This window comes from Agromyces sp. NPDC058126 (genome assembly GCF_042884595.1).
In the GTDB taxonomy this organism is placed as follows: Bacteria; Actinomycetota; Actinomycetes; order Actinomycetales; family Microbacteriaceae; genus Agromyces.
Window position 1 is genome coordinate 1 of the sequence record NZ_JBHVTS010000008.1, and the last position, 56,555, is coordinate 56,555.

Below are 56,555 nucleotides of genomic sequence, written 5' to 3' on the forward strand. Positions count from 1 at the left end.
GGACGCCGGCGGAAGTCGAGCGTATTGCTGGGCTCATCGAAGAGACGGGCGCGCGCACCTGGGCCGAAAGCGAAGCCATGGCGAGGATGGCGGACGCAATGGCAGAGCTGAGGTGCAGCACGGATTCGACATACGAGCTTCAGACGCTCGAACTGCTCGCACGCTGCATCGACTTCAGCTCATCGGATGATGTCAACCCCAACACGCACGCACGGTCCCGACGATGAAGATAACCGCGGCAGTCCTACGGCACCCTTCTGACACGTTCAAATTGGAACCGGTCGCCCTCAGAGCGCCACTGGATCATGAGATCCTCGTAAGGATTGTCAGCACGGGCTTATGCCACACCGATCTCCTTCCTCGGGCTTCTCTCGTGCTGTCAGCCCCAATGGTGCTTGGTCATGAAGGTGCAGGCGTTGTGGAAGCGGTCGGTTCCTCTGTTGAATCGCTGGCGCCGGGAGACCATGTGGTTCTCACGTTCGATTGGTGTGGAGCGTGTGGCAGCTGTGTTCAGGGGCTCCCCGGAAGCTGTTCGAGCTTCGTGGCCCGCAACCTCACGGGATTCGACACATCCGGAGGGACCACGATGGCGGACGAGGCGGGCGACCCCATAGCCGCCCATTGGTTCGGACAATCATCGTTCGCGAGTCACGTCCTAGTAGCTGAACAGAGCGCCATCCGTGTGGACCCGCGCCTTCCGCTGTCGCTCCTTGCGCCGCTCGGATGCAGCGTCCAAACCGGCGCCGGTACGGTGCTCCGCGTGCTGCGGGTAAGGGCGGAATCCTCGATCATCGTGTCAGGCGTGGGCGCGGTAGGTTTAGTCTCCGTCATGGCGGCGCGCGCCGCCGGCGCCCGGACAATAGTCGCTGTCGATATTGACGATTCCAGGCTGGATAAGGCGAAGGCTTTCGGGGCGACGCACACGGTCAACCCAAAGACCCACGACATCAGTGAAGTCACGCATGAAGCGTGCCCGTCCGGAGCGGACTATGGGATTGATACGACAGGAAAGCCCGATGTAATCGGTTCTGTCCTCCGAGCGCTCGACTCACGGGGCTCCTGCGCCCTCATCGGCTTGATGCAAGGCGGACTCTCGCTCGACGCAACGTCGCTGGCCACTGGGCGAACGCTCATCGGGGTGGTCGAGGGCGGATCGAATCCTCACACGCTGATTCCCGAGCTGATCCGCCTCTGGAAAGCCGGATCATTACCCTTCGACGAGTTGATCCAACACTTCACGTTCGACGAGATCAACGAGGCCGAAGCGCAGCTCCGGGCCGGCACTGTCATCAAACCCGTGCTCCTGCAGCCGAAATGAACTTACGTTTGTACACCTCGACGCTGCGGGGGAGCGAGTTTCAGATGCGGAAATAGCCTCTGATCTAGAGCCCTTCCGACATAATAATTATTATCGGTTATTATGTACGTTCAGTACATTTTAGCTCAAATGAATATAGAATCGCAGCATGACTGAGGTGACGATTACGGATGCACGCGGCCGGCTGTCGATGCTCGTCGACGAGGCCCATCGGGAACCGGTGATCCTGACCCGTCGCGACCGTCCCGTCGCTGCGATCGTGGACGCCGAGCAGCTGCAGCAGCTCATCGACGACGCCGAGGAACTCGCCGACATTCGCGCGGTCGATGAAGCGTGGGCTGAGATGGAGCGCCTCGACGAAACGCCGGTGCCCTGGGAGGACGTCAAGCGCGACCTCGGTCTCGCATGACGTACGCGATCCAGATCCTGCCGAGCGCGGTAAGGGCGATCCGGAAGCTGCCCCCGGAGGCGAAACGCCGCATCCAGGCGGTGATCGAGCTCCTCGCCGAGGAGCCGCGGCCGCCAGCGGCGAAGAAGCTCACCGCCCGCCCGGAATGGCGTGTCCGTACCGGTGACTACCGCGTGCTGTACCGGATCAACGACGGCGAACTCGTCGTGGTCGTCGTCGACGCCGGTCGCCGACGCAACATCTACGAGACCCGCTGAACTCAACCCGCAGCCGAAACCGCTCGCTGGTGCCCTGAAGGGACACCCCGCCGACGGCGTCGGCGGTCACTGGTGCCCAGGCTGTCTTGAACGGCATCTGTGAACTCACTGAGTGAGCTTCGAGTTGCCTTCGAGGCTGGCAGGCCGGGCAACTGACTGGCCTCGCCTCGGGTGCCCCGAAGCAGATGACGCGACCAGGCGGAAGTCGTCTGTCTATCGGGGTGTAGAATATTGGTGCAGCCCGCATTCTGGCCATCACAGGGGCTGCACGGCCCGGCGGAAGGCAGACCCCTCTGCCCGTCGGGCCACCCTCTACTCTCTTCGCGTGTGCCTGCGTGAAGAGTGAGCATCTGACATGCGTTGGGGAACGAGCGCTCCACACCCGCCCGGCCCCTGTTGCGCGGTGCCACCTTGCCCGTCACTACGTGGATGCTTTGCCAACACCACATCGAGGTAAGGAAACCAATGGGGGAAAGCATGACAGCCGAGATCACGGATCCCGGGGAACCACTCACGATCACCGAGTTGACACAGCGAGTCCTCTCGCTTGAAGCACGACTCGACCGGATCCAGGATGAGGCGTGCCCACCAGCGAAGGCTGACCTCGACACCACCACGTCGGACGAACGACGACTCTTTGACATCGCCGCGGAACAGCGCACTCACGATGAGGCCATGCTCAGGAGCAGCACGAACCTCACGAAGCTTCGGGGGAAGCTGCACCAGCACGAGACCCAGCTCGCTCAGGTCACCTCATGGGAGAGCCGAAGGGTGCGACTCGTCATCGAACGGAACCAGCTCAGGTTCTTCGCCCGTGCCGAACGGAAGCGACTCGATTCCCTCATTCAGCTCCACGACGACAAGCGTCCCCGAGTCGCCGTCCTCGACATTGATGGCACGCAGCGCACCATCCGCGAGGAGGAAGCCCAGCTGACCGTAGACACAGCGGCCGCCGATGCCAGCAAGGAGGCACGCTCCCGACTCGCGCACACTGCCCGGAAGCGGATTACCGAGATGCTCCTTGCAGCTCAAACACCTCCGACTTGGTTCTCGGCAGGGCTTGGTGTTCAGCCCGCGGGCGATAGCGCAAGGTGGTTCGACGCCGCGATCGTGGTCCTGCTCTACCGGTGGAAGCACACCGTCACCGACCCGGTCCTGCCGCTCGGCGACCGGGTGGAGTTCGACCACCCCGCCTATCAGGACCGTCGCGCTGCTGAGTCCGCCCTCCGTTCCGCGACCGGCACACGATAGCCCGACGAATCACCCACTCGGGCGGGCCTAATGATCTCTCGATCGGGCCTATTTCCGACACAATTGAGATTATCGGCTTACTGAGTAAGTCTTTCGAGGCTTCAGAATAGACCAGTTCTTGTGTGGGAGATCCGGTGCGGTCGCTCGCGCCGCTAGCTCTCGAGCTTTCGAAGAATCTCGGTGATTGTCGTCAGGGCTTCTGGGGCTAAATCACCGAGGGTTTTCGCGGCATAGCGCCTGACCTTCGCGGCTCTCAGGGCGACGATGGATTTCATTCGGGATTCGATGTCCGCGGGAAGTGGGCCGCCGTACAGGTATCCGGCGGGCACTTCGAATAGCTCGGCTAGGGCGCCGATGAGTGCTCGATCTTTCACGCGCCATACTTCGCCGCGAAGCATGTATGCCCAACGTGATCGTGAGAGCGAGATGCTCCTTGATGCGAGGAAGTCGCTCACCTCTTGATAGGTGTACGGCTCGCCCCGCAGTACTTCAGTGTCATCGAGAAGGAGTTGCAGCCGCTTGGCCAGCTCGCCCGATGACAGGAGCTTCTCTGCGGCCGGTGAAATGGAGACTTGGTTCTTCATCGTCGTCTCATCCTGCCGGATGAGACGCTGCGGCCGAACGCATGGCTGGTGCCTGGATGGGGTGATGAGTTAGCATGGTCCCGCAAGTTGCATTAGCGGCTTGAAGTTAGCCTGGCAGTCTTCCGGACGGTATGACGAGCCAGGCTCGCGCATTTAAGGCGTGAGCGTGCGGGTCTCGATGATGAGCGGCTCGATGCGCCGACGCCAGTCGCCGCCCTTGTAGGCGCACCAGGCGATCATGTCGCTGACCCAGAGGAGCGCGTGTTCGTGGCCGGCGGCGTGCTGATATCGCAGCTCGTGGGCGTCGTGGCGTCGGAGAGTTTCGGCGATGATCCGTCGGTCGGCGACTTCGACTGACTCATCGCGTTCCAGAATGAGGTGGCGGGCGTCGTGAGTGACGAGATCGTTGATGAGTGCCTCGAGGCAGAGCGGCCGGGCGATACGGTCAGTGGTCCCTTTCACTTGGTAGACGACGCCGCGGATGCCGAGCTTCTCCACCGCTGAGATCAGAGAGCGCCTGCTGGAGTCCGATTCGTTCGTGAAGTGGATCCGTCGCTGCCCGGGGCGGGCGAGCTTGCGGAGCTCCTTCTCCAGCTGGGCTGCATTGTTCGGCATGACGATTGCCGCGGCGATGTAGTAGCCCTTGGTCTTGCACTCGTCGACGTAGACCCGGCAGCCGGCTGGGTACGTCGTGGTGGGCTTGTTGGTCCGCTGCATGGTGATCCTCTCGATTATGACGGCAGTGACGCCGGCACATGAAAGAGAGACGGAGCATGCACACCCCGGCGCGCGCTTCTGCTCCTCCTTCCGGCGGCAGGTCCGCGTCACCGCGAAAGCCCGAGCCGAGTCCGCCGGGCCGATTCGGCTCAGCGGTTGGCGATGCTCGTTGACGGCGCCTGAGACTGGCTACTGAAATGCGGGCGACCGTACACTCAAATCTGCTGTTCACGTATGAGGTGCTCCGTGGGCGCGTCACTCTCAGTACGCGGGTCGCTGACTCCTTGTCCCAGCCCACCACCGGTGGCGATGTGGGACTCCTGTCAGCGCAGTTCCAAGATGAACGAGAGGAGCGCATACGTGCGTTCAAAACTGATGTGCACCGCGGCCGTGACCGCAGTCACCCTGACCGGAGGTGCACTCGCCCCAGCCGACGCCGAGGAGCAGAGTTCCGACCCGATCACCGCTATCCAGGCGGCAGCCCCAGAGGTACTCAAGGGCGTAGCCGATGCTCCGGCCGAAGAATCGGGCGACATCGCGATCGAGCTCAACGCGGGTTCGGGTCTGGCGAATGTGAAAGTGCCGGTGGACCCGGCCGACGGAATCACGTTCGAGAGCAGTGAAGCCAACGCGAGTATCAGTATCGGTCTGCCGAACGCCGACGACGCCTCGAGCGCGATCGTCGAGGCCGATGGCGTTGTGTCGTATGACAACGGCGACGGGTCGACGACCGTTCCCGTCGTAAAGAGCGACGGCTCGCTCCAAGTCACGACCGTGATCGACGGGCCCGACGCACCTACCCGGTACGAATACCCCATCGAACTCCCTGAAGGTGGCGCTCTTGTCGATGCAGGGGACGGATTCTTCGCGGCCGTTGATGCGGATGGCCTCCCGATCGCGATGATCTCGCCCGCTTGGGCGAAGGACGCGAACGGTGAGGACATCGCTACCCATTACGAGGTCAATGGCACGTCGCTCGTCCAGGTCGTCGAGCACAGTGCTGGAACTGTCTACCCGGTTGTCGCTGATCCCACCTATCGCGGCAGGCTGATCACGGCCGTCGGGTTGAAGACAGACCCGAAAGGCACGATCGTCGCTGTGACGGCAAAGAAGGACTACTCCGTCCGCGAGCTCGGCGACAACTTTTACGCGGAATATAAGCTCTGGGTGAACCCGAAGTTTCACGGCCAGAAGTACCGCGACCAGCTTGTCTGTCACGTGTTCAACGCTCGCAACAAGTCGCCCTGGAACATCGATTCGTGGCGACCGAACGTCGGCTATCACCTCACTGTCGTGAATCTCTGCAACCCGAACTAAGGAGCACGTAATGAAGCGTTGGACTTGGTTCGCCGTCCTGATTCTCGGCATCCTCGTGGGGGCTGCCGCTGTGTGGCTCGGAACTGCGGAGGGCATCGCTGCAGACGAAGAGCGGCGAGGCGGCAACGCAATCCCATACATGCTCATGTTCGGAGTAGGTCTCGCCGCCACGCTCGCCGGGATCATCGGACTCCTGACGAGCTCGCGGCGCATTCAACAGGGATAGCTCCATCCATGAGCGGGCCGTTCGGTGCTCCGCCGAATGGGCCCGCTCATGAAGAGGGCTGGAAGGCCGCAGGGTCAAGCCTTGCCCAAGCCCGACTCGCGTATGCACTCGACCGGAGAATGGATGAACGATAGCTTCACCGCGCTCGAATACTGAGTCGATGACACGCCCATCGGCATCGAGATCCTCAACGCGTCCAAGATCCTTACGCCTTATGCGCTGAACTTTTCCAACGCATAGAGTTCGACTGCCGGAATACTGAAGCGCTGAAACTGTGTTCACGGTGCGGCGGGTCCCGAACGAGCGGCCCGAACGAGAGTGGGCGTCCGCGGGACCGGTCCGGCTCCGCATGGTCATCGGGCCGGGCGACACGGCTGCGCCGGTCGTGACGATCATGCTCGAGCACGAAGACTGAGTCGGGTGGCGGGGCGGGTAGGTCATAGCGGGCCACCCGCCCCGTGGTGTTCTCACACACCCGACGGCGACATTACCCAAACGCACCTCTTGATCAGCTGAGGGGTTGCCGGGGCGTCGGCTGCGCCGCGCCGCGAGGGCGGCTCCGCGCGCCCTCCCCCACCCCGGCGCGCGAACGCGACGCATGCAGGCGCGTAGTTCATCGACGTCGACGAACTACGCGCCCAGGGGATGCGGTGCCGCCTTCGGCGGCACTGTCCTGGCATGAATGGAGCCGGCCAGGGGCCGGCGCTGTGCTGACCCCGCACCAGCCTTCGGCTGGTGCGGGGCGATTTTCCCGTCTGGTGGGGGTTGTTGACCGGGCGAGCATAGCGGCGCTCGTCGGCTCCGCACCCGCCGTCGCTATTTGCAGACTCCACCCCTCCGCAGGCTCCGGGGTTCCGCTTAGCAACCGCTCCTCTGGGCGCTCCGCCTCCTCCCACCGCTCTTGCTCTTCCTTGTCAACAACCCCCCCACCAGAAGGGAAAAACAACGATGAGAGCAATCCACGTAGACGCGAACGGCACGGTGTCGTCCTGCGTGCTCGACGGGGCAACCCTGACCACGCTGATGGACGGCATCAACGAACGGCTCGGGTCCGACTGGTACGACGTGATCGGGTACACCGACGGGATCGACCTCCTCGTCGACGACGAAGGCGCGACCGGTCAGGGCGGCCGGACGAAGCAGCCGTTCAACCCGGTGCTGTCCACGATGGTGCAGCAGACCGGACACCCCGCGATCCTGCACGGCCCGGGCCTGTTCCTCGGCCACGACGCCGACGGGAACCCGGCAGGGCTCACCGAGCAGCAGGTCGCGCACGTCATGACCGGCTGGGCGGCAGCGAGTCGGTACGACCTCGTGACCGCCGCCGACCTCCTCACCCACTAACACCAAAGACCCGGGAGTCGTGAGCACTCGTAATGCCCACGGTTCCCGGGTCGGTGTGACCACCCTATCGAACAAACGAACGAACGAAAGAAGCCCTCAATGAGCAAGACGAAGACCCACGCCATGCATGACGCCGACACAGACAACTCTCAGGTAACGCCGTCGATCGAGTGGATCGATACCGCGGCCGCCGAGTTGGACGCGAACATCCGCACCACCCCGGACACCACCACGGAAGCATGGGCCGCGTGGGTGGTCCAGTTGCGGGAGGAGGGCGTCGAGACCCCACTCCTTGCCCGCCGCGGGGATGACGGCACCGTGTACGTGTGGGACGGGCAGCGCCGCCTCCTCGGCGCGAGGGAGGCGGGCATCGGGCGGGTCCTCGCGATTTTCGGCACCACCCCCGGGGAGGACACCGAACGCATCATCGGCCAGCTGAAGACCTTCAACCGTGCCGACCTCCCCGAACTCGACCGCGTCCTCGCCTACGAACAGTTGGCGTTCGCAGGGATCGACGTGGAAACCATCGCCCGCCGCACCGGCGACACCCCCGAGCGCGTCACGCAGGCCGTGACCCTCGCGAAATCCGACGCCGCGAAGGACGCCGTCGCCGCGCAGGTGTCGTTCGAGCGCGCCCTTGTCGTGGCCGAGTTCGACGGTGACGAGAACGCGGTCGCCCGCATCCTCGCCTGCACCGATGACGACGAACTCGCATGGGTCGCGCAGCACATCCGCGACGACCGAGCCACCCGCGCCCACCGTGACCGCGTGCTCGCCGGATACGCCGAGCAGGGTGTGGCCGTGTTCACCGACCGGCACGCGCGCGAAGGCGAGTTCACCCGCCTGCACATGCTGACTGACGCCGCCGAGGACGCGACCGAGCGACCCGCGCTCAGCGCCGATGCCCACCAGTCCTGCGAAGGACACGCGCTGGTCGTGCTCGTCTGGGGTGCCGACGAGGACGAGATCGACCGCGAACACGTGTGCACTCGGCCCGAGGCACATCAGCCCCGGTTCCCCCAGTACGGCACCGTGAGCGTCGCAGGCCAGTCCAAGACCGCCGAACAGGTCGAGGCGGAGCAGGAAGCCAAGCGCGACGCGCGTCGCCGCGTGATCGCGAACAACAAGGCATGGAAGGCCGCGACCCCCGTCCGTGAGGAATGGGTGCAGGCGCTCCTCGCCCGCAAGGCCCTTCCGAAGGGTGCGGCCGCATTCATCGCGACGACACTCACGGAGCACCAGCACGACGTGAACGCCTACACCGACAAGGCGGGGCACCTCCTCGGCCTCGACGGCTACGACATGGGCACTCGCCTCGCCACTCTCGTGAAGAACACCCCGATGAAGGCCGGGCACGTGAACCTCGCTGTCGCCCTCGCGGTCGGCGAGAACCGCACCGCCGACAAGCACCAGCCCGGCTGGCGTTACCCGTCCGCGCTGTCCGCGCACTACCTCCGCCAACTGGAGACATGGGGATACCGGCTGACCGACACTGAACGCCTCGCCGCGGGATACGTAAACCCGGACGACGACGGCGACGACCTGCCCGACGCGGCGTAGCCTCGACCCCAGCCGAACACCACCACGTCACCTCCGGTCATGTGCGTTGACCGGAGGTGACGGGTTTGGCACCCCAGTCCGCCCGGCCCCACCCCAAGTCAGGCCGGGCGGACACCTCCACTCCTTGGATGGCTGGGGCCGTCCCCACCGGGACGACCCGCGAGGCGGCTCCGCCCCTCGCAACACCCCGGACCGCGCTCCGCACGGCCGCACCCGGTACCGCTCAACCCACCTCGGTCTGGCGGGCCGGTTGCACCCATGTGCACAGCGCAGCTACTTCCTCCGGGCTGCCCTGCACACATGGGCACAACCCGGCACCTCCCCGAGACGGTCACCGCCCGACCATGAGCCGACCACAACCGTGCACAGCCCCACTCCCTCGCAGAGCTCGGTCGGGACCTGCACACCGCTGTGGACGGCTCATCCCACCCTCCGGGTGCGCCCGTCGGGCGGGCGCCGGCACGCCGGCGTAACGACGGCCTCCGGCCGCCCCTCTTCCGCCACGCCCTCCGGGCATGGCAGGGGTGGTGCCCTCGATCCGCCAGGGCGGAGTACGCCCGGTGGGTGACCGAGTCAAGGGGCGTCGCACACCCGACTTCTCGGGGTGGTTCAGGAAGGAACTCCGTTCCAGTGCGCCCAGGCGTGAGCGGGTGGGGCGTGGCTCAACCCCTTGACTCGGTCACCCACCGGGCGGGGCATTCCATTTATCGAATCGACGGCACCACCCTCACCCAACACCACGGGAATCTCACCACTCGGAGGACAAGACATGAGCACCACGGCCACCCCGATCGTGACCGTCTACGGCAAGCCCGGCTGCGGCCCCTGCCGATTCACGATGGACGCCCTCGACGGTGCCGGTATCGAGTTCACCTACCGTGACGTCACAACCGACGACGACGCCCTCCAGACCATCGCCAACCTCGGCTACCAGCAGGCCCCCGTCGTCACCGTCCAGGACGACGAGCACGACGACTGGTTCTTCGAGCACTGGTCCGGCGCCCGCCCCGACAAGATCACCGAGCTCGCCACACGGATCGCCGGTGGTGCACGATGACCGGGTTCCAGATCGCCGACGCGACCATCGACCAGGTGCAGGCATACGCCGCCGGCTACCAAGACGCCCTCGCCGATGCGACTGACCGGTGCCGCCGCAACGCGACCGCGATCGCCGACCTCGAGCAGCAGCTCGCCGAAGCCCGCACCGACGCCGCCTACTGGGAACGGGTCGCGAACCCCATCCGAGTCGACGTCGGGCCGAGTCACGAACAGCTCGAACAGCAGCGCCGCGAACAGCAGCTCGCCGCCGCAACCACCACCACGAACAGCTGGGCCGGCATCGCGGTCGCCACCCCCGGAGCTGTGTCAGAGTATGAATAACGCCGGCTGGGCTTCGTCGACGTCGGAGAGCGCTGACCGGATCGCTCCCGCATTCCACCCCTGCTCGAGCAGGACTGTCCGCAGCCGCCGCGACCGGGCAGCCAGTGCCGCACGTGACAGGCCACGCATCCCGAGCCTCGTGTGGCCGTTCTCATGACGGCCCTTGTCGGAACGATCGCGCATGTTCAGAGTGCGAGTGCCGGCGGTGAGATGCGTCATCATCGGGTCGGTAGCCGCATGCACACACAGCGGCACGTCGCACTCATGCAGTAGCTCATCACTAGTGCCGAGCTTTTCACCGGTGAGGAGCTCGAACGCGAACCTGTGGGGCCGCAACACCAACTGTGCCCCGTCTACCGTTCGGGTCCAGAACCGGCCGTATCCGTCGTCACCGATCGCACCCACCCACAGCCAGCAATCCGTGGCCGCCGGCCCCTTCACGACCTTCGACCAAAACCGCTCCTCAACCCCGACCATCTAACGGTCACTCACCGTCTGAGTCGGTCTGCTTCATGGCGCGACGTCCAGCTCGACGATCGAGGTGGTTCCGGAGCCGGAGCCGGTATAGCGCGAAGGTGTGCTGCCACTCGTTCTTCTCCGCCCGAAGCTCATCGAACACTGTTGGCACTTCCAGGCCGGCGGAACGCTGATTCGATCGACGCTCCGCCTTCATGAACGTCGCGACCCCGACATAGATGAGAAGACCGAAACCCAGCAGCTCGATCACGAGGCCCGCGACGGAATTCGGAGTATCAGTCGCGGTGACCGCTTGCCAGGTGCCGAACCACACCAGGATCACGCCGTACACAGTGATACCGATCAGCTGGCTGGCATGTGCTCCCGTGCTCAACGTGAGCTTCGAGTACTCGTGCGCCGCGAACCTGGCGGCCTTCTCCGCCCGCGCAGACAAGTCAGTCGCACCACTCACACTCGCGAGTTTCTCCGCGAGCTCAAGACCGAGCATGGCCTCCTCAGCACGGCGCCGTGCACGCCCGTTCCGAGTCGCATGCCATGCCGTCAGAATCGAGACGACCACGGCGCCCGCCGCCGCGAGCGCAGTAACCCAGTCCGGCGCCACCAGTTACCCGGCCATGCTTGGGTAACACACGGCGACCGCAAAGGTGGTCTGCTTCGTGATCGTCAGATTGCGACGGGCCGACCCGTTCTCATCGAGCGGCATGATCCGTGCCTGAAATGCGCGGTCACCGCCAAACCCTGCCGGGTTCGCACGCCGCCAACTCATCGCGACATTCTGCGCGATCCGCTTCGGCAACGGCTTGTACTGACGCAGCTGCAACCACTCCCCATGCCGGGATGCATCCGCCGCGATTGCGGCGCGCAACTGGTCGACCGCGGACGCCTCCGAGTAGGACTCGTGCGGCTCGTCGACCCGGCCGAGCACGTCGTCGAGTCGTGTGGGGTCCCACCCGCCCACCTCGTACTGGGTGATGCCAGCCTTCGCGGGGGTCGTCTTCGCCATTGCAACTCGCCTTCCAGTCTCCTCCCCCATCGAGGGGGTCGAGACTGATTCTCTTCGAGAATCCTGAGAGGAACCTTCGGTGATGCACGTATGCTATCTGCGATAGAAGCCGGTGTCTTGGAGGTGTGGCATGCGTGGCGGCGTCACACTCTTCCGTGCCGGCGGCGGCAACGCCGCCCGCGCATACCTCGAACGGGATCACGCCCGCGCCGACGACTACTACCTCGCCGAGGGTGCCGGCCTTGCCGACCGGACCGTGTTCGACGGGGCCAGCGACGTTGTCGCCCGTGACGTCCTCACGGGTGACGAGTACGAGGCATGGGTCGACTGGGACGACCCCCTCACCGGTGAGAACCGGGGTACCCCGCGTACCCGGAAAGAGGTCGATCCGTTCACCGGGGAGACCCTCGAGACGGCGTCGTCGCCGCGGTTTGCGGAAATGACGATCAACGTCGACAAGACCCTCTCGATCGCGGCCGCCGTGAACCCTGACGTGTCCGCCGCGCTTGACGCCGCGATGCGTGACGCGGCCGACGCGATGGGCGCCTACATGGCGTTCCACTCCCGCACCCGAATCGGCCCGCTCGGTGCGCAGCGTCTCGTCCCGGTTGAGCAGCTCGAGCAGGCCGCGGTCGTGCACCAGACCTCCCGCGCGGGTGACCCGCACCGCCACATCCACCTGCAGTGGAACACCCGCGTGTACGCCGAAGGCAAGTGGCGGGGCCTCGATACGGCGACCACGTTCCGGCAGCAGGGCGCACTCCGCGGCATCGGCGAAGCGGTCATCGGCTCCCACCCGCAATTGCGCGAAGCCCTCGCCCAGGCCGGGTTCACGTTCGACGCGAAGCACGGGCTGGTCGAGGAACTGACCCCGTTCGCGGGCGGCATGTCCAAGCGTGCCGTGCAGATCACGAAGAACCGTGAGCTCCTCGAACGCGACTGGCGCAAGAGCCATCCGGGGCAGGTCCCGGGGCCCGAGCTCGTCCGCGCCTGGGACCGCCAAGCATGGTCGCTCGACCGACCCGACAAGAAACCCACCGAGCTGTCCACCACCGAACGGTGGATGGCCGAACTCGCTGAGTCCGGCTACACCGCACCCGTCGTTCCCTCCTCGGTCACGGTGACCCGGATCGCGGATCTCGACCGGGCTGAGATCGCTCGTCAGACAGTCGCACTGGTGTCGGCGAACCGGTCGGCCTGGTCGGTGGCAGACCTGCAGGACAAGGCGGCCCACCTCCTTGCGCAGACCGGCCTCCTCGCCGAACGTGCAGCGCTCGGCGAACTCCTCGAGGACATCACCGCCCGCGCCGCGAACCGCTGTCTGTCGCTCGCCGATCCTGCCGACGGTGTGATGCCGGACTCGCTCCGCCACCTCACCAGCCCCGACGTGCTGCAGCTGCACGACGACCTCTCCCGGATGCTCCACGTCCGCGGCCAGACCCTCGGACTGGACCGAGTGCTCGACCCACTCACGGTCGGCGGACTCCCGCTCGGCGAGCAGCAGCAAGCCGCCGTCGAGGCCATGGCCGGCACCCACCAGCTCACCGTTGTCGAGGGCGCTGCCGGCGCCGGAAAAACGACCGCGCTTCTTGCCGCGAAGGAGCAACTCGAATCGCAGAGCCGGCACCAGCTGATCGTCGCCCCGACCCTCAAGGCCGCGCAGGAAGCGGGCCGCGCAACCGGATCGCAAGCATCGAGCCTGCACCGGCTGCTCCGCCAACATGGCTACCGGTGGAACGCCGCAGGCACCTGGTCACGGCTGCATCCCGGCGAGCTCAACGAACACGGACGGATCTACTCCGGCCCCTCAGCCGAGTTCACCCTCTCCCCCAGCACGCAGATCGTCGTCGACGAGGCCGGCATGGTCGACCAAGAAGCCGGCCGCGCCCTCCTCCAGATCGCGGATGAGGCCGGCGCCAGTATCGTCCTGATAGGCGACCGGGCCCAGCTGTCCGCCGTCGGTCGCGCTGGATTCCTCGACCTCGCCGCCCGCCACGCCCACACCGTCATCGACCTCGACCAGGTGCACCGCTTCGTCACTCCCGACGGGAACCCCGACCTCAGCTACGCCGCGCTCACCCTCAAAATGCGCACCCGGCAGACCCCAGACCAGGTGTTCGACGAACTCGTGAAACGCGACCTCATCCGCACCCACACCACCACCGAGGAAGCCGAGCAATCGATCGCGCACGCCGCGGCCGCCGACCTCGCCGCGAACGAATCGACATCGCTGACCGTTCCGACCAACCGCGACGCAACCCGGGTCAACGCTGCCGTCCGAGAAGAGCTCGTCACCGACGGCACCGTCGACGACAAGGAAACCACCCTCGGTGCAGACGGTCTGCGGATCGGCCGCGGTGACCTACTCATGACCCGCAAGAACGACACCACCCTCGGCGTCGCGAACCGTGAAAAGTTCGCCGTCGTCGACGTCCATTCCGACGGGCGCCTCACCGTGGCCGGTGAAGACCGCCGACGTATCACGCTTGAGGCCGAGTACGTCCAAGCGCATACCCACCTCGCCTACGCCGTCACCGACTACGGCAACCAGGGCGCGACCACCGGGACATCGCACACCCTCGTCACCGACCGGATGAGCGCCGGCGGCGGCTATGTCGGCGCCACCCGAGGCCGGACTCGCAACACCCTCCACTTCATCGCCGTCGACCTTGACGACGCCCGAACCCAGTTCGTCGAACTCATGCACCGCGACCCCGAGACCCAGAGCCTTGACGCGGCACGTCAGAAGCTCCGCGACCAGGTCACCGGCCTCGACCTCACCACACCTGCACAGCGCGCCGCCATCACCCGAGCCGCGGCCGAACAGCTCACCCCCGCCGAGCGTGCCCGGCAGGCTGCAGCCGCGTCCTTCCCGCAACCCGCAACGCCCGCAACGGAACGCAACGCGGGCCCGGCACGCGACCGGTGGCAGCCTCCCGCGAAGAAGGCCGAGCCAGAACGCGACCGCTGATCGGGACGCCTACGCCTTCGGGCCTCGTATCCCATGGAGAATCGTGTCGTGGTCGCCAACGTAGAAAAGCACGCCGTCCTCGCGGTCGAGGAAGTGGTTGTGAACTGCCCCCACTTGAAGTCCTACATAGCCACGAACGACAAGACGCCGATCACCGATGGTCATATCGATCTGTACCGCGGGCTCGCTCAGGGCAATTCTGATTTCGTCGGGCGCATGCCAGTGCAGGTCAAGGGGCGCGCCATTGGTAAACGCCGGCCGACGCCGAAGTACCCGATCAGTCGGGAGGAGCTTGACGCCCTCCGCCAGCACGGCACCGTGCTCTATTTCGTGGTTTACGTGAGCGACAGTGGAGACCGCCACCTGTTCTACGCGATCTTGTCGCCGTTCGCCATAGATCACATCCTTCGCGTGACCCCAGCCCAACGGAAACAGCCGGTCCTGCAGCTGAAAGAGGTGCCGCGTGACCCCAAGAAGCTGGAGGGCATCATCGGGGTCGCGCTGATCACTCAAAAACAGAAGTGGGCGTCGGATGTCAGCGATTTAGTGTTTGAGAAGATGGCAAGCCTGACGGTTCACTCGGCAGAAGGAATTGATCTCACCGCACCGCTTGTGATCACGCCTGATTCAGGTGACTTCGCATTGGAGATTGAAACCGGCGACGGGCTCAGGCTTCCGCTCAACGGTGAGCTCACAATCCTGCCTGGCTCGTATGTTGAGCGTGAGATTGACCTCCGCGTTGAGTGTGGGGGTATTGCATACGAGAAACCGCAGGCAAGGCAGCTCGACCCCGAACGGCATGAACTCAAACTGTCGAACGGGCTGACGGTGAAGGTCCGCTTCACCGAGCAAACCCAGTCGATTTCCACCAACCTCAAACTCATCAGCAACCTTGTCGATCGTGTGAAGGATATCGACTTCTTTCTGAACCTTGTCGAGCTGCACCAGCTCACGTTCAACGGCTCCAAGTTCCCCTTCGAACTGAATGAGCAGGCTCAACTCTCCGAACTCCGCGACCACCGGGCCTACCTCGGAACGCTCCTCGAGCTCTTCGAGAAGCTTCATGTCGACCCGAAGCTGATCCTTCTTGACGAGATCGACGAGCAGCAGCACGAGCGATTGAAGTTCATCTACGCATCGCTCGTGAAGAAGCGAAACCTCCATGCGACCAACGGCAAGCCGGGGCAGACACTTGAACAGGTCGGACGCTGGACCCTGAAGCTCCTCGTCTCACCTGGGACGGAGCCGGACACCTGGTGCTACGTAGACCCATTCGACCCTGAGAGCCGCCACCGATTCAGGGTCTACCGGCAACAGGACAAAGAACGAGAAGAGTACCCCGGGACGGTCTACGAGAGTATCCCGGCCGATGAACTCCCCCAGATCCTGAACCTCCGGCTCGACGGGATCGTCGACGCGTACAAGGTCCTTTCTGAACTATCGGACACAACCAGCCTCGCGAACTACCAAGTACTCAGGCTCCTCAGCGCAGCCGACGCCTCTGAGCAGCGCAGAGCCGAGTTCATGCAAGCTGCCGCAGCACTGAACGAGTGGCTCATCGAAGAAGACGGACCGACAGCAATTCATCGCGTCAACCGATGGCAGATACTCTCCCGCACTGATGGACTGGGAATCACGGAACGTGAGGAGATCCGAGACCTTCGCCGCACCATACTGATCGAGCGGCCCCCTCGAGTGCGACAGTTCGAGGCATCCTGCGCGATCCTTCTCGGCGACCTTGAGGACGTGGATAACTGTCTGCGTCGACTCACACGCGAAGAACGGCGGGAGATGGAGGAGTGGCCAATCTGGGCCCTCCGCCCGAACCCGAGCGCGAATCTTGAGCAAGCGGAGTAGCTGCCGGCTTTCATCCGCTACCACTCAGTAGTGGTAGCGGGCCTGGATGATGATCACTTGTTCGTCGTTGGCGAGATAGACGAGCCGGTGCGTCTCATCGATCCGCCTTGACCATGCCCCGGTGAGTGCGTGCTTGAGGGGCTCGGGCTTCCCGATCCCCTCGAAGGGATCACCGCGAAGGGTGTCCTCAAGCAGGAGGTTGATCCGGCGGAGCGTCTTCTTGTCCTGGGTCTGCCAGTAGAGGTAGTCCTCCCATGCTTCTGGCGCCCAGCTGAGCCGGCGGGCGGTCACCGCTCGAGGATGTCGTGCTCGACCGTTTCGCCGGCCTCGACCGCTTCAAGCGCGCGGAGCAGGCGGCGGGCGTTCGCGGGCGAGCGGAGAAGGTGGGCCGTCTCGGTCAGCGAGTCGTACTCGTCCTTCGACAGCAGCACTGCAGCGCCCCGCTTTGACGTGATCTCAACTTCTGTGTGGTCGAGATTCACGCGCTCGATCAGGCCGAATAGGTCCCGTCGAGCTTCACTCGTCGTGATCGCCACTTGTTTCACATCCTTCAGTGTTGTACAGGATATGGTACCACTCTGTGGGGTTGATGCAGAAGGGGTCTGCGTCCCAAATAGGACGCAGACCCCTTCCCGCTGTCAAGTTCTACCGGCTGAGCTCAACGCTGCTCGAGGGCGTGGGAACCGCCGTGCGGGCGGGACTCGGCACCGGTCCGGTGAGGCTCGATGCGGCGGACTGGGGGAACGTGGCGGTCTGCGTCTTCCACGCCTCGCGCTGCTCGTTCGATTCCTGGCGGGCCACGATGTCGGCTTGTGTCCGCAGAATCTGCAGCTGGTGACGGGTGATCTGCCAGGCGGCCACGGCGGCCTCGCGCGACTCGGAGAAGGTGAGAAGGGTGTCCTCCCGCACCCCACGGAGCGACACCTTCTCCCCGTCCCAGGCCGGGTATGCATCGGTGTCGGACCGGTCGGCGTACACCGTATCGATCTCTTGGATAGTGCTGGTGATTGGGCCGCTGATGTCCTGCCATCGGCCGTAGATCTCGACCGACTCGATCAGGTGTGCAAGATCGTCGGGACCGTTTGGTGCCCAGCTGGGATCGCTGACGTGCTCATACAGTTCCGCGGTGCGCGCACCGTCGCGAGCTTCTGCCACGGCCAGCTCGGTGGCGGCGTTCGCGGCGAGGACGGGATCCTCAGCGTTGAGCCGGCCGGCGATCTCGGCTCGCCAAGTCACTCCAGTCTCGTAAGCGGCCGCGGCGGCAGCGACGGGAGGAAGGTTGTCGGTGATCATGGTCTCTCCTTGTTCGTGGGTGGTGCTCATGGTTTCCTCTTTCCTTTGATGGGCTGGTGGCTATCGGTGGAGTTCGGCCCGGGTCTCTTTCGCGAGCTGCCGGCGCCGGGCCCGCGCCGGCCCGCTTTTCGCGGCTCCTTTCGCAACAGCCACGGCTGCAGACTCCGGGTAGCTGGGGCTGGCTTCGTGCTTGGCCCGCTCCCCCGCGCTCGACGCCGCGCGGGCGACGTCGGCTTGCCGCTGGTGGTCCTCGCGCGTTTCGGTCTCGAACCCTTCGGCTCGGTGCTCTTCGATGTCGGCGTTCTCCTCGTGCACCGCGGCCGCTTCTGCGTGCTCAGCCGCCTCAGCGGTTGCGCCCGCGCTCTTGGATTGTTCGGACGCCTCCTTTTCCCGGGAGGCAGCGAGGTGCTCGTCGACGGCGGACGTGATCGCGTGGTGCCGGTCGCTTTTGCTGGTCGGGTGCTTGGCAGAGACCTCGTCGAGGTCAACACCGAACCGGTCCCGCAGGCCTGCCTTGAGTAGTTCCATCGCATCCCGGGATCTCGGGTCGCTGATGGTGGCCTGGGCGAAGGTGTCTGCGTCGGCGAAGCGGGCACCGTGGGGGTGCTGCTCCCACCAGGTGTCGCGTTGGACCTGTTCGTGGAGGAGCTGGATCGTCTGCTCCCGCTGGTTGTACTCTTCGCGCCGGGTCTGTGCGTCCGTGGCGCGTTCGTGGTCGGCGTTCTTCTCGGCCTGGCGAGCCTGGTCACGTTCGGCAGCGGCCGCAGCCCGCGCCTGTTCGCGTTTGTCGTACTCGACCTGACGGTGCTGTTCGCGAGCCGCTTGCTCGAGGTTGTGAGCACGGCGGGCGGCATGGTCGCTGGCCTTGCCGAGCATGGCGATCGCGGCCCGCACCATCTGGTCCGCGTCCTGGCTCATCTCGTGTTCACTCATCGGTTGCTTGCTCCTTCGTTCTCGGTGGTGGGCAGCGCGTACAGGTAGGTGGCTTCGACCTTCGATGCCGTCACCCACACCGTTGACGCGGTCGCGATCGCCGGTGCCACCGGCTCCTGCGGGATCGGTTTGTCAGTGAAGGGGCGCGGCTCGACGGTCGCTGCTGCCGCGTCGACGACCACGGCGGCGCGGCTCTCGGTGCCGTACACGGTCGTGCCGGTGACCGCGCTGACAGTCATCCGCCCGATCGGGACGATCGCCGGGTCCGCGCCGGCGTCGACGAACACTCCCCCGACCGTCAACGTCGTCCCGGCGGGGTCCTTGACCGGGACGTCACGGTCCCCGACAGTGCTGGCCGCGACCGTCCGCGCTACTACGAGGGTGCCCTGCTGCAGGTCGATGAGACCGACCACCTCTTCGCCCGGGTCATCCGTCGTCCACACGATGATCAAGTGGTCGACGCCTGCGGCGCTGACCGTCCTGATGGTCTCCGCGCCCTCAGGTCGTGGCAGTTCCGACGCCGTCGTTTCCTGTCTGCTGATCCGGTACCAGTGGGTCTCGTCGACGGCGATGACCTGGTCACCGGCCGCGAGCACCGGGGTCGCGGTCACCGGGACGTCGGCACGGGTCAGCCCGTCCGCGCCGACGATGCCGACGGTCTGATCGGGCAGGGTGACCATGGGGCTGGTGCCGAGGAAGCTCACCTCGGTCCCCTTCGGCAGTTCGTAGGCGACGGGGCTGGTCTGCCGGGTGTCCAGGTCCAACGGCCACACCTTCAGCTCCCGTGTCGAGGCGGTCGCAACCACGTCCCTCCCAGCGATCGTGGAGTACGCGATCTGTGCACCGTTGCGGGGTGCGCTGCTGCCCCGCCACAGCACCTCGGCGGTGTCCGGATCCAGGAGATTGAGCTTCCCGTCCGGGGTGACGACCAGGACGCGGCCGTCCGGGAGCATGGCCGGGGTGCTGCCCTTGCGTACCTGCACCGACCAGCTCGCGGTCTGCGCGAACCCCGGCGGGGCCAGGACCGGCAGTTGCGCGCCCGCCCCGGGTGCCGTGGTGACCGTCGGGGCTGCGACCGGTTCCGGGGCCAGCGCATCCCGAACCGCGTGGGTCGTCCCGGCGGTCAGTCCGATGACGGCGGCGGTTGCGACGCCAGCAATGATCAGGCCCCGGGCACCGAGCTTCCGCCGCGGCACCACCGGATCGGGCAGCTCATGGGCGGTCCCGTCCTGGGTGATGACCATGCGGTGCGTCACCCCATCAGGGCCGGTCGCCTGCACCCGGACCGCGGCCAGTCGCTCCGCTTTCGCGAGTTCGGCGACTCGGGCCCGAGCGGCCGCGGCGGGGTCCGCACCGTCCGCGGCCTCGACCGGGAGCCCGTCAACGGTGACCGTGCCGTTCTCGTCGACGACGATCGTGTACACCGGGTATGCCGGCACCGTGGCCGGGTCGAATTCTCGGGGGTCGGTGGCGGTGTGGTTCATCGGGTGGTCTCCTCGAGCTCGTGTCCTGGGGGGAACGTGTTCGGCCACGGCTCGGGGAGGATACGCTCACCGACTTTCTGGATCCGCCAGAACGGGCCGTCCCGGCCGGTGATGACCTGCATGGCCGGGTCGAGGTAGTCGCGGAAGTACACCGCGATGCCCGTGCCCCCGTCCAGGCGGAGGACCTCCCAGGCCCGCCAGAGTGCTTCGAAGCGGCTCAGCACTTCGGTGTACTCCCACCATCTGGCGTCCCAGCGGGCGGCGTTGAGTTCGCGCTTCCAGTGCGGCAGCAGCCAGTACTCCACCCACGTGAATACGTCCGGGAAGTACGTCGATGCCGGGACCGTGGCTTCGGTGACGGTCGTGGCGGTCATGCGGCGTCCTTCCATGGGGCGGTTTCTTCGATTTCGCGGCCCTGCGCGATGGCTCGGGCTTCGTAGTGGGCGCGGGACTGCCACACCTTCTCGGCGTACGGCTTCTCGCTCCAGTGGGTGAGGGTGAGCAGCGTGGACCGCTGCAGCGACGCCGACAGCACCGCACGGGCCCGGGGTAGCTCGGCGAGCTCGGACTCGTCGAAGATCCGCTGCCGGGTGAGGCTCCGCGACGTCGACCCGCCACCACGACCACCGCTCGAGCGGTTGCGCTGCACGGTGTCGTGATCGCCCAGCAGGCGCGAGAGCAGCGGCAGCAGCTTGTCGTCGGCCAACCCGCCGCCGGCGACCCGCACGTTCGCGGCACCCCACAGCTTCCACATGCCGTTCTCACCGAACGCTTCAGCACCCTGCTGCCAGGACTGGAAGAACGCGACGAGGTTGATGCCGCGACTGCCGTAGTGGGAGTACACGTCCGGCAGCTGGTTCCACCGGCACACGTTCGCCACCTCGTCGAGCACTGCGAGCAACGGCGTCTCCAGCCGGCCGCCGGGCATCCGCGCCCCGGTCTCCTCAGCCGCAGTCAGCACCGCGACGGTCAGCGCCGCCGTGATCGCCCGCGCGGATCCGCCGCCCTCTTTCGAGATCGCGTAGAGCGTGTCGGTCGACGTGACGAAGGTGTATGGGTCGAAGTGTGGCCGTGAACTGCCGGTATCAGTGATCCAGGGCAGCACCTTCGGGTTGCCGAGCACACCGATCCAGACCCGCAGACCGCCGTAGATGCCGTCCCGCTGCTTCTCCGTGAGCGCCATCGTCGACGCAAGCGCCTGCGCCTGGTCCGCCCACCCGTGCCGATCGAGCAGCACCGCCGGGTTCGGCAGGTTCGCGTTGCGCCCGCCCGGGTCGTTCGCCCACGCGTACACGTCCGTGACCGGACGCTCCGCGATCGCTGCGGCAAGGAACAACCGGGCGAGGGTCTCCCGGGCGGCCGGCCCGAAGTAGGCATCATCGCGGGCGTCGGCCGACGTCGTCGACGAGCGGAACACCCCCACGAGCTGCTCGGCGCGTTCCATGTCCGTGACGAAGGTGAGCGGGTTCCACCACCAGATTGCCGGTTCCCCGATGATGTCCTGTACGTCGTGCACCCAGACATGGCCGGCCTCGGTCCGGGGGCCCCGGGTGAGGTCGACGATGTCGCGTTTGTTCGACGTCGCAAGCACCGGCCCGCGGGTTTCGAGGATCTGCGGGATGCAGGCGCAGCTCGTCTTCCCTGACCGGGGACCCATGAACCACACCTGCACCCACTCCCAGGTGCCGTACAACGGCTGCCCCGTCCAGGTGTGCCGGCCGAGCGGCACCCCGGTGCCGGCACCGCCGGCGCCGAGCCGCTCGGTGTCCGCGGTGATGTGCTTCTCGGTCATCGCCTCGATGTCTCGCAGGCGGCCGAGCGACCGGGCCTTCTCATCGACCCGGGTCGATTTCCGATGCCGGTCCGACCCGATCCGGGCGAGAGCCCACCCGGCCAGGCCGAGCAGGACCAGGGCGCCGGCCAGCGCGACCCGGACGGCAGGTGTGGCGGTGAGGAGCGCCCACACGATGCCTGACACGAGCACTCCCCCAGCCAGGGTGCCGGTGGCGATCATCCACCCGGTGTCGTTCGCCGGCTGTGCTCTCCGGTTCGTGGCACGCATCATGCCGCCTCCAGTTCTTCCTCGAGGAGCTCCGCCACGCGGCCACGGTTGTCCCGGAACCGGTCCGCGGTGGAAGCCCACGCCCGGTTCGTGTCGTTCACGGTCTTCTCGGCAGCGGTGAGCGCGGTCTGGAACGGGGTCCCGGGCTTCTTGCCCACCTTGAGCAGGAACTTCCCCTGCCCGGGCGGGGCGGCCTGGGTGCCGGTCTCCTGGTTCACCCCGCCTTCGGCCGACCACCCGGTGATCAGGTCACGTTCCCGATGGGACAGCGCGAACACCCGTTCCAGGTTGCCCATCTCGGCGTCCGCGAGACCACCGAGGAACACCATCGCGGAGCGTTCCACGAAACCGCGGGCGATCGTGGACAGCTCCTCCGACGCGAGCTCGAGGTCGTTCATCGTGTGCGTGATCATCGCCTGCGCGATGCCGCGCTGACGGTTCAGACGGGTGAGCGCGTCGAGGAAGTAGACCATCAGCCCGGACGCGCGCAGCATGCGCCACAGCTCGTCCATCACGAGGAAGTAGTGACGCCGCTCCCGGATCCCCGCATCCGCGAGGTGCTTCTCCGCTGAGACGACCGCGGACCCGTAGTTCCAGCACACCGACTGCACGGCCGCCTGCAGCTGCAGGTCGCTGTCATCAATGCTCGACAGGTCGAACACCATCGGGGTGCCCGGGATGATGTGCTCGGTCGTCTCACCGTCGAACAGGTCACCGAAGGACCCGCCGCGGCCAAGGTTCGTGAGCCCGTCGACGAGATGCTCGACCCGGTCCATGTAGCGGGCCGCATCACCCCGGTCCTGCGCGAGCCCCGTCAGCCGTTCGTGGCGGCTCGTGATGACCGCCAGCAGGTCCGACAGGGTCGGCACACCAGCGTGCTCACGGTCGAGGATCCGGAGCGCCTCAGCGAGGATGTTGTCCTCGAACGTGAACAGGTTCCGCTCGAGCACGAGCGCGAGGAGCCCGGAGACCATCGTGAAGCGGCGGCCGCGCATCTCTTCCAGCGCGTTCTCCCGTGCCGCCGGGTCGGTGATCTCGGTGAGCTCCGCGACGATCGGCCCGAAATCGAGCACGTTGAGCCGTCCCCGTCCACGCGCGAGCGGGATGACCTGACCGTCCATGGCTCGGACGAGTTCGACGTAGTCGGGTTTCGTGTCCGACAGCACCATCGGCACGATGCCCCAGGCCGACAACACGGTCACCATGCGGCGGATCAAGGTCGATTTCCCAAGCCCGGGACGTCCCAGCACGAAGCACGATGGCTGGGTGACGAGGTTCGCGAGGAACCACATGATCGGGTCCCCGCACACCACGGTGCCGCGCATCAGGTGCTTGCCGAGCGGCACACCCACGACCGGGTCGGAGGAGCCCGCGATGAAGGGCCACAGCCCGCACACCTGCACCGTGGTGCCCTTGTACTCGGGCAACGCGTCAATGTAGTTCACCCGGCCGGTTCCGGCGACCCGCCAGCCGCGCCGGCCAGGCTTGCGGAGCATCTGCCTGCGCGCGGAACGCGACGAGTCGAGGAACCCCAGCCACCCGGCCAACGGTGACCGGGCCTCACTGCTGCCTGCCGCTCGTTCCAGGCGGCGTGCTTCCCGGGCGGTCAGCCGCAGCTCGTCCGCGGCACCGCGGCGGCTCACAGCCACACCCGTGCCCGGTCGGGGAGCAACATGTGCTCCGGCAGCACCAGCCCGAGCGGAAGCCCAGCCTGGAACGCGACATCCTGGTTGCCGTACGCGTCCCGGATACGAAGCCGTGCCTGATTCGTCAGCCCCGGGATCACCTTCGACAGGGCGGGCAGCTCCTCGCTGCTGGCCACCGTCGCCGTCACGATCAGCCCGAATCGGACGAGCCCAGCACCCTGCGCTTCCTCTTCGCCGGCTTTGACCGCCTGCCGCTGTGCAAGCACCTGCCGTGCCGACGGGCGCCGTTTCGTCGACCCGGCAAAGGTGGCGTTGTTGATGTCGCCCTCGATCATCGCCGGCGCCTCACCGGCCGGGACCGGGCGGTACAGCAACGTCACCCGCTTGCGCAGCACCTTCTTCGACGGCTCGAGCGCGCGACGCAACGCGGTCGCGAAGAACTGGCCCCGCGGGCCCTCATACATCTGCCACGACTTCGACACCGCACGGTCATGGAAGTACCGGTCCAGGTGCGGGTCCGCGAACACCGGTCCGGCGTCCGCCCAGCGAAGCCCGGTACCACCCTCGACGCGGGCCTGCTCGACGCGGGCGGCCACCGTCGGGTCGTACGCGACCCGGGTGAAGTCGGCGATGTCCTGCGCCGTGCAGGCCCGCACGCTGAGCCCGGCACCCGTCTGGGTCAGCCCAGCCAGCAGCGTCGGCAGCAGGTTCCCGATCTCCTCCGTGACGTCCTCAGCCGGGCGGGGCGTCTTCCCCACCCCACGACCGGTGAACGTGACCGCGACCCGGGTTGCGACCTGCTGGCTGCCACCGGTCAGGTTCCCGGCAAGGTCCGCAGCGACCGCGGTCGCGAAATCGTTCGCCCCCTCCACGATGTTCTCCGTCACCATCCGACGCAGCCGAAGCCCCGGGTCTGGTGCGGTCTCGACCGTGACGGACGCCCCGATCACGGCATCCTCCACTCCGAGCTCGCCGAGCCATGCCCCCCACGCGGCGACCTGGTGGTTCACTCGGGCAGTGTCCACGAGGGCGTCACCGTCGGGGAAGCACTCGATCACGACGGTGTACTGGTGGTGCTTCGGGAGGCGGATCACCCCGAACCGGTTCCCGTAGGAATCGGTGTGCTCGCTCAGCACGGAACTCGTAAGCAGCCCCGGCACCTGGGACGACCCGTCGGGGACGCGCCCGGCCGGGCCGGCAACGACCACGCCGGCACCGGTGCGGGCTGCACGTCGGTGCGCAGCCCGAAGCGCGGTCCGCTGGTAGATGTTCCGGCCCTGCCGCACCGTGACCAACATCAGCGCAGCACCCACGACAGCGACCACGATGACGAGGAACGCCGCGAGGTACCACTGGCGGGCCAGGCAACCGATGAACGCGAGGACCACGGGCACCCCAGCCACCGACACGCCGAGCGGTAGGTTCAGCACCCCCTTCTTGCCCACCTTCTGCAGGTTCCCGTGCGGGATCAGTTTCACTTCTGTCACGACACTCATGCCGTGCTCCCTTCACTCATTTCGTCCATCGGAGAACCTGACGCGCCTACGCGGCCGAGATCTCCAAACGCCCGTGCCACGTCCCCGACCCGCGATCCACTCGCACCGTTCTCGGCGTGCCCGGCATCGCCCGGCGCCGACGAACCAGACGGTTCGGCCATTCCCGTCCTGGTTGAACCCGCCTCGGGGGATCCGCCGCCCGTGCTCGAGGATCCCGCGCCCGAACTGGCAGCTGTGCTGCTCCCGCTCGGGCCCCCGTTTGCTGCAGAAGCGCCACCGCCTGCGGCGGCGGAGCTGCCTGCCGCCAACGCTGAGCTCCCACCGCCTGAACCAGCGCCAGCGGAGGCCGCCTTCGCTGCTGAGCCCGCAGCAGCGCTCGCGCCGAGGCTGACGACCGCAGAGCCCGCCGCAACCGAACCCGCGAGTGCCGCACCCCCGCTGAATGCCCCCGCGGTCGCGGCGCCGGCCACGGGGACGAGGAATTTGACCAGTGCCGGCAGGCTCAGCGCAGCCACCAGCAACACCGTCATCCCGATGACGGCTTGGAGCATCAGCTGCCCATGGTCGTCGAGGCTCTTGACGGTGCCCGGATTCTTCATCAGCAGCATTCCCGTCGCGTACACGACGGCCGCGACCGGTTTGAACAGCACCAGTGCGAGCAGCCACCCGTTTGCCTTACGGAACGCGTCTGCTCCCGTCTCGGTGCTTGACCCGGCCGCGAGCGAGGGCAGGAACACCATGAACAAGGTGAGCAGTGCCCCGCGGAACACCATGAACACCATGTTCGCCATTGCGCCGAGAAAGCCGAGGAGCCCGATGATCACGCCGGGGCCTGGGCCGGGGCCGATCAGCATCGTCACGGTGAGCACCCCGGTCAGGGACAGCTCCTGCCCGGTCGCCTTCTGCATGATCCATGGGGCGAAGGCGTCGCCGGCACGGGTCAGCCCGGCCACTCCAGCCATGTACGCACCGCACACGACCACCAGGTTGATCAGCGCCTTCAGCCCGCTCGCGCCGGCCGCGAAGTCACGTTGGATCGCCATCCGGCCGAGCGCGAACAGGATTCCAGCCGCCGCGATGGCGAAGGTGTACCAGCTCAGCGCGCCGGTCATCGCCGCGATCGCCGGGTCGCCCTCGAGCGTCGGGGACGGCATCTCGAGCCACATCGAGTTCAGCCAGCCCAGAGCATTCACGATCCCGTCGCCCAGCGACTTTACGAACTCACCGATCGCGCCGTTCACGACGTCCTCGGCCCAACAGCCGGAGCCGAAGAGCCCGCAGTCACGCTCGTCAGCCATCAGTGGCGCTCCATGGGACATACCCGACCAGAGGGTCCTGAGCCCAGGCGATCGGGGTGTCGCCGAGATCCACCAGCCAGGTGTTGGCCTCGTCGTCCCAGAGCACTGTGACCGGCATCGAGGCAGTCAGGTGGGTGTCCTGGGTTCCGATGTAGACCTTGACCCGGTCCGGATCGACGCTCGCGAACCGGAACCCAGCCACCTGCGACGCATTCCCAGCGGCGGTGACCACCCAGTAGTCCCCATAGGTCTGCATCCACGTCGCCCGTGACGGGTTGTCGACGGTGGATGCCTGGAAGAAGTCAGCACCGCTTTCGGCATCGGTCGCGCCCATGGTGCCGAGCCAGCCGAACGCGGCGAACAACGCCCCAGTCGGGCTGTGTGCATAGCAAGCCCAATCCGTCCCGTTGGCCGCCGGCCCGAACATCGTCGACGTCGGAATGAGGGTTGCCCCGTACGGCACCCATTCGGTTCCGGCCGGGGCGCTCGTCGGAACCTCCTGATCGCCCGCGGCGAGCTCGCATTCCCCCAAAACTGCAGTTGCTTCCGGATCTGCTGCCGGCTTGTCCGGGTTGGCGCCGGTGTTCGTCGGTCCCGTCGACGTCGCCGGGACAGCAGGGTCCGAGGCGCCGGGTCCAGTCGTGAGGATCACGACCAAGGCCGTGATGATCGCGACCAGGAGCACACCGGACGCCGCCCACCAAATGTTGAACGGGCTCTTCGACTCTGAGGAGTCGGTCTTGTTCGTGTCAGACAACTGTTGCTCCTCAGCCGACGAAGGTGGCCAGGATGCCGCCGACACCGGCGACGAGGATGCAGACGATGATCGAGATCGCGATGCCCTTGAACCCGTTCACTTCACGCCCTGTGATCGCGGAGAACGCGAGGATGCCGCACGAGATCAGGAACCCGGCGACACCGCACGCGATCGCGCCCCACGCGAGCCAGTTCAGGAAGGTGGTCACCCCTTCGGTGCCCGGCGGCTGCTCCGGTACTGGGTCCGGCAGTACCCCGTCAGCGGCGATCATGGTCTTCAACAGCAGATCCTTCATTGCTTTCCTTCTTTCGTGAGGTTGTGGAACGTATGGATGCGGTGCAGCGTCCACCGCACCCGCATCGGAAGCCGGTCACGGTCAGGTGCCTGCAGCCGCCACGGCTCCTGCCAACCGAGGTGCCACCCATGGGGGCTCATTCGGCTGACGCGACGCACCTGGAGTCGTTGCGCCCGGGTGAGGTTCGGGCCGTCGTCGACGAGCAACAGCCCCAGCAGCCGAACCCGGCCCAAGCGGCCGTCCGCCCAGAGGCGGGCGAACCGGTGCGCCTGCTCGAGTCCGTGATGGTGGGTGCGGGTGACCGCGACCATGTTGACCACGCCCGACCCGGCAGGGTCAGGAACCGCTTGACCGGCGTCGATGGCCGGGGACCCCAACAGCTCGACGACGGTGGAGATGCCGGCACCGCCATGCAGCCCAACGACGAACAGACCCGTCCCAGGAAGGACCGGCTGTACCGGCCAATCCCGCAGGCCAGTCGTATCGACGGGTGGTGCGAGCTCAGGCGTCGCGGGGCCGGTGAGCTCGACGCGATCATCGAACACCGGGTCAGGTTCGGGCCGCTCGTTTCTGGTCGCCCGCACCGGTTCGGTGAGGAATGGGTTCTGTGTCATGGACAGTCCGTTCTCAGTTCTTCGCGAATGCGTTATCGACGTGCAGGTGGTCGCAGCTATCGGTGAACTCGACCAGATGCGCCAACGGCACCTGCGTGCCGGCCTCGACACGGCACTGCGACTGGCCCACCCGCGACCCCTCAGGCAGCTGCGCGTCAAGAAGGCGAATGAGGCTGACCGAGTCCGAGTCGGCCCCCGTGATCGGGGTGCCGTTGAGTGCCGAGAAGTCGACCGCGTGCCCGCCGCCATCGATGTTGTGCGACGAGTACTGTCCTGCCCCAAGCGACTGCCCTGTGCAGGCCCGATTCAGGTCGGACACCTGCACGGCGTCGAAGGCATTGAGTGCGATCACGATCGCTTGCAGCATGCCGACGTCGACCCCGCAACCCGGGAGCGTCTTCCCGTCCGCGATCGCCTGGATCTCGAACAGGTGGTCCGGCTGTCCGGCCCCAGACAGCGTGGAGAACCGTCCCGCCGTGTGTGCGTCCATGATCTGCTGCGCGAGCTCTTTCGCATCCCCCGAGACGAAACACCCGCCACCGCCGGTCACCCCGCCGGCCAACGCGTTCACCAGTGCGACCGCGGCCGGCTGGAAGCGGGTGTAGTGGTTCGGGTCGGCGTTCGCCTGCACCTTGTGTGCGGCCAGGGTCGGCGTCATCTCCTGCCACCGGGGCACCTGCTGCAGCCGTTCGAAGAAGAATCCGGCCGACTTGCTCGGGTCCATTCGGTCCGCGATGCTCCCCCACGATGACTGCTGCTGGAACAGGCCGATTGAGTCCGCCACGCTCCCGTCGGGGTTGATCGCGTTGTCCCCGTACGACAGGTTCCGAAGACTGGACTCACCCAAAGCTGTCATCACGCCGACCTGCTGCGCGGTCGCTCCCAGGCCGGTGTCCGATGCCGCGTTCATCACCAGTGCGGCGTTCCTGACCTGTTCCGCATCGAACCCGTCCACCACGGGCAGCCCGCTCAGATCCACCCGGCCGCCGCCACCGCATGCCTGCTCCGGCGCAGCGAACAGGACCAGCAAGAGAATCGGGAACAACACCAGCCCGGCCAAAGCGGCAAGGCCCACACCAACGGACTGGTTCATCTGCACATCCCCCTCACGCCGCTGCCCGGGGCTGCGGGACCTCGACGCCAGGACGTCGTTTCCGCGCGGAGGTGAGCTGTTGCAGGATGCTGGTTCGCAGTTGCTTGCTGACGGCCCGGTTGTGCTTCCCCGCGAGTTCCACAACTTCGAACCCGCCGGTGATCGCGAGGTTCCCGATCATCCGGTCCCGGGCGCCGTAGACGGCGAAGAAGTACTCGAAGTGATTGATCGCGGCGGACTGGTAGCCGCGGATGCAGTTCCCCATCTGGTCGGACCAGTCGTCGAGCTCACCGGCGCGTTTCACGGACACCAGCCGGGCACCGCCCGGGAGCCGGGCACCGTCCAACGCCGCATACACGGCGTCCTGCACGATGGGGATTGCGCTCAGTTGCTCGGCGTAGGCATTCGCGGCCGCTCGTCGGGTGCGGATCAGCCGGTCGTGCAAGTCATTCCAGTTCCGTGCCGCAACCATCTGGTCTTGCGTGCCGGGCCCGTCGAGGAGGTACAGCGTGTCAACGTGGACCCGGTTCGTCGGGTCGAACGACAGCAGCAGGCGGCGCCGGTTTCGGTCGATGCCGTACCCGATCTGCTGTGCCAGCGCGGCGAGCCAGGACGCCGTCATACTGTGCGATTCCTGCCAGTCGGGCAGGTGCTCGTTCCAGTGAGCGAGAACATCGGCGACGGTATCGGTATCGAGGAACCGGGCTCCCTTCGCGACGGCGACCAGGACCGATGCCGGGGCGGCACCGGTCGCCCGGACCACGTCACGGCGGACGTGCCGGGCACCGAACCCGGCTCGCACGAACCCGGACGCGGTGTGCTGCCGGAACGCGGTCCCGAGACCAGCGATCCCGACATCGTGGAGGTGACACGGGCGCCGGCCAGCGAAGGGGAACGCGAGAACCCGTACCGCCCACCCGACCTCCGTCCCATCGGTGATGTTCGGGTCCACCCAGTCAGGCATGGGCACGTCGTTGCGGGCGTACAACCGGCGGGTGAGACCCCACAGCTCGGCAGCAGCGTCATCGACGACAGCATCCGGCGCGTCGAAGGCCAGGTTCGCGGCCCACCGGACCGGGTCACGTCCCCACCCGGTGATATCACGCACCCCATCAGAGGTCCGGGTGAACCGGCGGAACGTGGGACCGTGCGCCTTCGTCGGCCGCAACGTCCACGCCTCCCCAGCGCGGTGATGCCAACGGCCACCCGTGTATCCGCCGGCCGGGCGTACGTACCAGGAATGAATGAACCGGGTTCGGTCGGGTGACTCGTACGCGGCGCACCGTGATCCCAGCACCCGGCGGTGCTCCACCCACGAGGTGGCGGTCGCCCCGGTCATGCCGTGGCTCCTGCCGGTACCCGGGTCAGATCGGTCCAGTCCTCGTCGTACAGGCCGACATGGATGAGCATGTCGATGCCGTCCGTCTCGAGCCGGGCGACCCGCATCTCGTCAGCGATGTCCGTGCGCGCCTCCCCATCGGCGAGACGCGCTCGCAGCTCGATGAATTCGGTACGACACAGCGACCGCCGGTCACGGTCGCACTCCTGGCAAACCCCTTCGTAGTGGAACAGCATCCGCGGGTCTTGGAACACCACCCCGTCCCCATGCCCTCGGCGCCCATGCAGCCGCTCCCGGCCGAGGACGACCGTCCACCCTCCGATGACACCGGAACCCCACACACGCCCGTGTGGGACCTCACCGTCATCCATCGCGGTGCTGCAGACCGGGAACACCACCGCCGCCCCCGACACGAAATGATCAAGCCCCACCGACCGGTCAGCGATCACGTCACCCTCACTCATCAACAGCCCCTCAGAACGGGTTCTCAGTCGACGCGGCCTCAACGAGGACGCCGGGGTCGGCGAGGATTTCGGGCAGGTCGGCACCGGCGATATCGCGGTTTTCGATCCACCAGCCGGCCCGGTCGATCAGCCGGGCCTTCGCGGTGACCTGTTCGGCGTACTCGTCCTCGGTGAGGGTGCCGGGTTCCACGAGCTGCTTGTACGCGGCCTCGAGGAGTTCGTGCCGGGCACGCATCGCCCAATCGATCTGCTTGTCCGACCCGCGCAGCACCGCAAGATCGAGACGCTCCGACTCGGCACGCACATGCTCGGCGTTCTCCTCGCGTTCCTTCTGGAGCTCGGCCGAGACCTTCCCCTTCGTGGCCTTCCTGTGGCACTCGAAGCAAGGCTGCTTCGCGAGCCACTCCGCAAACCCAGCCCGCTTCCCGGCGGGCTTGTCCGAAAGGTCGCGCACACCGTCGTGGCCGCACTTGTAGGTGATCTCGTGTTCGGTCTTCACAGCCATGAGCTGTCCCTCCTCTACTGGTGGTACTGGGCGATGTGCGCGGCAACGGCCGTCTTCTGCTGCGAGACGGGCACTGCGCCGGTCTCGGATTCGCAGATGCCGCAGTACACGGAAACGAGCCGTTCCGGCACGGTCTGAGTTGTCGTCATCGGTTCTCCTTGCTCGTGGAAGTTGCTTCGCGTTCAGCGATGTCGGGTTCGACGAATGCGGCGCATCAGCAGGCACCCCACAGCCCGAGGGCTGTGGCGGTGGCGTCCCGCTCGAGCTGCATGTACTCGCCCTGCCGGACGTACTGGGTGTCGTAGGTGTACTCGTGGGCGTAGCCGCCCTCGAGGAGGGTGGCGCCGACGTCGGTGCCGGTCTGGCTGTCGGTGACGTAGCGGAGCCACCGCCCGTACCGGTCGGTGTCGTCCTGGGTCGGGTCGGCCGTCAGCGTGACGGTACGTCCGTCGAGGAGCTCATGAGTGTGGGCGGACGCTTCGGGGCCGTAGCACTCGACCGGGGTGTTGGGGCGGACGGTCTCGGGGGTATCGATCCCGATCAGCCGGACGGTCTGCTCCACACCGTCAACGTCGACGACGATCGTGTCGCCGTCCACGACCCGCACCACGGGGTACGGGCCCGACGCCACGGTCTCCCCCACCTGCGCGGTGTGCGGAGACTCCGGGGTGAGCTCTTGGGTGGCCGCGTATCCGATGAGCGCGATGAGGGCTGCCGCGGCCAACGCCCATCGGCCGCGTGGGAAGCGGCCGCTCATCCCGGCCACCCGGCCGACACGAGGTGACCGGTCTTCGGCCCGATCGCGCGGCGGCGCCAGTGGGCGAGGTTCTGGAGCTCGGTGTCCTGGCGGAGCGTGAGCGGCCCGATAGGCGGGTGTGTTGCGACTTGGTGTTCGTAGCGGATCACCATCGACGCGGGGAACGAAATGTTCGATGATTTGGCGGTCATTCGGGCTCCTGCAAGCGTTCGGAGGGTCAGCGAAGGGTGGGTGGGGTGTCCCGGAAAGGGTGAGGACACCCCACGCACGTGGGGAAGCGGGTTTACTCGGCTAGCCGGAGACCCCCGCTGGTGGGCTACTCCGCTGCGGTGGCCTTGCGGCGGCGGCGGGAGAACATCACCGCGCCGAGACCGGCGAGCATCGCTGCGAGCGTGCCGCCCGCGACCCAGCCCATGACCGTCCCGTCGACGCCGGTGTGCGCGAGGCTCCCGGTCGGAGCGGCGGGGGCCTTCGCGAACCACGGGTCCGCGTCGGTGACCTTCTGGCCGGTGAACGCGGACTCGCCGGTCGCGGTGACGGTGTCGCCGTGCGCCTGTCCGGCCTTCACACCGGTCAGGACACCCTCACAGTCGACATGCGCGCCGACTGCGAGGTTCCCGATCCGGTCGCCGGGAACGGTTGCATCCCCGACACGGCAGGTGATGCGCTGGACGGTGCCGGACAGGCCCTCATGGGTCTGGTCAGTGGCGGACACGTTGCGAAGCGGCACGTCACCGGTGTTCGTGACCCGCACGCCGACACGGGTTCCGTCGGCGAGCTCGCCATCGGGGATCGGGTATGCGTCGGTGTTCTTGTCGCGATCGCCCTTGGTGAGGCCCTCGCTGAGGGTGAACTTCTCGACATCGATGCCTGGGTGCTCCGTGGTCGAGGTCCAGACGATGTTCGAGTCGCGGTCGACCTGGTTGTAGTTCTCGGTCGTCTGGTTCTCGACCTTCGGGCTCGGTGCGATGCGGATCATCTGCGTGAACACCGAGAACGCCTGCGGGAGATCCCCGCGGGTGTTCACGAGATCCAGGTACTTCTGGGTGGCGTCGATCTTGATGGTGTAGCTCGCCTCGTCCCACGTGACCGTGAACAGGCCCTTGAGTGCCTCGCTCTCGTGGCCGGCCGAGTCCTGCAGCAGGGCGCCCTTCTTCACGAGCAGCGTGTCGCCGTCGTAGAGGCCCCGGTCGGCGTAGACAGCCCACTGGCCGGTGTACTGGTCGTGGACCTTGTCGAACGTGTCCGTGATGGACCAGTTCTTGGCCTGGTACGCCCGGTTCGGGGGAATCTCCGACGAGTTCAGGCGGTAGTTGAACGTCTCGTTCAGCGGGATCTCGGACTCGTTGATCGAGTCGTCACCGGTCTGCTCACTGACAACAACATCCTTGTCCGGGTTGATGTCCTTGAGCGGGTTCGAAACGATCCGCGTCGGCAGGTACGTGTTCTCGATGTTCTGCACGGCCTGGTTCTTGATGACATAGCCATCCGTCACCTTCTTGACCGTGGTGTCCATCGTGATCCAGTACTTGCTGCCGAGCAGGGCCTGGTCGATGATCGGCGTCGTCAGCGGGTCGATCGTCGCCTCGTTGTAGGCCTTGAGGTTCTCCGGCTGCGGGTCGCCCGGGATCGGCTCACCGTACATGTCGACCGAGTCGACCTGCTTGGCGAACACGTAGAGCACACCGCCCTTGATCTGGATGTTGAACTTGCCCGTGACGTCCTCACCGGTGGTCTGGTTCGTAACCTTCACGCCGGTGGTTTCGAGGTCGAGGTACTCCTCGTCGAAGTCGTCGACCATGCCGAGCTTGTGCACGTTGTACGCGAGCACGTCACGCGCGGGTCCCGCATCCAGGGTCAGACGGTAGAGGATGTGGTCACCCTTCAGGACCGTCTTGCCGTCGATGTCGATCAGGTCGGTGTTCAGGTCTTCCTTGTCGGGCGCGACCTGAGGGATCTTGACTTCGGGGACCTCGGTCGCGATGCGGACGCCGTTGACGATCTGGAACGCCTGGTTCTTGACCGTGCTTCCAGGAGCTGCGGTGTCCTTGACGGTGCCGGTGAAGCGCAGCGTCAGCCAACCCTTCTTCGTGTTACCGCGGATGTTGTCCGTGACCCACTTGTCCGTGAACGTCGCGGTGAACGAGTTCGTCGCCGCATCCCATGTCAGCTTGTACGCGCTCCGCGCGACCGGCTTCGGGTTCTCGGGGTCGCGTGAGTCCCAGAACTCCACGCTCGCCTTGTCCGGCGTGAACTGCGGGTCGAAGGAGTCCTGCACCGCAAACGACGTGATCTTGGGACGCACCGAGTCCTTCACCCGGAGGTCGACGCCCACGGAGTACTCGAGCTTCTGCCCTGGGTACACCGTGAGCCCGTTGACCGTGTCACCGCCCAGGTCACCCGATTCCTCCGAGCTGCCGATGACGTCCTTGTTGGGGTCGGGCAGCCATGCGCTCCACGACTCGCGAGGATCGTTGTCCGGTGTGTCGACCGCGGCCGCCATCTGCCCCTGCTTGGCGACGCGCACGTCGAACCAGTAGTCGCCGCCTGCCCAGGTCGTCCAACCGAAATCGGCCGGGGCGAAGGACGGCGACTGCGAGTCGCCGTTGTTCGCGATCGCGCCGGTCTTCGATGCCTGCTTGGTCGTGCCGTTGTCGTCGGTCCAGTGGAGGATCACCTCGGCGTTGACGTTCTCGACGATCGAGGATCCCTCGTTCGACGCGTGGATGGTGTCCATCACGGGCGTCGTGCCGCCGGCGATCGTGAAGGTGTTCGTCGCGTCCGTGGTCACCTTGAGGGTGTACTTCATCGGCGGCTCGGACTCATTCAGCGCCAAACAGATCGCCCGCGTCTCCTGACCGGCGGCCTCAGCGATCGCCTCCGCCATCGCCGCATCAATCTGCCGGTAGTACCCGGCAAGGTCGCTCACGTTATCTGTGGCGTCCAGAACGCCCGGGCGACCGTCAGCTACCCACCCGTCGTACAGGGCCTGGAAGCGGAAGGGCACGTTGAGCCCGTTGCCCCAGATCACGTCAGGTGTGGCGGACGTCGCCCAGAACATCCCGACGACACGGGAAGTCCCGGACGCGCCGCCCTTCCGCGCGTCGGCACGATCCAGTGCCACACCACACGCCTGCCGCATCGCATCAGACGCGTTGGGCTGCGACGCGGTATCGGGGGCCCCGACGCTGTTGTTCGCGAAGAACCAATCGATCGACGCCGTGTCATACCCCTGCACCGGGGCATTGCCAGACCCGAAGTAGTCGTACATCCACCCGTAGGTGCGGACGTTGCCGTCGGTACCGCCGCTGCCGGGAACCGACGCACCACCACTGGCTGCGTGAGCCGGCACGCTCGCGCCCGCGACGAGCCCCGTGCCCAGCATCGTGGCGATCGCCGTGACCGCCATGCCACGTCGCATCCGCGACGTTCGGGGCGCTGCGGCGCCCCCTGCCCGTAGAATCTGGGCAGTCCTATCCATATGCATGTCTTCCTATCCAGGACAAATGTTTGGTTGGGATCAGGTGGAGGGGCCGGGCTGCAACCCGGCTCCCCACCGCCACACACCGAAAGGTGTGTGCTGCTCTATTTCTGCTCCGTGACGTTCTCCTTCCAATTCACGAGAGACCCACTCACCGGCTCAGATGCCCGGGTTCTTCCCACCCAAGCAATCAGCACAGTGATCTTCTCGCGGTGCGCCCATGCCGCCGCCGTCGTCGGTCGAGCCGCCACCGCCGGAGCTGCCCCCGTCGCCGGTCTCACCGCCGTCGCTTGCCCAGTCGCCGTCATCGTCATAGCCGCTGGACCAACGGTCCTGCTCCTGACGTGCAGCCTCCTCAGCCGCGGCACGCGCCGCGTCCGCTTTCGCCTTCTCAGAAGCCATGTGCGAAGCCTTGAGCTGATCGACCGCAGCAACGTATGCGCGAACCACCGCAACCGCTTCATCGGACAACGTGGTGGAGATTTCGCCTGCCTTGGCCGCAGCTGCCGTGACGGCAGCCTGCTGAGGCTGGCCTGCGGACGGGTACTTCTTCAGCTGTACGGCAGCATCGGCAGGGAACGTCTTCATCCACGAGATTCCTGCCACCTCAACCGCCGCCCACGCGGTGCCGAAGTCGTCCTCGGTCAAGAGCTCCTTGGTGGTCGCGGTGACCTGGCCGATCTGGGCCCGGGCCGCGTCAAGGCGCTCGGAAACGAACTCGATCTCGGCGGGTGCCCGCCATGCCTTGGCGGTCGGGAAGTCCGATCCCGGCCGCGTGGCTGTGACCTGCTCCGTGCCGGCAGCCAGAAGCGACGTGAGCTCGGCGAGGCCCTTGACCAACTGGTCGCGTTCCCCTGCCCCACCCATGGGCGCTGCCTCGACGGCTGTCCGCCACACCGTGGCCAGCGGGTCATACTCTTCGATCAGCGAGGAGAGCACTCCTGTCGCGAGCCCCTGCTCATGTTCGACCTGCTTCAGCTCGGTCAGCGCTCCCCGTGCGTCGTCAACCTTCGCGGCGTGCTCGATCTGGCCGGCGCCCCAGACCGTTCCGGCCGTCAGCGCGGCGATCACGACTGCAGTGACGCCCACCGCGATGCATCGTCCCCGCATCGAGACCGGCCACCACCGGCGAACCGACGCCGGTGCGGCCACCTGCGTGGTTTCGGGCTTGAGGGACTGCTCTTGCCGTGGTTCGGGATCGGATTCGGTGTGGGTGTCGTGATCGGTGGTGCGCGGCTGTCCGCAGGCCGGGCAGAACGGCTCGGCCGGCACTTCCTCGCCGCATGAGCTGCACAGCACCAGCTGTGGGCCGTCGGATTCGCTCGGAAACTGCCCGAGAGAGGTGGGGGTAGTCGTCATCGTGTCTCTCCTTCACCTCCTTGGAGGCAGGAACCAAGGTATCAAGGAAACTGCAAGCCCTAAAACACTATATCTGATGTTTTGAGGTGTCGAGAATGCATTTGATGCTCGAGAAGTCCGCCGGGTCCACCGTCGCTGGCGGCTCGCCTCTGGATCCACAAGGATGGGTATCCATGGACACGAACTCGATCTCGAAGCTCAAGGAGGTAGAGGAGGTGTTCGGCCATCCAGCGAGGCTCCGGATTGTACGGGCTCTGCTTGGAGACCCCGTCGGCCTCGGGCAGGCGCAGCTAAAGGAACGTACGGGGCTCAACGCGTCGACTCTTGAAAGGCATGCGCGCATCCTCGTTCTCGCAGATATCCTCCTGCTGAATCTCCCTCTGTCAGAAACGCGACGAGGAAGACCGCTGTACTACCGCCTGAACACCGTTCGATACAACGCGATCTACGGTGAATTCTGTGAGCTGATGCGCCCGTAGCTATTCATCGTCTTGAGCACCGCCGAGTTCATCGAGCAAAGAGGAGAGCTGGCGCAAGCCATCTGCTGAGATTTCTCCGCTGAGCGTCCTTGCCGCGATCTGTGTGACCTTGTTGGTTCGCAGCGCGTGAATGAACTCAAGCTGAGCTTCGACGTGACCCGGCTTTCCATCAGGCCCCCATGTGATGAGGTATTCGGGGTCCACACCGAATAGCGTGGAAAGAGCTCCAAACAGCCGGTTATCGGTCACCAACGGACCATCAGCCCTAAGCATGTAGTTCCATCGCTTGCGGGTAAGGCGTTGTCCTTGCTGACTGACGTGCGCCGCGACTTCTTCATAGGTGTACGGAACTCCGCGTGCGGAAACGAGTGACGCAAGCAAGAGATTGAGCCGTCGGGCAAGCTCTTCCTTGCGCCGCGTGAGCGCGTCATCCTCAGCCACCCGCGCGCCCTCCAATGCCCGTTTCGCCACCTGGGCCACGCTGCCCATCTTCAGAAAGCATACGGCCGGGGTGAGCGATGGCGAGATCCGCGAGCTCGATCTTGCGACGGTGGACAAGATGACGAACGTGAAGAGCGACGATTCCACGTCCTCTCAACTGGATATGGCGATGCAGAATGAGTTCTGGCGACCGCTTCGCTAGTCGGCTCCATTTCGAGTATGTAACCCACAGATATCGGCGCCCCTTGAGATCTTCAATGAAGACGCTGGATACGTCCAACATGACAGGAAAGCCGAGAGCGATTGCCAACAGAAGCGCGCAGATGTTGATCGCGAGCGTTACCCAGAAAGTCAGCGCTGTGGCTGCAACGACTTGTCCTTGGATGCCAAGGATCGTCAGGATCATCTGAAGTGTCCAAGCTAGGCACGCAAATGCGGCGGCCACTGCTTTGACGGCGAGAGCAACGGTCGTTCGCCCGTCGACGACCCGTACCGTGCTCGTAAAGAAGATGCACAGAGTGCGGATGCAGACGATCACAATGAAAGCGAGCCCAAACCATGCAATTGTCGAGAACACGGCCGCTCTCGGCAACGTAAGGCTCTCGACCAGGAACGGGTCCGGTCCCGACCAGCCGGATTGGAACGTCGCTATTAGGCAGAAAACCGTAAGTGCCCCACCGATGCGCCCAGCACGTACTTGCCGCGCAGCTGGGGTGCCTTGAAGGTCTCGTCGATTGCGCGCACCAGATACCGCGACGATCGCCATCTCAAGAAGCGCAACCATCGCTAGAACCAGCGCACCTTCAAACACGATGAGCGTGAGATTACTCCCACTCCCCCACCACTCGGAAAATGCCCTGTCTACGTGCGGATAAACGTCAGGTTGGCGGAGAGTAATACCCACTGCAAACGGGCCAGCAGCAACGACCAAGAAGGACTTGCGTGCGCGAAGCAACGTCCAGAAGCCCAGAGGGATCAACAGAACCACCGCAACTATGGTGATCCAGCTAATGACGTGGCCGAAGTCTATGATGACCAAACTCCAACCCAACCATTCGCCGGCTGCCAAGACGGGTCCACGACTCGATGCGAGAGCAGATCTGCCACCCGCTCTGCTGTCCTCTCGATAGGTGAATTAAGTTCTCGTTGCAGACCGTAGATCGGTCCCGCGATCGATGGGCAGTACAGGCGAATCGCCTGTTCCGCGCTTAGCACTCTCAGGGGGTGCCGGAGTAAGAGATGGGCCAATTCGTGAAGAATGCACTGCATTCTGAATCGGCGACTTGGATGCTCGAAGTAGGAGATAGTTAGAGCGCTTGCGCCATCAAAGCCGCAGACCAACGCACACGGCGTGCCTGGTTCGGGCGTCCGGGGCGTTGAACGAAGCTTGATCTTCCGCCCAATCCGCTCTTCGGTGAACTCGATCAGCTCAGCCAGCGTGACGAAATTCGGAAGATTCAGGCCAGCCACAAATTTCCGGGGGCTGATCTCCTTCGTCAGGGTGGCGACTGGCCTTGTCATGCTCGGATCCACCGCCTCCGACGATCAAGTACGCGCCGAGCCGTAAGCACGCCTGCGAGCGTCCAGAGCGCAACCAGGGGAACCAGCAAGGTCATGATCACCACACGCAACACCCAAGCCGCTCCAACGATCGCGGAAACGCCATAAACATCTTGCTCTGCTCGTACGGCTGTCGAATCGTTCCTTGCCACCTTGCCGCCTTTCCTCGCGCGTAAGTCTCGCCGCGCTGAGAGCCGTATCCGACGATTCCGGAGTCATTTGAGCAGCGCGATCGGCGGAATTGCGTGACGCTCGGTCTTCCAGAAGTGTGCTGACGTTTGAAGTACGTGTCGGGGAACGCCCCTGGTCGCTGTGTTGCGTGGGCCAAAGTCGCCCCTAAGAAGTCAAATTCAATGTCATAGGGTAGAACTATGACTATGGATTTGGAAGGACAGGGAATGCCAGATTCCAGAGATGGCGACTCACAACAGGGATCAGCAACTGTGAAGCCGAGGCCACGTTCCGTACGTCGCTCGAGTGTCGAGACCCTGCATGGTCAGATGACGGTATGAGCGAAATCACAGGGCGAATGCCGCATCCGGCAGCGTGGCGACGACGTTAACGGGTGCATTAGCGACATGATCGTGAGCATGGATGAGCAGCAGATCCCAAAGGGGCGTCGGCGGAACCGGCTTCCTGCCGGAGTGAAGCCGGTTGAACTCCAGAAGCTCCGGCTATCTCCTCAGGCGTACCAAGCGCTAGATCTCGCAGCGGTCGCTTCTGGGAATCTGTCGGTCGCTCTTTATATGGAGCGACTTGCGAAGGCATACCAAGCAGCTGGCGGTCTCCCTGTTCTCCCGTCCAACACCTCGGAGGTGAAACCAACGGCAGCGGCTTAACGAAGAAGCCCGCCGCTTTCGCGACGGGCTATCCCCAAGTTTCGTAGCTCTGAACCAGGTTTCGCGGCCAACGTTTCGGAGCTAGCAACTAAAAGCCGGAAGGACCGGAGGGTTCTTCCTTGCCTCTAGGAGGTGTTCTCATAGTACCCGCTGATGATGGTCTGTCACGCATTTCGCAGGTGAGTGTTGCTCACGGCGTGTCGCGAGGGACGACTGATGTTGAGGTCTTTTCCCGGGCGGGTGTGCCGTCGGCGTGGGAGTTCACCCGGCTGATTAGCCCGCGGTTGTTGGTGTCGGTGATGACCCAGGCCGCGCTTGCAGAGCGGGCGAACACGTATGCGCGGACCGTTTCGATCGTCGGTGCTGATCCGGGGGTGCCGTGGTACGTGCGGCTTGCGGATGATGCGCATGTGTTCCGGTTGGTGTGTTTCGACTTCGATGTGAAGGATCGTGCGGGTCGGGTTCTAGACGAGCTCGTGGAGAAGGCTGGCGAGGATTGTGATCGTCTCGCCGGGTTCCTCGACGAGCTCGACATCGCCCATGTGGTGTGTGAGTCGTCCGGGACGGGCGGCCGCCACGTGTGGTTGGCGCTGTTGTCGGGGGCGCCTGCGCCTCTGGTTGCTTCGCTCGGGCGTGCCGCGAAGGTTGTGTTGTCGTCGATGGATGCCGGCATGTTGTTCAACCCCGCGACCGGTGGTGTGCGGCCACCTGGTGCACCACACCGCGATGGTTCCGCGTCCCGAGTACTTGCTGGGGACCTGCGGAGCCTGGCCCAGCCGACCACCACGGTTGAACAACTGGAAAAGCTTACGGAGCGGCTGCGTGAGGTCGCGCCGGCCGAGCAGGTCGAGCGTGAACCGGTGCAGGGCCGCCTAGAGCGTTCGTACCGCCCCGCACGTCAGATGCACCCCAACGGGGTCGCGCACCTCCAGACCGCCGGTGGCGGGGCCGACCCGTCACGGACCGGGTTCATCTGTCTGTTGTTCGCCGCTTCAGCTGGGTGGACATTCCAGGAAGTTACCGATGCGGTGCGGACCGCGCCAGGGCTAGAGCACTACCGGACCAGGCACCTCGGGGCAGGCCGGCGCCGCCCACGCGCACCGCACGAGCTCGTATCGAAGCTTGAGAAGGACTGGGCCCGCGCGCTCGAGATCCACGAGCTCCGCACCACCGCCGGCACGTGGCAGCCATCCACGCGACCTGCCCCCGACGTCGCCGAACTCCAGGCGCAACTCCAGACCATCGAAGACCTCCGGGTCGGCTTCCAGATCCACCCGGGACGGTGGGGTGCCGAAGACGGTGGCGCGATGCGACGCTCCATCCTCGTGGCGCTCGCGTACCTGACCCTTCACACCGGACGCACCCACGTCGCCGCCTCAACCCGCACCATCGCCCTCCTGATCGGCACAGGCAAGTCCCAAGTCGCACACCACCTGAACGAGCTCCGCACCGAGGGCCTCCTCGCACGTGCCCAAGCCGCGGACGGAACCGATGCTGCGGTGTGGGCCTTGCGACCAGAACCACGACTTTCCACACCCTTAGAGATTCACCGGACACTACCTCCTGAAGGGTCTCAGCAGGCAACCCCCCCTGCCCGGCCGAGCGAGGTGTTCGCAGAACGACGCAGGGTCCTTGGCGAGCTGGAATCTGAGCTGCTGCAGGTCCGCCATGACCTGTTCAGCTATAGAACAGGCTTGGGACAGACCGGAGCGCGCGCGTGGGTGCTGCTCGAGGAGCACGGCGGGCTGAGCACCAGGGAACTCGCGCACCTGTTGGGGTCGAGTGAGGTTCGAGCTGAGCGGATTGTGCAGGGTCTGCGGGGCTTGAAGCTCATCTTCAGTGCCGGTCAACGTTGGCGGAGATACGTCAGAGATGTTCGGACCGCAGCGGCGAAGACGTTGAACGTCTTTGGCACGCTGGTACGGAGGGCCGCCCGGTACGCGTTTGAGCGGGAATTGTGGGCGTGGTGGTGTGACCATGCCCGGCGACTGCAAGGCAAGGCTCCTCGAACTAGGCCCAGCTATCACGACGCGCGCGGTCGCACACTCAGTGGTGCAGACGTCCCGCTCCGTGACCGGCTCTTCCCTCGCTACCCCACCACCTACGATGGGCGTGCCGATTACCCCGCAGCACGGGCCCGAGTGCGCGACGGTGCCGTGTATTCGACCGGAGAGTACTTCGCTGTCCGAGTCGAACTCGATCCCTGGCCCGACGACGCTGTCGAGACCTGGCCGATTGAGAACCTCCACGGAACAGAACCACTCAACAACATCCGAACAGCGGTAGGACAAGCCACTACTCCCCCACCGCCGCCCGAACCACTACAAGTTCCCGACTACGCCTGGACCACCAGCTGAACATCCCTTGAGGGCAAGCGGCGACGAAGTCCGCGTGTGGCAGCAACGACCACGCCGGCGACTACTTGCCGACAACACTGTGGGGTACGCAATTTTGCTCCGTAGGCAAGCGTCGCCGGGTTACGAGCCAGGAATCTCTCAGCTCCTCCCTCGACGTTGCCTCGAGAAGCGAAGCCTCGCCGGGCCGCTCCATCATTTCGTGCTCTCCGTGCGTCCAGATGCCGGTCTCGTGACCCGAACCCCTGATCGTCCCGCACAGTGGCGGATGCGCGAACCGCTGTTGTGTTTACTGTGGGGTTAGAGCTGGTTCCCGTTGATGTCGAGGTTGTTTGCTGCCAGAGCCCTAAGGGCCATATTGAGATCTTGCTGGGTCGCGGTGAGTTGTGCCTGCGCGTTGTTCGCCCTTTGATCGGCCTGGGCCGCGCTGTTTTGCGCCGTCGTCGCAGCGTTCTGGGCGACCTGGATGCCGTAGTAGGCCGCACCGACCGCAGCGATCGGAGAAACAACTGCCGCGAGTACCGCCAGAAGATCAGCGGACGTCTTGCCCGTCGCACCCTCCGGGATCGGGAGAAGAAGGATGGTCACGACTGCCAGCGCTGCAAGCACTATGACGACGACGAGTGCGACCCAGGGATTGCGAGGAGGAGCCGGTGTTGCTCCCGTTGTGGGCGTTTCGGGCGACATTCGAGTGTCCTTTGCTCGGGACCTGAACTTGCACTGCGTTGGGGCTTATGTTGGCCCTCCCCCCAGAGGCCCCGCAAGAGCGTCGACGCCCCCAGATCGGGCGCCAACCCAAGGACCCACCACAAACGACCTCATTGCGCCTGGATACTTCGGGCAACGACCTTCAATACTCTGTCGTACTCTGTGTCGCCTAGGTGAGCGCTGCGGAGACCTGAACACGCTGCTTCTGCTCTTTCGATAGATAGCTATGTAATTAGCTAGATAGGCATGGCGCTATCTAGCTAGCACGCTAGATAGGCAGTTAGGCAGATAGGCAGATAGGGAGATAGCGGGATAGCGTGCTAGCGTTGCAGTGAATTAACGACCTACCGGCGTGCTAGCTAGCTCACTAGCTGCCTATCTGAATAGACTGCTAGCGCGTTGTGGTCGATCGTCCTGACTATTTGGAGCAACTCAATGGATGTTGTGGCTGTCTACAGTGAAAGTGGGGGAGTGGCTAAGACCACTGGCGCGGTCTCAGTCGCGGTGTGCGCCGCTCGCGACGGTCTTCGGACCGTGCTGATTGACCTGGATCCTCGCGGCGCTGCAACGAAGTGGCTGGATGTCGAGCCAGTTGGTGATGGTCTACACGTCGGCGCGATCCTGGGTGCCGAGGACTCCGAGGGATGGGCCGAGCAGCTCGCAGTACCGACCACTTTCAGCGAGAACCTGCGCGCAATTCCCTCAGCTCGTGCTGTCTCAAACCGCGAAGCAGATCGCTCGGATCACATCGAGGTGCGCCTAAAGGCCTCGCTCGAAGGACTCGACGCCGACCTCGTCGTCATTGACTGCCCGAATAGGCAAGGCGGCCCGCTCACCCTCTCAGCGCTGACGGCAGCAGACAAGATCGTCTATGCGGCAAAGGCAAGCGGTGATGGAGTCGACGGTGTGGCCGGCGCCCGGGTGAGCGTTGCACAGTTCAAACGAAATCGGGAGCGAATCGGTGCGCCCGCGCAGCTCGAGGAATCGGGCATCATCGTCACGCGTGACAGGCAGGGGTTCCTCAGCATCCCCGAAGTCGAGGCGATTAACCGGCTGCGCGAGGAAGGTCCACAGCTGGGAGACCTCGTGCAACAGCTCGCGATCGTTGCAGAAGTCAGAATGGCCGGAGCCTGGTACGGCGACTACCGCAAGGGTGCAAGCATTCTGAGCGCCTACAAGAAGATCACCGGCGAAATTCTCGGGAGGGATATCAAATGAGCAGCACACTTCCGGACCGGCCGTCCTCGCTGAAGCGAGTCCCACGCCCAGCTCCCGACGAGGGAATTGACCCCGTCGACTTCGTGGCTCCGCCAGCACCGACGCCCGCCGCTACAGACCCGAAGCCAGCAGCCACCACGCCTGCCGTGCCCACAACCCCAACGACAGCACCCCCTGTCACAAAGGCAAAGCAGGCACGCCCACAGAAGGCCGAGAAGAGGCAGACCCAGGACGCGCCAGCGGCACCAGTCGCGTCGAGCATGCCTGCCCCCGCGGGCGGAGCAACCACTCAGTTCAACTCGCGCATCAGATCCGACCTGGCACAGCGAGTCAAGTTCCTCTCGCTCGTCGGCGAACTACAGCCCGACAAGTACATGACGCTCACACAACGCGATCTCGCGGAGTACGCAATCGAAGGACTATGGGGACTCGACGACAACACGCTCGAGCAGCTAAGGCAGCGAATTGAGACCGAAGGAACGACGGTGCCGGCATTCGTACAAGCCGCATTGAGAGCCGCGCTACAGTAGCTCGCCGCGGCACTAAGAACCCCAGGGTGAGATCGACTACGCGGGGCGGATCGTTCGAACCAGCATGGCGGGAGGACGAAATCAAGTTCGCGGCGGGGGAGTGGTGAGCGTACGATTCGAACATTAGTTCGAATCTGGCGAGGAGTTCCCCATGCTCGCTGTCCTGGCTCCTTTGAGTGTCGTCGACACGTCTCGCCTGTTGGCACACGCGGCCCCGATCGCGGTGAGCGCGGGGTTCCCGTCACCGGCGCAGGATTACTACGGTGGCCCGGTTGATCTGAACGAGCACCTGATCAAGGATCCGGTGTCGACGTTTATCGTGCGGGTGGCGGGGGACTCGATGATCGGGGCCGGGATCTACGACGGTGACGAGATCCTGGTCGACCGTGCGATCGATCCTCGCCCCGGGCACGTCGTGGTCGCCGTCATCGACGCCGAGCTCACGTTGAAGCGGCTGGACTCGCGCCGTGGTCAGCTGATGTTGTGCGCGGAGAATCCGGCCTATCCGGATATCGAGGTTGCCGAGGGTTCGGAGGCCTCGATCTGGGGTGTGGTGACGGCGAACATTCATCACCAGCATGTCTAGCCGTGGACCGCGGCGGATCGCGCTCGTTGACGTGAACAGTTTCTACGTGTCCTGTGAGCGGGTCTTCGACCCGCGGCTCGTCGGCCGGCCCGGGGTCGTGCTCAGTAACAACGACGGATGCGTGGTCGCTCGTAGCGATGAGGCGAAGCAGCTCGGGATCGAGATGGGAACTCCGTGGTTCCAGCTCGCCGCGCAGGCGCCCCGGTGGGGGCTTTGGCACCGCTCGTCGAACTACGAGCTCTACGGCGATCTGAGTGCGCGCGTCATGAAACTCCTGGCCAGGCATAGTGCGTGGCAGGAGGTGTACTCGATCGATGAGTCGTTCATCGGCCTCGCCGGCGATGTCGACCAGCTCACTGAGCTCGGCCGCCGGATCCGTGCCGACGTCGCGAAGTACGTCGGGCTTCCGGTGTGTGTCGGGATCGCGTCGTCGAAGACGCTCGCGAAGGTTGCGAACAAGGGTGCGAAGAAGCACAGGCAACTCGGGGGAGTGGTGCACTGGGACGTCTACCCAGATGAACAGAAGACGAGGATTCTCGACTCCCTTGAGGTCGACGAGCTTTGGGGTGTCGCCGGCCGCACGAAGAAGCGGCTGGCTGAGCTCGACGTGCACACCGCGCGTGAGCTGCGTGACGCTGACCCGAAGCTGATCCGTAAGAAGTTCAGCGTTGTGTTGCAGCGCACCGTGTACGAGCTTCGCGGCACGTCCTGCATCCCGTTCGAGAAGGAACGCTCCGCGAAGGACCAGCTGATCTACTCGCGGATGTTCGGACAGCCCGTGAAGACCCGCGCCGAGATGCGGCAGGCGCTCTCGATCTACGCGCAGCAAGCGTCCCGCCGGCTCCGGAAGCAGGGGAGCGTGGCGAAGCAGCTGCAGGTGTTCGCCGCAACCAGCATGCACAGCCCACGCCCGTACGTCAGCCACTACCGCACTGTGCGGCTGCCCGTGCCGGCCGACGACCCGATCACCCTCACGAAGGCGGCGATCGCCGCGCTCGAGGACCAGCTCGTCGATGGCGCCTGGTACGTGCGCGCCGGGATCGTGCTCATCGATATCACGCCGAAGGCGTCGCACGCGATGCTCGACCCGTTCGTGCCGGCGTTCGAGCAACGCAACCTCGGCCAGCTCCTCGACCAGGTGAACCGGAAGCAGGGTAGGGGAGCGGTCGGCGTCGGCATGGCCGGCCTCAAGGGTGGCCCGGTGTGGAAGATGCGCCGCGAGCAGCTCTCGCCGCGGTACACGACCCACTGGGATGAGCTCGCGATCGTGCGGGCGAGTTGAGTTGGTTCTGGGAGTGCCGCGCTCGTGCGAGCCGCGCTGACGCTGTGTCGGCGCGCTCGGGCACACTGTGCGCATGACGTTTCAGATGAATCCGGACTTCCCTCGCCAGATGGCTGAGCAGATGAACAAGCTGAAGGCGGCGCTTGAAGGGGTTTCGGACTCATACTCTGGGCAGCCTGTCGAGACCATCAAGGTCGCCTTGTCAGGGGCGTGGAACAGCGTCGGGAACGGCGCGTCCATCACTGAACCCGACCTCAGCAATATCGCGAGTCAGATCAGCGCAGGAAAGCGTGTTTGGCTCGAGGACAACGGCAAGATCATGACTGATGACTAGGACTGGTACAAGCGGGCGCTGAAACGCCCCGCGGAGCGGTGCCGCGGGGTAGCCTCGCAGCATGTGTGGTCGGTTCACGCTGAAGGAGCGGCCTGCGGATCTCGCGGCCGCGGTCGGCGCGCTCGAGGGTGACTTCACCGGGTGGCGCCCGTCGTTCAATATCCCGCCGACGGCGACGATCCCGGTACTCGTGGAAGCGAAGCTCCCCGAGTCTGAGGCGTACGGGCGGCGCCTTGAACCGGCTCGGTGGGGGCTCGTGCCCGGTTGGAGCAAGGGGCTCAAGCTCAAGTTCCCGACGTTCAACGCCCGTTCCGAGGGCATCGCGGAGAAGAACACCTGGCGCACACCGTTGAAGTCGCACCGTGCGATCGTGCCGATGGATGGCTGGTTCGAGTGGACGGGGGAGAAGGGCGCGAAGGTGCCGCACTTCATCCACCACCCGGATGGTGAAACACTGGGCGTCGCCGGCCTCTACTCCTGGTGGCTCGACCGTTCGAAGTCTGAAGACGACGACACCAGGTGGACGCTGACCGCGACGATCCTCACGTCCGATGCCGTGGACGAGCTCGTGGGCATCCATGACCGGTCCCCGGTGCCGCTGCCACGAGACCTGTGGGACTGGTGGCTTGACCAGTCGCTCGTCGGCGACCAGGCGATGGTCGACGAGGCCGTGAAGGCGGCCCTCCCGATCGCCGAACAACTCGACGTCTACTCGGTGCGCCCGTTCAAGGTCGGGCAGGACGGGCCGGCCCTCGTCGAGCCGGCCGAGTAGCGTCATGGTTGCGAAGCCGCGCGTCCACGAGATTGCGAGTGCGCACCGCGTCAATTCCAAGATCGCTCTGCGCTTGCTGAAAGATATGGGCGAGTACGTCAGGGGCCCAAGCAGCTCGATTCAGGCGCCGGTTGCGCACCGGCTCTCCACCGCCCTGCATGCGGCCGGATATCCAAGGGTGGAACGCCAGCCAGCCGAGCCGGCGGTGACCCTTCCCCGTGTGACCGCCGGGGCGGCCGCGAGCCTTCTTGAAGAGCTTCCGTCAGCGATGCCGGAGCTTTTGGCGCTTCTGCTTGACGGCCTTCAGCGCTCAGCCCCACAGATCGGAGCCGCGATCGGTGCTGCGACAAAGCACCGGTACTTCGCCATGTTCAAACCCCTCCCGTCGTCCCCGTTCACCGGTGGCGAGCTTGACCTGCCTCGGCCGAGCGGCGTTGCACTGTTCCTCACTGCCGAGCAGCGCTGGGGAGCCAGACTCCTGTCTTGGTCGCACACCAGCGAACACGCTGTGGCTTTCACTCGACTCGGGCTGATCCGCATCGGCGAAGGGCGAAACGCGAAGCTCAGGATTACAAGCCACGAAGAAGAGCACACCGGCGCAGTCAACGGCTCCCTGCGCGGTCCCCGAGCGCGGCGCTCACCGCTCATCGATGACATTCGAGCGGTTTGCCGCCGTGAGTACGACCTAGACGACCGAGAACGGCCTCATGGCCGCGAAATCGGATCGGTTCAGCACGGAGGCTCGTCGAGCGACCGCGCGCGACCAGACGTCAGCGTCGTCCATGTCGCCGCCCGCTCTGAACGCGGATCGGGCGAGAAGGATGGTGCCGCGCACCCCCGCGAGGTCCAATGGATGGTGCAGGGACACTGGCGGAGGCAGTGGTATCCCTCGAGCCAGGAGCACCGGCCGATCTGGATTTCGGAGCACAGAGCCGGCCATTCCGACGCCTCGCTCCTCGTTCGAGATCGCGTGTACGTCTACGGCGATTGATGGAGCACCTGGGCGCTCGGACGGAACCGCGCGGGGTAACGGCTCCCAACTGTGCAGTTGCGGCTCAGTCGTGAACCACGGTTCGCAGAATTCGATCGGCAGATGCAACACCTCACCCATGTGCGCACGCTACGCCGCTCGGCTGAGGGGCACCGGCGGCTGGCCACAGACGTAGCGTGTGGCGCATACGCGTCGGGACCGAGCGCACGCAGGGCCGCCGTTGCCGCCTCGTAGTTCTGACCCTCAGCCTTGATGCTTTCGATCCGAGTCGGCCGAATCGTGCCGGGCGCAGTCGTTTCGCTCGCCTTCATCGGGCGCGGACTCCACCTACCCTGCGGTGATCGTTGAGTGAGGCAGTGGGTGTTGCGTTCGATCGTGCGCGGTGCGACGTCCGTGAAAACGCCGGCACGACACATCCCCAGCGCTTCGGATTACGCAAGTCGCGCGAGTCCCTACTGCATTCCTGTCTCACGGGACGTGTGTGAGGTTCCGTGTACCTACCGTTGGCCTGTGGCTGCTCGGGGCTTGCTCCTCAGGCGCGATTCATAGTTCAAAGGAGAAACTTGTGAAGGTTCGGTCCCGTTTCATGGCACTCGCGGCGACGGCAGTAGTTGCCTTGGGGGCGCTGCTTGGGTTGGCGGCTGCTCCCGCGTCAGCTACCGAGATTTCCCCGCGCAAGGTGTGTGCCTACGAGTATCAGGCGCGCTGCGTGACATGGGTGACGACGAACGACACCTGCTACCGCATTTTCGAGCGCACGACGGATGCATTCAAGCGGCAGGCATGCGCGATTTACAACACGCAGGGCATCGTCACGGTGATTGGGTGACCTGATCGGACACCGCCGTCATGCAGATGCTCGCGATAAGCGCTCACGGTGGTGTCCGATCGCCTGAGGAATCACATTGGAGAAAGTGGTCAGATGGGGCAGCGTTCACCGGCAGGGAAGTTCGTCGTGTATGCGGCAATGGTCGGGGTGCTGCTGGCCGGCGCCTGGGGGGCGACGCTGCTCCTGCCTCCCAATAGCCCAGCCAACGAGGCTGACGCAATGCACGAGGTCACAGAGTTGTACGCGCGGATCGACTCCACCCTCCGGCCCGGAGACGTTCATCGCCGCGCTGATCAGACAACATCTGCCGTGTGCCCACGGGAAGGGCACGGGTCGCAATCAACCCTCGAACGCGACTACCGCCTGAACGAATCGTTTGTGCCTGACCGATGGTTAGACGTGCTCGAGGCCGAGTTCCCAGCGAGTGCGGACTGGTACATCAAGATCACTGCCATCGGTAACTCCGAGGGGCGCCGGATTCGGTTGGTCGGCCGGTCGCTCCTGGCAGTCGAGATGACCTTGGTCGGCGACGGTTCTGATCAACGGCTCCGGCTGATCGCGAACTCCCGTTGCTACCCCACAACGCCCAATAGTCGGGCGTAGAGAGCAAGAGACGTCGCTGATTTGAGCGGCGGAAGAGAGGAACATGCCATGACGCGGGCTGTCTGGTGTTTGGTGGTGTTGGCCGCCGCTGGTGCTTGCTGGGTGCGCTGAGCCCGGACCGCAGCCCGGTTCGGTTCGGGTGCAGATCGACGCGTGGGAGATGGAAGCCCGCGTCCAGCCGGGACAGTGCATCATCGGTGGCCCAGGCGCCGGTGCGCGATAGAGGACACATCAGACCTGCAGACCCGGGGCGGTTTGGGGGTCGGGGCTGCAGCCCTTCCGCTGCCCCCAGGTCCCGGATTAGGTACCGCCGCACGCCAGTGGCGTTACGAGCTGGTACTGCATCTGTTGGGTGCGGTATGTCGGGCGAGTTGTCGGCTGCTGAAAGGGTGTGAGCCATGGGCTTGGCGCGAGTCGTGACGCGCACGTGTGCTGGCTTCTGGGTAGGTGTCGTTGAAAGCACTCAGAGGCGTTCAGGGAGGCGGCCGAGCTGCAAATCTAACCATGGGCTGAAAGCAAACGGGGCGTTACGCACAGCGCCACGAAGCTGCGACTCGTTCACCCATCTCCACTCAGCGATCTCGGCTGCTACCGGCACCGGTGTCATCGTTGTCGTTGCGCGGTAGACGGGGCATATTTCGTTTTCAACGATGCCCCCCGCATCGACAGCTCGGTACCGAAAATTGGGAAGGATTAGCTCGACGTTCTGGAGCGAGATACCAAGTTCGTCACGAGCGCGACGAGTGATTGCCTTCTCGATCACCTCACCTGGACCGGGATGCCCGCAAAATGAGTTTGTCCAAACGCCAGGCCAGGTCTTCTTGGACAGTGACCGGCGCGTGAGTAGCAGTTGCCCGTCACTGTTCGAAACGTAACAGCTGAACGCTGCGTGTAACGGGGTGTGCGCTGTGTGTACCTCGTGTTTGTTCGCGGTCCCAATCGGCTGCCCCTCTTCGTCAAGAAGAACAACCATCTCCAGCCCAGTGGCTGCCATCAGCTCTCTCTCCATTCACCAGGTCAGCCGTCTCACAGCACGTCCGTGAGTTCCGCTCCCGATCCGTTGTCGTTCGAGATGTGCGGCGGCGTGCGAGGCGCGAATTTTTTCTCAGGCCTGGGCCTTGTCGCCGTCAGGTCGCGGTGGGGGGCCAGCCAATCCGACTTGTGGTCGCCGCATGAGCTGAAACATGCGTTGTGGTGTCATGAGCGCTCGGCGCGGCAAAGACAGCGATGCGACGTCCCAGAAGAGTTCGCTTACTCCGCTGTTGCTCGCGGCGTGACCACGTACCCGATCGACGAACCAGGCGTTCACTCTGTCGATCGAGTTCCAAATCCCTCGGCGCGGTGAGTGCTGGCGATCGCCCGACACCGCGAGCGACCAAGCTGGTTGGGTGGAATGCCACAACCGAGTTTGGGTTCTTCTGACGAACCGATCATTCAGCGGATCCGCTTGGCGCTCACCCAGGCGGGCGATGAGTTGCGCCTGGAGAATCGCAACTGTCATGCCTTGCCCGTAGACGGGATTGAACGCACATAGCGAGTCCCCGAGTAGCAGCAAACCACTCGGCAAGCGTGAGGTCTTCGGAACGAGTCTGCGGTTCGCTGTTGCCGCGAACCCTCGAATGCGTGTGAGTGGAGAGAGGTGGGCCGTGAGCTCCGCTATCTGTGTGCTCGCGAGCGAGGTCTGGAACTCGCGAAATGATGCGCGTGAGATGCCGGGATGTTCCCCGTGCGAGCCGTAGACGGTCACCACTGCAAGGCCGTTCTCGACGGGAAGGAGCACGCCTCCTCGCGCAATCCCAGGAGTGGGAAAGATGTACGTGCCATGGTCGAGAGCGGGCGCGTGCAGGAAGCAACTCGCGTACCTAAGATTTGGATCGATCGTTTCGTACTCGAGCAGGCCGGTACCTGTTTCGTGCAGCCATCGTGCAGTTCGGGACGAACGCCCGCTTGCGTCCACGACGAGTCGTGCGCGAACGTCGACTGCCTCGGAAGCGGCGCTTCCCGCGACACGCACACCGACCACACGTCCGTGAGCGACAACTATCCCTTGAACAGGTGATTCATCGTGAATGGTGAGGTTCAGTCCGTCTCGCTCGACTTCGAGGAGAACGCGTTTGCGAAGGGTGGATTCGAAGAGTCCCCGCGTGCACGAGAGTAGTTTCCGGCGACTCCGGCGATGCCTTTGGCTCCAGCCGATCCATGAACGTGTGTCAAGGTCATGCGCCGCATCGAGCAATCGGGCGCCGTCTGATTGAAGTTGTTCGCCAATTCCGGGGAGCAGCGTGTCCAACTCATGCCGGCCACGATCGAGGAGCACATGCAGGTGGTGGGACTGCGGAACTCCCCGCCTCGGCTGCGAATCATCAGCCGGACGGTCGCGTTCCAAGATCGCGACCTGCTTTCCCTGCCTGGCATAAACGAGCCCCGTCAGGAGCCCTGCGACGCCACGACCAATCACCACAACGTCTATCTCGCTGACGGGTTCGATCTGATCCAGGTTCAGAAGTGACCTCATATGTCACAGTCTCACATGTCAGTAGATTTAATGGTTACATGGCATAAATGTCACTGTGTTGTGAAGGGTCTAGGCGTGCAAGATTCGTTGGAGATTCCCGCCCATCTGAACCAGATGCTCGATCCGTACGAGCTGGTGGATCCGCTCAGAGAAGCATCCCCTGTGTGCCGAGTCCGAAACGCTGAGGGGCTCGATGCGTGGATGATCACTCGACACGCGGACGTCGTGCGCGTGCTGACGGATGCCCGCTTCAGCGTCGATTCACGGAATGCAGCGGTCACAGCGAGGCAAACGATCGAGGCAACCCACTCCAGAACGGTCGAGAGCTTCGCGGACTCGATTCTGGCGACGGACCCGCCTGAGCACACGTGGATTCGCAAGGCAGTCGCTCGAGGGCTCACTCCGAACCGGTTGCGTGAGTTGCGGGTTTTCATCACCGAAACCATCGAACAGCTACTGGCTCGACTCGACGGAGCAACTCAGTTCGACCTCGTGGCCGATTTTGCATCGCCCCTTTCATTGCAGGTCTCAGCTCATCTCATGGGTGTCCCCACGGACGATCTTCCGCAGCTTGCACGCTGGTCATATGACCTGATGCTCATGCCGAAGGATCAGTCTGCGCGAACGACAGCAGACGCCGGTATGGCCCAACTTGAGGACTACTTTCGCGCCCTCATCGAAAGGCACAGTCCCCACGCGAATCACGACCTACTAGCTACTCTGATTGCCGCACGGGACGCGGGCGAAATCACGCCCGCCCAGCTGCTTGCTACCGCGAAGTTCGTCTTCGTCGCCGCGCATGACACCACGGGAGCACTCATCTCGGCCACTATGTTCCACGTCCTGCGCCAGAACGGAGCGCTCAACTCCTTGGTGTCGGACCCGCGGCTGATTTCGAACGCGATCGAGGAGTGCCTCCGCTTCGATACTCCAGTTCCTCTACCTGTCACCTTCTTCGCGACGGAGAACGTCACGCTCGGCGGTGTCACCATCGCGGCGGGCGACCAAGTGTTCGCGGCGATCGGTGCTGCGAACCGGGACCCGCGCGTGGTCGAGACCCCTGCAGAGTTCCATATCCAAAGGGAGCATCCGGCTCATCTCTCGTTTGGTCTTGGCATTCACTATTGCCTCGGCGCTCAACTGGCCAGGCTCGAGGCCTCTGCGGCACTCGAAGCACTCATCGAGCATCATCCACACCTGAGATTGGCGGTCCCCGCGCACAAGGTCCCCTGGCGCCCAACCGTCACGCGTGTACTTCACGCGCTCCCCGTGGTCTCGTCGCCTCCCTACGAATGAAAGTGATGAAATTCATGCATCAACCCGCGAAAGTACGTGACTTCACCGAAGTCGATTCCAGCGACGCTCGCTTTCTGATCGAGTTCTTGGACAAGGCGAATTCGCTCTCAACGTTCCAGAGCGCGAAACCCGCTATCACTCAGCGCCTCAACCTCAACCCAGGGAGCAACTGGATTGACGTGGGATGTGGAACTGGTGATGACACGATTTCAATTTCACAATCACATACACCCAATGGATCCGCTGTCGGCGTCGATATCAGTCATGCGATGGTGCGCGAAGCAGGGGAGAGGGCCGCTCGCGAATCCGCAGCGAATGTTTCATTCCGGCAGGGAGATGCCACACATCTGCCTTTTGAAACGAATGCGTTCGACGCGTGCCGAGCAGAGCGGGTCTTGTTCCACGTGGCAGACCGTGGCAAGGCTGTTGACGAGATGATCCGCGTGACGCGCCCAGGCGGTGCCATTGTGGGCATGGAGGTCGACGGCGGAAGCACCATCATTGACCACCCGAACCATCAGCTCACCCAAAAGATCACTGATCACATGACAGAAAGCGTCGCCGGTGGTTGGGCTGGACGGGAGCTACCTCGCCTGTATCGCGAGCGAGGGCTGGAGGACGTGACGGTCACACCACACACCGTCATTCTCGATTTCGAATGGTTCAACATGGTGATCGGCGCGGAACTCGAGTCGTCCGAATTCCACTCTGGTGTGCCTGAGATTGCGCTGTGGTGGGACGACCTCCGCGCCGCTGAGGGGAGAGGCTTGTTCTTCTCTACCTTCACCACATTTATCGTTCGCGGCACGAAGCCGGTCCTCTAGCATGCTTGGCCTCGACCAGGTATCAAGCATCAATCACAGTCTCGGAGAATGGGCTTCGCGGGTAGAGCTAACACCCGACAGTGCAGCGCAGCGCCGACTGCTGTCGATTGACCTCGGCTATCTTGCAGTCGGGATCCACCCTCAGGCAGCAACGATCGACCTGACACTCGAAGCGAGCTGGATGGCATGGGCACTTGCGCTCGACGACACAGTTGACAACGGTGAGCTCGGGAAGAACCCGAACCTGTGGGAAGAGCTCTTTGCCACCCTCAAAGATGTCGTGCGCTCATCGCCAACGCCGCGGCTCCACGTCGACACATCGCCACATCCGGTCGCGGTTGCCCTCTCAGACCTTTGGTCCCGTACCGCCCAACACACGACGACGTCGTGGCAGGAACGATTTCGCACACATCTGGACGAGCACCTTGGCGCCCTCGAACTGGAACTCACGAACCGCGCTTCAGGACACCGGCTGAACGTTGCACAGTTTCGCGAGCACCGGCTGGGTTCAAGCGGCATGGACTTGGCGTTTGATCTAGCGGAAGTAACCACGTGGAACGCCATGCCTGACAATGCTGCGCAGCACGTCGATTACCTGGCCGTCCGCAAGCTTGCTAACGAGGTTGTGTGTTTGACCAATGATTTGTATTCCCTCTCGAAGGAGTCCGGCCAGGAGGACACACACAATCTTGTGATCGTCCTCGCATTTGATCTCAACCTTTCCTTGCTTGAGGCTGCGAGTCTCGTTGAGCAGTTGCTGACGATCAGGCTCGACGAGCTCATTTCAGCGCAGAACACGCTGATGACCTCCAGCCTCTTGCAGCAACCGGACGCCTATCACCGCGAT

Annotated in this window: 58 protein-coding genes (1 of these 58 running past the window's edge); 26 read left to right on the forward strand and 32 right to left on the reverse strand. The window is 64.8% G+C overall.

What is annotated here, in order from left to right; translation table 11 throughout:
- From ACFVTR_RS18660 to ACFVTR_RS18680, 5 genes are all read left to right on the forward strand, one after another.
- Window positions 1-227, forward strand: a 227-nt coding sequence (locus ACFVTR_RS18660) for a hypothetical protein (RefSeq protein ID WP_387039765.1), incomplete at its 5' end; no start/stop codon positions are given.
- Window positions 224-1,318: an NAD(P)-dependent alcohol dehydrogenase gene (locus ACFVTR_RS18665; RefSeq protein WP_387039767.1), complete on the forward strand. Its 1,095-nt coding sequence runs from the start codon at window positions 224-226 to the stop codon at window positions 1,316-1,318. The genes ACFVTR_RS18660 and ACFVTR_RS18665, both read left to right, overlap by 4 nt.
- Before the next feature lie 148 nt (window positions 1,319-1,466).
- Entirely contained in the window at window positions 1,467-1,727 is a 261-nt protein-coding gene (locus ACFVTR_RS18670) for a type II toxin-antitoxin system Phd/YefM family antitoxin (protein ID WP_387039769.1), read from the forward strand.
- A complete protein-coding gene (locus ACFVTR_RS18675) occupies window positions 1,724-1,984 on the forward strand; it encodes a type II toxin-antitoxin system RelE/ParE family toxin (protein ID WP_387039771.1) in 261 nt (86 codons plus the stop codon). The genes ACFVTR_RS18670 and ACFVTR_RS18675 overlap by 4 nt, the downstream gene beginning before the upstream one ends.
- Before the next feature lie 477 nt (window positions 1,985-2,461).
- Window positions 2,462-3,235, forward strand: coding sequence for a hypothetical protein (locus tag ACFVTR_RS18680; RefSeq protein WP_387039773.1), 774 nt, complete (start codon window positions 2,462-2,464; stop codon window positions 3,233-3,235).
- A 152-nt stretch (window positions 3,236-3,387) separates the two neighbouring features.
- Here the strand turns inward: ACFVTR_RS18680 and ACFVTR_RS18685 are convergent, their stop codons facing one another.
- Both ACFVTR_RS18685 and ACFVTR_RS18690 read right to left on the reverse strand, forming a co-directional pair.
- Window positions 3,388-3,819, reverse strand: a complete 432-nt coding sequence (locus tag ACFVTR_RS18685) for a hypothetical protein (RefSeq protein ID WP_387039774.1) — start codon at window positions 3,817-3,819, stop codon at window positions 3,388-3,390.
- A 153-nt stretch (window positions 3,820-3,972) separates the two neighbouring features.
- Complete coding sequence (locus tag ACFVTR_RS18690) at window positions 3,973-4,536, reverse strand: DUF3800 domain-containing protein (RefSeq protein WP_387039775.1); 564 nt, start codon at window positions 4,534-4,536, stop codon at window positions 3,973-3,975.
- Between the two features lie 360 nt (window positions 4,537-4,896).
- Between ACFVTR_RS18690 and ACFVTR_RS18695 the strand changes: the two genes are divergently transcribed.
- From ACFVTR_RS18695 to ACFVTR_RS18720, 6 genes are all read left to right on the forward strand, one after another.
- Window positions 4,897-5,853 carry a DUF2599 domain-containing protein gene (locus tag ACFVTR_RS18695; RefSeq protein ID WP_387039777.1) on the forward strand — a complete coding sequence of 319 codons (957 nt, stop codon included), beginning with the start codon at window positions 4,897-4,899 and terminating at the stop codon, window positions 5,851-5,853.
- A 10-nt stretch (window positions 5,854-5,863) separates the two neighbouring features.
- Window positions 5,864-6,079: a hypothetical protein gene (locus ACFVTR_RS18700; protein ID WP_387039778.1), complete on the forward strand. Its 216-nt coding sequence runs from the start codon at window positions 5,864-5,866 to the stop codon at window positions 6,077-6,079.
- A gap of 948 nt (window positions 6,080-7,027) precedes the next feature.
- The gene (locus ACFVTR_RS18705) at window positions 7,028-7,423 is read left to right on the forward strand and encodes a hypothetical protein (RefSeq protein WP_387039780.1); all 396 of its coding nucleotides are present in this window, start codon (window positions 7,028-7,030) and stop codon (window positions 7,421-7,423) included.
- 99 nt (window positions 7,424-7,522) lie between these two features.
- Window positions 7,523-8,983 (forward strand): ParB/RepB/Spo0J family partition protein, encoded by a 1,461-nt coding sequence (locus tag ACFVTR_RS18710; RefSeq protein WP_387039782.1) that lies wholly within the window; start codon window positions 7,523-7,525, stop codon window positions 8,981-8,983.
- Between the two features lie 769 nt (window positions 8,984-9,752).
- Window positions 9,753-10,040 (forward strand): glutaredoxin family protein, encoded by a 288-nt coding sequence (locus ACFVTR_RS18715; RefSeq protein WP_387039784.1) that lies wholly within the window; start codon window positions 9,753-9,755, stop codon window positions 10,038-10,040.
- Window positions 10,037-10,363 carry a hypothetical protein gene (locus ACFVTR_RS18720; protein ID WP_387039785.1) on the forward strand — a complete coding sequence of 109 codons (327 nt, stop codon included), beginning with the start codon at window positions 10,037-10,039 and terminating at the stop codon, window positions 10,361-10,363. Before ACFVTR_RS18715 ends, ACFVTR_RS18720 begins: the two co-directional genes overlap by 4 nt.
- On the opposite strand, the gene ACFVTR_RS18725 is transcribed toward ACFVTR_RS18720, so the two are convergent.
- Genes ACFVTR_RS18725 through ACFVTR_RS18735 form a run of 3 tightly spaced genes read right to left on the reverse strand, consistent with a single transcriptional unit; the run spans window position 10,349 to window position 11,843 of the window.
- Entirely contained in the window at window positions 10,349-10,840 is a 492-nt protein-coding gene (locus ACFVTR_RS18725; RefSeq protein ID WP_387039787.1) for a hypothetical protein, read from the reverse strand. The two genes, ACFVTR_RS18720 and ACFVTR_RS18725, sit on opposite strands and share 15 nt — an antisense overlap.
- Before the next feature lie 7 nt (window positions 10,841-10,847).
- A complete protein-coding gene (locus ACFVTR_RS18730) occupies window positions 10,848-11,441 on the reverse strand; it encodes a hypothetical protein (RefSeq protein WP_387039789.1) in 594 nt (197 codons plus the stop codon).
- Window positions 11,442-11,444: 3 nt separating this feature from the next.
- Complete coding sequence (locus ACFVTR_RS18735; protein WP_387039790.1) at window positions 11,445-11,843, reverse strand: hypothetical protein; 399 nt, start codon at window positions 11,841-11,843, stop codon at window positions 11,445-11,447.
- Window positions 11,844-11,973: 130 nt separating this feature from the next.
- On the opposite strand from ACFVTR_RS18735, the gene mobF reads away from it, so the two are divergent.
- Window positions 11,974-14,814: a MobF family relaxase gene (gene mobF, locus ACFVTR_RS18740; protein WP_387039792.1), complete on the forward strand. Its 2,841-nt coding sequence runs from the start codon at window positions 11,974-11,976 to the stop codon at window positions 14,812-14,814.
- A gap of 48 nt (window positions 14,815-14,862) precedes the next feature.
- Complete coding sequence (locus tag ACFVTR_RS18745) at window positions 14,863-16,671, forward strand: hypothetical protein (RefSeq protein ID WP_387039794.1); 1,809 nt, start codon at window positions 14,863-14,865, stop codon at window positions 16,669-16,671.
- Between the two features lie 24 nt (window positions 16,672-16,695).
- Here the strand turns inward: ACFVTR_RS18745 and ACFVTR_RS18750 are convergent, their stop codons facing one another.
- The 22 genes from ACFVTR_RS18750 to ACFVTR_RS18855 form a co-directional block, all read right to left on the reverse strand.
- Window positions 16,696-16,962, reverse strand: coding sequence for a Txe/YoeB family addiction module toxin (locus ACFVTR_RS18750; protein WP_387039796.1), 267 nt, complete (start codon window positions 16,960-16,962; stop codon window positions 16,696-16,698).
- Window positions 16,959-17,207, reverse strand: a complete 249-nt coding sequence (locus tag ACFVTR_RS18755; protein WP_387039798.1) for a type II toxin-antitoxin system Phd/YefM family antitoxin — start codon at window positions 17,205-17,207, stop codon at window positions 16,959-16,961. The genes ACFVTR_RS18750 and ACFVTR_RS18755 overlap by 4 nt, the downstream gene beginning before the upstream one ends.
- Window positions 17,208-17,316: 109 nt before the next feature.
- Window positions 17,317-17,994 (reverse strand): hypothetical protein, encoded by a 678-nt coding sequence (locus ACFVTR_RS18760; RefSeq protein ID WP_387039800.1) that lies wholly within the window; start codon window positions 17,992-17,994, stop codon window positions 17,317-17,319.
- Between the two features lie 30 nt (window positions 17,995-18,024).
- Entirely contained in the window at window positions 18,025-18,897 is an 873-nt protein-coding gene (locus ACFVTR_RS18765) for a hypothetical protein (protein ID WP_387039801.1), read from the reverse strand.
- Window positions 18,894-20,381, reverse strand: coding sequence for a hypothetical protein (locus ACFVTR_RS18770; protein WP_387039802.1), 1,488 nt, complete (start codon window positions 20,379-20,381; stop codon window positions 18,894-18,896). Before ACFVTR_RS18770 ends, ACFVTR_RS18765 begins: the two co-directional genes overlap by 4 nt.
- Window positions 20,378-20,755, reverse strand: a complete 378-nt coding sequence (locus tag ACFVTR_RS18775) for a DUF4913 domain-containing protein (protein ID WP_387039804.1) — start codon at window positions 20,753-20,755, stop codon at window positions 20,378-20,380. Before ACFVTR_RS18775 ends, ACFVTR_RS18770 begins: the two co-directional genes overlap by 4 nt.
- Window positions 20,752-22,395, reverse strand: coding sequence for a type IV secretory system conjugative DNA transfer family protein (locus ACFVTR_RS18780; RefSeq protein WP_387039805.1), 1,644 nt, complete (start codon window positions 22,393-22,395; stop codon window positions 20,752-20,754). The genes ACFVTR_RS18775 and ACFVTR_RS18780 overlap by 4 nt, the downstream gene beginning before the upstream one ends.
- A 47-nt stretch (window positions 22,396-22,442) precedes the next feature.
- Window positions 22,443-24,086, reverse strand: coding sequence for a hypothetical protein (locus tag ACFVTR_RS18785; protein WP_387039807.1), 1,644 nt, complete (start codon window positions 24,084-24,086; stop codon window positions 22,443-22,445).
- On the reverse strand, window positions 24,083-25,585 hold the full coding sequence (locus tag ACFVTR_RS18790; RefSeq protein ID WP_387039809.1) for an SCO6880 family protein: 1,503 nt from the start codon (window positions 25,583-25,585) through the stop codon (window positions 24,083-24,085). The genes ACFVTR_RS18785 and ACFVTR_RS18790 overlap by 4 nt, the downstream gene beginning before the upstream one ends.
- Window positions 25,582-26,883, reverse strand: coding sequence for a hypothetical protein (locus ACFVTR_RS18795; RefSeq protein ID WP_387039811.1), 1,302 nt, complete (start codon window positions 26,881-26,883; stop codon window positions 25,582-25,584). The genes ACFVTR_RS18790 and ACFVTR_RS18795 overlap by 4 nt, the downstream gene beginning before the upstream one ends.
- Window positions 26,876-27,640, reverse strand: coding sequence for a hypothetical protein (locus ACFVTR_RS18800; protein WP_387039813.1), 765 nt, complete (start codon window positions 27,638-27,640; stop codon window positions 26,876-26,878). Before ACFVTR_RS18800 ends, ACFVTR_RS18795 begins: the two co-directional genes overlap by 8 nt.
- A 10-nt stretch (window positions 27,641-27,650) precedes the next feature.
- The gene (locus ACFVTR_RS18805) at window positions 27,651-27,935 is read right to left on the reverse strand and encodes a hypothetical protein (protein WP_387039815.1); all 285 of its coding nucleotides are present in this window, start codon (window positions 27,933-27,935) and stop codon (window positions 27,651-27,653) included.
- Window positions 27,932-28,549, reverse strand: coding sequence for a DUF6668 family protein (locus tag ACFVTR_RS18810; protein ID WP_387039817.1), 618 nt, complete (start codon window positions 28,547-28,549; stop codon window positions 27,932-27,934). The genes ACFVTR_RS18805 and ACFVTR_RS18810 overlap by 4 nt, the downstream gene beginning before the upstream one ends.
- A 13-nt stretch (window positions 28,550-28,562) precedes the next feature.
- Window positions 28,563-29,642 (reverse strand): hypothetical protein, encoded by a 1,080-nt coding sequence (locus tag ACFVTR_RS18815; protein WP_387039818.1) that lies wholly within the window; start codon window positions 29,640-29,642, stop codon window positions 28,563-28,565.
- 13 nt (window positions 29,643-29,655) lie between these two features.
- Entirely contained in the window at window positions 29,656-30,981 is a 1,326-nt protein-coding gene (locus ACFVTR_RS18820; RefSeq protein ID WP_387039819.1) for a hypothetical protein, read from the reverse strand.
- Window positions 30,978-31,445, reverse strand: a complete 468-nt coding sequence (locus tag ACFVTR_RS18825; RefSeq protein WP_387039821.1) for a hypothetical protein — start codon at window positions 31,443-31,445, stop codon at window positions 30,978-30,980. The genes ACFVTR_RS18820 and ACFVTR_RS18825 overlap by 4 nt, the downstream gene beginning before the upstream one ends.
- 10 nt (window positions 31,446-31,455) lie before the next feature.
- Window positions 31,456-31,950 (reverse strand): hypothetical protein, encoded by a 495-nt coding sequence (locus ACFVTR_RS18830; protein ID WP_387039823.1) that lies wholly within the window; start codon window positions 31,948-31,950, stop codon window positions 31,456-31,458.
- A gap of 14 nt (window positions 31,951-31,964) precedes the next feature.
- A complete protein-coding gene (locus ACFVTR_RS18835) occupies window positions 31,965-32,099 on the reverse strand; it encodes a hypothetical protein (protein WP_387039825.1) in 135 nt (44 codons plus the stop codon).
- A gap of 65 nt (window positions 32,100-32,164) precedes the next feature.
- Window positions 32,165-32,674 (reverse strand): thermonuclease family protein, encoded by a 510-nt coding sequence (locus tag ACFVTR_RS18840; RefSeq protein ID WP_387039827.1) that lies wholly within the window; start codon window positions 32,672-32,674, stop codon window positions 32,165-32,167.
- A gap of 29 nt (window positions 32,675-32,703) precedes the next feature.
- A complete protein-coding gene (locus ACFVTR_RS18845) occupies window positions 32,704-32,898 on the reverse strand; it encodes a hypothetical protein (RefSeq protein WP_387039829.1) in 195 nt (64 codons plus the stop codon).
- A gap of 125 nt (window positions 32,899-33,023) precedes the next feature.
- On the reverse strand, window positions 33,024-36,116 hold the full coding sequence (locus tag ACFVTR_RS18850) for an LPXTG cell wall anchor domain-containing protein (RefSeq protein ID WP_387039831.1): 3,093 nt from the start codon (window positions 36,114-36,116) through the stop codon (window positions 33,024-33,026).
- Window positions 36,117-36,347: 231 nt separating this feature from the next.
- Entirely contained in the window at window positions 36,348-37,547 is a 1,200-nt protein-coding gene (locus tag ACFVTR_RS18855; protein ID WP_387039833.1) for a hypothetical protein, read from the reverse strand.
- A 173-nt stretch (window positions 37,548-37,720) separates the two neighbouring features.
- Here ACFVTR_RS18855 and ACFVTR_RS18860 point away from each other — a divergent pair, with 173 nt between their 5' ends.
- Complete coding sequence (locus ACFVTR_RS18860; RefSeq protein ID WP_387039835.1) at window positions 37,721-38,026, forward strand: ArsR/SmtB family transcription factor; 306 nt, start codon at window positions 37,721-37,723, stop codon at window positions 38,024-38,026.
- On the opposite strand, the gene ACFVTR_RS18865 is transcribed toward ACFVTR_RS18860, so the two are convergent.
- Both ACFVTR_RS18865 and ACFVTR_RS18870 read right to left on the reverse strand, forming a co-directional pair.
- Window positions 38,027-38,467 (reverse strand): hypothetical protein, encoded by a 441-nt coding sequence (locus ACFVTR_RS18865; protein WP_387039837.1) that lies wholly within the window; start codon window positions 38,465-38,467, stop codon window positions 38,027-38,029.
- The gene (locus ACFVTR_RS18870; RefSeq protein WP_387039838.1) at window positions 38,460-39,506 is read right to left on the reverse strand and encodes a hypothetical protein; all 1,047 of its coding nucleotides are present in this window, start codon (window positions 39,504-39,506) and stop codon (window positions 38,460-38,462) included. The genes ACFVTR_RS18865 and ACFVTR_RS18870 overlap by 8 nt, the downstream gene beginning before the upstream one ends.
- 1,659 nt (window positions 39,507-41,165) lie before the next feature.
- Between ACFVTR_RS18870 and ACFVTR_RS18875 the strand changes: the two genes are divergently transcribed.
- On the forward strand, window positions 41,166-43,223 hold the full coding sequence (locus ACFVTR_RS18875) for a hypothetical protein (protein ID WP_387039840.1): 2,058 nt from the start codon (window positions 41,166-41,168) through the stop codon (window positions 43,221-43,223).
- A gap of 297 nt (window positions 43,224-43,520) precedes the next feature.
- Here the strand turns inward: ACFVTR_RS18875 and ACFVTR_RS18880 are convergent, their stop codons facing one another.
- Window positions 43,521-43,907: a hypothetical protein gene (locus ACFVTR_RS18880; protein WP_387039842.1), complete on the reverse strand. Its 387-nt coding sequence runs from the start codon at window positions 43,905-43,907 to the stop codon at window positions 43,521-43,523.
- 456 nt (window positions 43,908-44,363) lie between these two features.
- On the opposite strand from ACFVTR_RS18880, the gene ACFVTR_RS18885 reads away from it, so the two are divergent.
- The 8 genes from ACFVTR_RS18885 to ACFVTR_RS18920 all read left to right on the forward strand — a co-directional run bounded on the left by ACFVTR_RS18885 (window position 44,364) and on the right by ACFVTR_RS18920 (window position 51,073).
- Window positions 44,364-45,146: a ParA family protein gene (locus ACFVTR_RS18885; protein WP_387039869.1), complete on the forward strand. Its 783-nt coding sequence runs from the start codon at window positions 44,364-44,366 to the stop codon at window positions 45,144-45,146.
- Window positions 45,147-45,827: 681 nt separating this feature from the next.
- Complete coding sequence (locus tag ACFVTR_RS18890) at window positions 45,828-46,262, forward strand: LexA family protein (RefSeq protein ID WP_387039844.1); 435 nt, start codon at window positions 45,828-45,830, stop codon at window positions 46,260-46,262.
- On the forward strand, window positions 46,255-47,544 hold the full coding sequence (locus ACFVTR_RS18895) for a Y-family DNA polymerase (protein ID WP_387039846.1): 1,290 nt from the start codon (window positions 46,255-46,257) through the stop codon (window positions 47,542-47,544). Before ACFVTR_RS18890 ends, ACFVTR_RS18895 begins: the two co-directional genes overlap by 8 nt.
- A 73-nt stretch (window positions 47,545-47,617) precedes the next feature.
- On the forward strand, window positions 47,618-47,878 hold the full coding sequence (locus tag ACFVTR_RS18900) for a hypothetical protein (protein WP_387039848.1): 261 nt from the start codon (window positions 47,618-47,620) through the stop codon (window positions 47,876-47,878).
- Between the two features lie 61 nt (window positions 47,879-47,939).
- Complete coding sequence (locus tag ACFVTR_RS18905; protein ID WP_387039850.1) at window positions 47,940-48,650, forward strand: SOS response-associated peptidase; 711 nt, start codon at window positions 47,940-47,942, stop codon at window positions 48,648-48,650.
- Between the two features lie 4 nt (window positions 48,651-48,654).
- Window positions 48,655-49,641 carry a hypothetical protein gene (locus tag ACFVTR_RS18910; protein ID WP_387039852.1) on the forward strand — a complete coding sequence of 329 codons (987 nt, stop codon included), beginning with the start codon at window positions 48,655-48,657 and terminating at the stop codon, window positions 49,639-49,641.
- A gap of 565 nt (window positions 49,642-50,206) precedes the next feature.
- Complete coding sequence (locus ACFVTR_RS18915) at window positions 50,207-50,470, forward strand: hypothetical protein (protein ID WP_387039854.1); 264 nt, start codon at window positions 50,207-50,209, stop codon at window positions 50,468-50,470.
- Window positions 50,471-50,563: 93 nt separating this feature from the next.
- Complete coding sequence (locus ACFVTR_RS18920) at window positions 50,564-51,073, forward strand: hypothetical protein (protein WP_387039856.1); 510 nt, start codon at window positions 50,564-50,566, stop codon at window positions 51,071-51,073.
- A gap of 463 nt (window positions 51,074-51,536) precedes the next feature.
- Here ACFVTR_RS18920 and idi read toward each other — a convergent pair whose 3' ends face one another.
- A complete protein-coding gene (gene idi, locus ACFVTR_RS18925; RefSeq protein WP_387039858.1) occupies window positions 51,537-52,067 on the reverse strand; it encodes an isopentenyl-diphosphate Delta-isomerase in 531 nt (176 codons plus the stop codon).
- A 111-nt stretch (window positions 52,068-52,178) separates the two neighbouring features.
- Entirely contained in the window at window positions 52,179-53,588 is a 1,410-nt protein-coding gene (locus ACFVTR_RS18930) for an FAD-dependent oxidoreductase (RefSeq protein WP_387039860.1), read from the reverse strand.
- Window positions 53,589-53,663: 75 nt separating this feature from the next.
- On the opposite strand from ACFVTR_RS18930, the gene ACFVTR_RS18935 reads away from it, so the two are divergent.
- The 3 genes in view from ACFVTR_RS18935 to ACFVTR_RS18945 are tightly spaced (at most 5 nt apart) and all read left to right on the forward strand, a layout consistent with a single transcriptional unit that may run on beyond the window.
- Entirely contained in the window at window positions 53,664-54,884 is a 1,221-nt protein-coding gene (locus ACFVTR_RS18935) for a cytochrome P450 (RefSeq protein ID WP_387039862.1), read from the forward strand.
- Window positions 54,885-54,889: 5 nt separating this feature from the next.
- Window positions 54,890-55,708, forward strand: a complete 819-nt coding sequence (locus tag ACFVTR_RS18940; RefSeq protein ID WP_387039863.1) for a methyltransferase domain-containing protein — start codon at window positions 54,890-54,892, stop codon at window positions 55,706-55,708.
- Window position 55,709: 1 nt separating this feature from the next.
- Window positions 55,710-56,555 carry the 5' portion of a terpene synthase family protein gene (locus ACFVTR_RS18945; RefSeq protein WP_387039865.1) on the forward strand. Its footprint extends 165 nt past the window's final position, so the window shows 846 of its 1,011 coding nt (coding positions 1-846); it begins with the start codon at window positions 55,710-55,712; its stop codon lies beyond the right edge, outside the window.

Coding starts and splice junctions, on each gene's coding strand:
- ACFVTR_RS18895 (WP_387039846.1), top strand. CDS start 46,255: ATGTCTAGCCGTGGACCGCGGCGGATCGCGCTCGTTGACGTGAACAGT.
- ACFVTR_RS18930 (WP_387039860.1), bottom strand. CDS start 53,588: ATGAGGTCACTTCTGAACCTGGATCAGATCGAACCCGTCAGCGAGATA.
- ACFVTR_RS18830 (WP_387039823.1), bottom strand. CDS start 31,950: ATGGCTGTGAAGACCGAACACGAGATCACCTACAAGTGCGGCCACGAC.
- ACFVTR_RS18670 (WP_387039769.1), top strand. CDS start 1,467: ATGACTGAGGTGACGATTACGGATGCACGCGGCCGGCTGTCGATGCTC.
- ACFVTR_RS18835 (WP_387039825.1), bottom strand. CDS start 32,099: ATGACGACAACTCAGACCGTGCCGGAACGGCTCGTTTCCGTGTACTGC.
- ACFVTR_RS18700 (WP_387039778.1), top strand. CDS start 5,864: ATGAAGCGTTGGACTTGGTTCGCCGTCCTGATTCTCGGCATCCTCGTG.
- ACFVTR_RS18705 (WP_387039780.1), top strand. CDS start 7,028: ATGAGAGCAATCCACGTAGACGCGAACGGCACGGTGTCGTCCTGCGTG.
- ACFVTR_RS18940 (WP_387039863.1), top strand. CDS start 54,890: ATGAAATTCATGCATCAACCCGCGAAAGTACGTGACTTCACCGAAGTC.
- ACFVTR_RS18790 (WP_387039809.1), bottom strand. CDS start 25,585: ATGAGTGTCGTGACAGAAGTGAAACTGATCCCGCACGGGAACCTGCAG.
- ACFVTR_RS18675 (WP_387039771.1), top strand. CDS start 1,724: ATGACGTACGCGATCCAGATCCTGCCGAGCGCGGTAAGGGCGATCCGG.
- ACFVTR_RS18890 (WP_387039844.1), top strand. CDS start 45,828: ATGCTCGCTGTCCTGGCTCCTTTGAGTGTCGTCGACACGTCTCGCCTG.
- ACFVTR_RS18900 (WP_387039848.1), top strand. CDS start 47,618: ATGACGTTTCAGATGAATCCGGACTTCCCTCGCCAGATGGCTGAGCAG.
- ACFVTR_RS18805 (WP_387039815.1), bottom strand. CDS start 27,935: ATGAAGGATCTGCTGTTGAAGACCATGATCGCCGCTGACGGGGTACTG.
- ACFVTR_RS18775 (WP_387039804.1), bottom strand. CDS start 20,755: ATGACCGCCACGACCGTCACCGAAGCCACGGTCCCGGCATCGACGTAC.
- ACFVTR_RS18920 (WP_387039856.1), top strand. CDS start 50,564: ATGGGGCAGCGTTCACCGGCAGGGAAGTTCGTCGTGTATGCGGCAATG.
- ACFVTR_RS18665 (WP_387039767.1), top strand. CDS start 224: ATGAAGATAACCGCGGCAGTCCTACGGCACCCTTCTGACACGTTCAAA.
- ACFVTR_RS18820 (WP_387039819.1), bottom strand. CDS start 30,981: ATGACCGGGGCGACCGCCACCTCGTGGGTGGAGCACCGCCGGGTGCTG.
- ACFVTR_RS18710 (WP_387039782.1), top strand. CDS start 7,523: ATGAGCAAGACGAAGACCCACGCCATGCATGACGCCGACACAGACAAC.
- ACFVTR_RS18765 (WP_387039801.1), bottom strand. CDS start 18,897: ATGAGTGAACACGAGATGAGCCAGGACGCGGACCAGATGGTGCGGGCC.
- ACFVTR_RS18850 (WP_387039831.1), bottom strand. CDS start 36,116: ATGGCGGTCACGGCGATCGCCACGATGCTGGGCACGGGGCTCGTCGCG.
- ACFVTR_RS18860 (WP_387039835.1), top strand. CDS start 37,721: ATGGACACGAACTCGATCTCGAAGCTCAAGGAGGTAGAGGAGGTGTTC.
- ACFVTR_RS18685 (WP_387039774.1), bottom strand. CDS start 3,819: ATGAAGAACCAAGTCTCCATTTCACCGGCCGCAGAGAAGCTCCTGTCA.
- ACFVTR_RS18910 (WP_387039852.1), top strand. CDS start 48,655: ATGGTTGCGAAGCCGCGCGTCCACGAGATTGCGAGTGCGCACCGCGTC.
- idi (WP_387039858.1), bottom strand. CDS start 52,067: ATGGCAGCCACTGGGCTGGAGATGGTTGTTCTTCTTGACGAAGAGGGG.
- ACFVTR_RS18815 (WP_387039818.1), bottom strand. CDS start 29,642: ATGAACCAGTCCGTTGGTGTGGGCCTTGCCGCTTTGGCCGGGCTGGTG.
- ACFVTR_RS18825 (WP_387039821.1), bottom strand. CDS start 31,445: ATGAGTGAGGGTGACGTGATCGCTGACCGGTCGGTGGGGCTTGATCAT.
- ACFVTR_RS18725 (WP_387039787.1), bottom strand. CDS start 10,840: ATGGTCGGGGTTGAGGAGCGGTTTTGGTCGAAGGTCGTGAAGGGGCCG.
- ACFVTR_RS18715 (WP_387039784.1), top strand. CDS start 9,753: ATGAGCACCACGGCCACCCCGATCGTGACCGTCTACGGCAAGCCCGGC.
- ACFVTR_RS18795 (WP_387039811.1), bottom strand. CDS start 26,883: ATGGCTGACGAGCGTGACTGCGGGCTCTTCGGCTCCGGCTGTTGGGCC.
- ACFVTR_RS18780 (WP_387039805.1), bottom strand. CDS start 22,395: ATGATCGCCACCGGCACCCTGGCTGGGGGAGTGCTCGTGTCAGGCATC.
- ACFVTR_RS18905 (WP_387039850.1), top strand. CDS start 47,940: ATGTGTGGTCGGTTCACGCTGAAGGAGCGGCCTGCGGATCTCGCGGCC.
- ACFVTR_RS18690 (WP_387039775.1), bottom strand. CDS start 4,536: ATGCAGCGGACCAACAAGCCCACCACGACGTACCCAGCCGGCTGCCGG.
- ACFVTR_RS18680 (WP_387039773.1), top strand. CDS start 2,462: ATGACAGCCGAGATCACGGATCCCGGGGAACCACTCACGATCACCGAG.
- ACFVTR_RS18885 (WP_387039869.1), top strand. CDS start 44,364: ATGGATGTTGTGGCTGTCTACAGTGAAAGTGGGGGAGTGGCTAAGACC.
- ACFVTR_RS18735 (WP_387039790.1), bottom strand. CDS start 11,843: ATGGCGAAGACGACCCCCGCGAAGGCTGGCATCACCCAGTACGAGGTG.
- ACFVTR_RS18855 (WP_387039833.1), bottom strand. CDS start 37,547: ATGACGACTACCCCCACCTCTCTCGGGCAGTTTCCGAGCGAATCCGAC.
- ACFVTR_RS18845 (WP_387039829.1), bottom strand. CDS start 32,898: ATGACCGCCAAATCATCGAACATTTCGTTCCCCGCGTCGATGGTGATC.
- ACFVTR_RS18880 (WP_387039842.1), bottom strand. CDS start 43,907: ATGTCGCCCGAAACGCCCACAACGGGAGCAACACCGGCTCCTCCTCGC.
- ACFVTR_RS18720 (WP_387039785.1), top strand. CDS start 10,037: ATGACCGGGTTCCAGATCGCCGACGCGACCATCGACCAGGTGCAGGCA.
- ACFVTR_RS18875 (WP_387039840.1), top strand. CDS start 41,166: ATGACCCAGGCCGCGCTTGCAGAGCGGGCGAACACGTATGCGCGGACC.
- ACFVTR_RS18770 (WP_387039802.1), bottom strand. CDS start 20,381: ATGAACCACACCGCCACCGACCCCCGAGAATTCGACCCGGCCACGGTG.
- mobF (WP_387039792.1), top strand. CDS start 11,974: ATGCGTGGCGGCGTCACACTCTTCCGTGCCGGCGGCGGCAACGCCGCC.
- ACFVTR_RS18810 (WP_387039817.1), bottom strand. CDS start 28,549: ATGACACAGAACCCATTCCTCACCGAACCGGTGCGGGCGACCAGAAAC.
- ACFVTR_RS18760 (WP_387039800.1), bottom strand. CDS start 17,994: ATGAGCACCACCCACGAACAAGGAGAGACCATGATCACCGACAACCTT.